Raw genomic sequence first — 57671 nt, forward strand, 5'->3', positions numbered from 1 at the left:
TCGTGCGACGCTCCGCGTCGCATGCCGTTCTGGACGCTCTGCGTCCGATCTTGAGTGTGCGGCGTAGATCTGTGGCGCGGAGCATCACACTGCGGCTCTGCGATGCCAGTTGGACTCTGGCTCGACTTGAGCCACCTTTTCGCCTCTCGGCGCCCTACTTTGAGGGACCAAAGTAGGCAAAGTCCCAGCTCCGTTTCCAGCCCACCCCTTCAAACCAGCTTCAGCTCATCAATATGCCGGTAATCAGCACCCAGGCTTGCAGCCAGCTCGCGTGCCCTTCCCAGGCGGATCGGGCCTTTTTCGATGTCGATCAGCAGGCTTGCGCAGTTGAAGGCAGGCAGCGTGGGCAGTTGTTTGATTCTGCCGTCGGTCATGACCAGTACTCGCTGCTGTTCGGCAGGATGGCGTTTTTGGCGTTGTTCCAGCCAGGTCATGGCTTGTTGCAGGGCCGCCGACAGTGGCGTGCCGCCGCCCGCACCCAATGCGTCCAGCCATGGGTTCAAGGCCGACGAGGCCTTGAGGCCCTGATGTTGCCAGCGTGGTGTGCTGCCGCTGGCGGTGAGCAATGCCAGACGGGCGCGGCGTCGATAGGCGTCATCGAATACCTGTGACAGCAGGCCTTTGGCCTGACTCAAGGCCTGATGGCGGCGCGTCGAGGCCGAGGCATCGACCACCACCAGCAGCAATTCAGCCGGACGACTGCTGCGCGGTTGGTGAACCAGATCCTTGCGGCTCTTCGGACGACCGCGCAGCAGTGTCGGCAGCCATTGCACCGGGCCATCGGCGCCCGCACGGAGGGCACCCTGCCTGCCGCTGGCCAATCGACCGGGACGGGGAATGGCATCCGCACCCTGTTTGGCGCGAGGGCGGATGCCTAAGGCTTTTTTGGCCAGCTCGGCACTTCGCGGCGCGACCCGGTAACCACCGCCTGCGCGGGTAGCTCGCCCCAATTGCCCTGCCCGCTTTCAGGCTTGTCTGGCTTGGGAGACGTTTCAGGCGGCGCAGCTTGCTGATTCTGCGGCAGCGGAGCCGGGTCGCGGCGCCTGTGGCGTAGGGCAAATTCAGCAACGGCTTCGATGTCCTGCTCGTCGATCTGGCCAGCACCGCGCCAGGCGGCATGGGCGCGTGCAGCCCTTAGCCAGACCAGGTCTGCACGCATGCCATCGACCCCGGCTGCAAAACAGCGCTCGGTAATCACCGCCAACGAATGATCATCCAGTTCAATGCTCGGCAGTAACAGACGCGCCTGCTCGCAACGCTGCTTCAAGGCGTCCTGCTGCGCCTGCCAGTGCTGACAGAAGTTAAGGGGATCAGCATCAAAATCCAGACGGCGGCGGATGATCTGGCTGCGTTCGACGGGCAGTGTCTGGCCACTGAGCGCCACGTTCAGACCAAAACGGTCCAGCAACTGCGGGCGTAACTCGCCCTCTTCCGGGTTCATGGTGCCAATCAGGACGAAACGCGCCGTGTGTCGATGGGAGATACCGTCGCGCTCGACCAGATTGACGCCACTGGCGGCAACGTCCAGCAGCAGGTCAACCAAATGATCGGCGAGCAGGTTGACTTCATCGACGTAAAGCACCCCGCCGTCCGCCTTGGCCAGCACACCCGGAGAAAAACGTGCGCGACCCTCGGCCAGAGCGGCATCAAGGTCCAGGGTGCCGACCAGACGCTCTTCGGTCGCGCCCAACGGCAAGGTGACGAACTGACCGCTGGCCAGCAGATCCGCCAGGCCCCGCGCCAGGGTCGACTTGGCCATGCCACGCGGGCCTTCGATCAATACACCGCCAATACGCGGGTCTATAGCGGTCAGGCACAGCGCCAGTTTCAGGTCGTCGGCCCCGACCACGGCAGCCAAGGGGAAATGCGCAGTGTCGCTCAGGCTTGAATCAGGCAAGGTCATCAACTCTCTTCTATGTCCAACAGCAGGTCTTCCAGCGCTTGCTGATACTCGCCGGGCTCCTGCCAGAGGCCGCGCTGCTGGGCTTCAAGCATGCGCTCGGTCATGTCGCGCAGGGCATCGGGGTTGTGTTGTGCGATGAAATCGCGGGTCGCCGGGTCAAGCAGATAAGCATCGGCGAGCAATGCATATTGATGATCGTCGATCAGCTCGGTGGTGGCGTCGAAGGCGAACAGAAAGTCCACGGTCGCGGCCATCTCGAACGCGCCTTTGTAACCATGACGCTTGACCCCCTCGATCCATTTCGGATTCGCCGCACGCGAGCGTATCACCCGGTTCAGCTCCTCTTTGAGGGTGCGGATCTTCGGCAGGTCCGGCTGGCTGTGATCGCCATGGTAGCTGGCGGTCTTCTGCCCGCTGAGGCTTTCGGACGCTGCGAGCATGCCACCCTGAAATTGGTAATAATCGTTTGAATCGAGCAAGTCGTGCTCGCGGTTGTCCTGATTCTGCAACACCGCCTGCACCTGGGACAGGCGCTGGGCGAAACGTTGCCGGGCCGGAGTGCCTTCATCAGCAGCGCCGTAGGCATAACCGCCCCAGTTCAGATAAACCTCGGCGAGGTCCTCGCGGCTTTGCCACAGACGACCGTCAATTGCGCCTTGAACGCCCGCGCCATAGGCACCGGGTTTGGAACCGAAAATCCTCCAACCCGCCTGCCGTGCCGCGTCGTCTTCGCTCAACCCTTCGGTCACAAAGCCCTGGCGCTCTTCGCGCACTCTGGCCGCCAGCGGGTTCATGTCATCCGGCTCATCCAGCGCCGCGACGGCCTGCACGGCGGCATCGAACAGCTTGATGAGGTTGGCGAAGGCGTCACGGAAGAAACCGGAGACCCGCAAGGTGACGTCCACCCGCGGGCGGTCCAGCAGGCTGATCGGCAGAATCTCGAAGTCATCGACCCGCTGACTGCCGGTCGCCCAGACCGGACGAACCCCCATCAATGCCATCGCCTGAGCGATGTCGTCACCGCCAGTGCGCATCGTTGCCGTGCCCCACACTGACAAACCCAGCTGGCGCAGGTGATCGCCATGATCCTGAAGGTGGCGTTCCAATAACAGGTTTGCCGACTGAAAACCAATGCGCCACGCCGTGGTGGTCGGCAGGTTGCGCACGTCCACGCTGAAGAAGTTACGCCCGGTCGGCAGCACGTCCAGTCGCCCACGGCTGGGTGCACCGCTGGGGCCTGCCGGTACGAAGCGGCCGCTCAGCGCATCGAGCATGCCCTGCATTTCGCCGGGGCCGCAGGCGTCCAGCCGTGGCGCGACTACCTCACGCAGGTTGTCGAGAATCAGCGCCAGATCATCATGTGCAGGCACGTCGTGCAGGTCTTCACCTGCCATCACGCGTTCGATGAGCGCCGCCGCATAAAGCTCAAGCCGTTCACGGGCATCCCCGGCGGTGCGCCACGGGTCCGCGCTCACTGCGAGCAGCGTGGCAGGACGCGCGCCGACCCAAGGCTCGGCCAGCTCGCAGTCGAGCGGGTCAAAGCCCAGCGCAAACGCCTTGCCCAGCGCCCGCAACAGACTCGATTGCGCCCCGCGCCCATCGCCACGCGGGATGCGCAGCAGGGCCAGCAGCGTGTCGGTGCGCAGGCGACCTTCCGGTGACTGGCCGAAAATGTGCAGGCCGTCGCGAATCTGCGACTCTTTCAAGTCACACAGGTAAGTGTCCAGACGCGGCAGCCAGACCGCAGCATCGGCGTCGCTGTCAGTGGCGTTGTCCAGCGCCAGTTCACGATCGATACGGGTTTCACGGACCAGTTCGAGAATGTCCCGTTGCAGTTCACGGGCGCGGCGCGGATCAAGCAGTTGCGCTTCATAGAACTCGTCGGCGAGCAGCTCCAGATTGCGCAGCGGGCCGTAGGTTTCGGCACGGGTCAGCGGCGGCATCAGGTGATCGATGATCACCGCCTGCGTGCGGCGTTTGGCCTGGGCGCCCTCGCCCGGATCGTTGACGATGAACGGATAGATATTGGGCATCGCGCCCAGCACGGCATCCGGCCAGCAGGTTTGCGACAGCCCGACGCCTTTGCCTGGCAGCCATTCCAGATTGCCGTGCTTGCCGACATGCACCACGGCGTGCGCGCCATAGGCCTTGCGCAGCCAGAAGTAGAACGCCAGATAACCATGCGGCGGCACCAGGTCCGGGTCGTGATAAACCGCGCTGGGGTCCACCTGATAGCCACGCGCCGGTTGGATGCCGACGAAGGTCAGGCCAAAGCGCAGGCCGGCGATCATCATTCGTCCGCTGCGGAACATTGGATCGGCATCCGGCGCGCCCCAGCGGGCAGTCACCGCGTCACGATTTTCGAGCGGCAGCTCGTTGAACGCCGTCAGGTATTCATCCAGCGCCATGCTCTGCTGGCAAGGGCGCTGGTCAATGCTGTCTAGGTCGTTGGTCACGCCGCCCAACAGTTGCTGGATCAGTTCGGTGCCGCTGTCCGGCAACTGCGCCAGTGGATAGCCCTCGGCCTGCATGGCACGCAGAATGTTCAGCGTTGCAGCCGGCGTGTCCAGGCCCACGCCATTACCGATTCGACCGTCGCGGGTCGGGTAATTGGCGAGGATCAACGCCACACGCTTGTCGGCATTGGGCAGGCGCGCCAGTTCGATCCAGCGGCGCGCCAGTTGCGCGACGAAATCCATGCGCTCGGGGTGCGCGCGGTGGCAAACCACGTCCGACTGGCTGCGCTCACTGCGCCAGGCGAGGTCCTTGAAACTGATCGGCCGACTGATGATCCGCCCGTCCAGCTCCGGCAAGGCAATGTGCATCGCCAGGTCGCGGGCACCCAGGCCTTGCTCGCTGGCCTGCCAGGCTGGCTGGTTGTCTTGCGCGCAGATCGCCTGAATCACCGGTACGTTGCGCCGGAACGGGCGCAGATGCGGCGCCTCCGGGCTCGATTGGGCAAAGCCGGTGGTGTTGAGAATCAGCTCGACATCAGCCTCATCAAGCCAGTTTTCCACCTGAACAAAGCAGCCCGGCTCCTTGAGGCTGGCCACGGCGATGGGCAACGGATTAATGCCCTGTGCCTGCAAGCGCACGCAGAATTCGTCGATGAAACCGGTGTTGGCTGCCTGCAGGTGCGAGCGATAGAACAACAGCGCCACGACCGGCTGCCCGACCACCCATTCGGCCTGCCAATCGACAAGCTGGGCACTGGCAAGGCGCGGGTGATAAACAGCTGTACGTGGCAGCGGTTGGGGTTCGGTCCACGGGTAATCGCGGCCCAGCCATTGGCTGGCCATGCAGTGATACAAATCCAGCGCGTTCTGCATGCCGCCCTGACGCAAGAACTGCCAGAGCTGGTCGCGCTGTGCAGCAGGCACGGTGCTCAGGTCGCTTAGTTCGGGGTCGGGACGGTCATCGCCCGGCACCAGAATGACCTGCACGCCCCGCGCTGCCAGCTCCATGAGCCGCTCGACGCCGTAACGCCAGTAGCCGATGCCGCCGTGCAGGGAAATCAGAATGACTTTGGCGTGGCGCAGCACTTCATCGACGTACAGGTCGACCGAGGCGTGATTCTGCACCTGCATCGGGTTGGCCAGACGCAGGCTGGGGTAGTCTTCGGGCAATTGCCGGGCGGCTTCGGCCAGCAGCGCCAGGCTGGAGTCGCCGCTGCAGAGAATCACCAGCTCGGCCGGGGTTTGCCCCATGTCGGCGATGCTGTCGTCCGGGACAAAACCGCCGGGCTGGGTTCTCAGTAAATGCATGGGTCAGCCGGCAATCGAGGCGTTGAGCTGAGCTTGCAGCGCAACGGCGTCCAGTTCCTGGCCAATCAGCACCAGGTGCGTGGCGCGCTCTTCGTCGGCACGCCAGGCGCGGTCGAAGTGCTTGTCGAAACGCGTGCCCACACCCTGGATCAGCAGGCGCATTGGTTTGCCGGGAATTGCCGCAAAACCTTTCACACGCAGAATGCCGTGTTGCACGACCAATTGATTCAGCGCATCAAGCAATACTTTCTCGTCAGCCTGGGGCAATTTCAGGGAAATTGAATCGAACGCGTCGTGATCGTGGTCATCATCGTCGTGATGATCGTGGTGGGTCTTGCGCGCGTCGATGTGCAGTTCGGACTCGGCACCCACGCCCAGCAGAACACTGATCGGCAGGCGACCACTGCTGGCTTCGACCACCTTGACCGCTGGCGGCAGCTCTTCGGCAACTTCAGCGCGCACGGCGGCCAGCCCTTCGGCGTCGATCATGTCGGCCTTGTTGAGGATCACCAGATCGGCGCTGGCCAGTTGGTCGGCGAACAGCTCGTGCAGCGGCGATTCGTGGTCCAGGTTGCGCTGTGCATCGACCTGATCCGGAAAGGCTGCAAACGTACCGGCCAACACAGCCGGGCTGTCGACCACGGTGATTACGGCGTCAACCGTGCAGGCGTTGCGGATTTCCGGCCATTGGAAGGCTTGCACCAGCGGCTTGGGCAGGGCCAGCCCTGAAGTTTCGATCAGGATGTGGTCCAGGTCGCCACGCCGGGCAACCAGCTCGCGCATGACCGGGAAGAACTCTTCCTGCACCGTGCAGCACAGGCAGCCATTGGCCAGCTCGTAGACGCGGCCGTTGGCCTCTTCTTCGGTGCAGCCGATGGTGCATTGCTTGAGGATTTCACCGTCGATGCCCAGCTCGCCGAACTCGTTGACGATCACCGCAATGCGTCGCCCTTCGGCGTTGTCGAGCATGTGCCGCAACAGGGTGGTCTTGCCCGAGCCGAGGAAGCCGGTAACGATGGTGACGGGAAGCTTGGCCAGTGTTTTCATCAGGTGCCCTTTGGCGATGCGGCGGGCAAACAGGACGAGAACCGCGCGCCGTGCACACGGATCGGATCGCCACCGGATCACCCCGCCCGGTTGTAGTGAGAATTCGCAGGCTTTTGTCAGCCCGGTTCGAGGCAGGTCTCCTGGCTCACGGCAGCGTGTGGCGGGCGTTGAACACCTTGCCGACACACATTCATCGCGCCTTCCCGCCGCAGCAGTGGCTGTGCAATGAACATGACCGTTTACAGTTGCGGGGGCAGCTGCGGCATCTACCGCATTCCCGTCTTAGCTTCATGTTGTAACGCTTTACGCATGAAGAACCTCGAACCGGCAAGGCTACGCAGTGACCGCAGACAGGTCAATCGTTCAGATTGACGATGCCCCGTTGCCCATGCTCTCCTGTGCACCTTGTTTCGGGTGCCCCTCACGGGGTGAAACGGGAAACCGGTGCGCTCAACCTGTTGAGCAAGTCCGGTGCTGCCCCCGCAACGGTAAGCGAGAGAAGGTCTGATCCACTGTGCACTGGCATGGGAAGGTGACCTTGAAGGTCTGAACGCACCGCTGTTCAAACCCCTCGCGAGCCCGGAGACCGGCCCGACATTTTTCCAATGACACACCCGCGGTGGGCGGGCGCAGTTGAAACCTCTGGCGTTCGTCAGTGGGTTCGCGTGCGCATGGCCCACTTGCCAACACTCAAGAGGGAACGCCATGTCCACCATCAGCAGCAGCCAGACGGCCGCTACCAGCTCAACCCAGACCCAGCGCCTGACCGCCGCCATCAGCGCTGCACTGCTGGGGGCGTGCCTGGTGTACTTCGCCGGGTTCTCGCACATTGCCGCTGTGCACAATGCGGCACACGATACCCGTCACAGCGCTGCCTTTCCTTGCCATTGAGCGTCATTGAGGACAACACAATGTTCAAGCGAATCGCACAGACCGCAGGGTTTACCGGGCTGCTGGCCGCCCTGCTGCTGACCTTGCTGCAAAGCTTCTGGGTCGTCCCGCTGATCCAGCAGGCCGAAACCTACGAGAAAGCACCTGCCGAACACGTTCACGAGCATGCCGACGGTGCCGTGGCTGAACACAGCCACGCGCATGACGAAGCAGCGTGGGAGCCGGAAAACGGCTGGCAGCGCGTGCTGTCCACCACCGGTGGCAATCTGGTGGTCGCCGTCGGTTTTGCGCTGATGCTGGCCGGGCTTTACACCCTGCGCGCACCGGGCCGCACGGCACAGGGCGCCTGGTGGGGGCTAGCCGGTTTTGCCGTGTTCGTGCTGGCGCCGACCCTTGGGCTGCCGCCTGAGCTGCCGGGCACCGCTGCCGCAGAACTGAGCCAGCGTCAGCTTTGGTGGATCGGTACGGCAGCGTCCACCGCTGCCGGGCTGGCCTTGCTGGTGTTTGGTCAGAACTGGCTGCTCAAAGTGCTGGGCGCGGCGATTCTGGTGGTGCCGCATGTGATCGGCGCACCGCAACCGCTGGTTCATGAAAGCCTTGCGCCTCAAGCGCTGGAATCGCAATTCATGATCGCTTCGCTGCTGACCAACGCGCTGTTCTGGGTAGCACTGGGCCTGATCAGCGCCTGGCTGTTTCGCAGAAGCGATGCCCACCCAAGCAATGCCTGACCGCATCAGGCCAGAGCACTCGAGCGTCCGCCCCGGCACGCCTCTGGTGGTTGGGCTTGGCTGCCGGCGCGGTTGTTCGGCGGCCGCGTTGCGCGAGCTGATCGAGGCCAGTCTTCGAACGCTTGACCTGGGCCTGGGCAGCATCACCGCGCTGGCCTCCATCGATCTGAAAGATCAGGAACCGGGTCTGCTTGAACTGGCGGCGCAACTGGCTGTGCCGCTGGTGTTTTTCAACGCCGCGCAACTGGTGGCCTGGGAGCTGCACCTGACCCACCGCTCCGCTAAGGTGTTTCAGACCACAGGTTGCCACGGTGTCGCCGAAGGATCGGCACTGGCACTCGCCGCGCAGTTGGGCGACGGTACGGCGCGGCTGCTGATCGAGCGGCAAAAAACCACTCAAATGACATTTGCCTTGGCGTCCAGCCCGGCTGTGGGCGGATAATCCCACCGCGCTCATTGACCCCGGAGTTTCCATTGACTGTCTATTTCATCGGCGCAGGCCCTGGCGATCCCGAGTTGATCACCGTCAAGGGGCAACGCCTGATCCGCACCTGTCCGGTAATTATCTATGCAGGTTCGCTGGTGCCGCTCGCTGTGCTCGAAGGCCACCAGGCCGTGCAGGTGACCAACAGCGCGGAACTGCATCTGGAGCAAATCATTGATTTGATCAAGACCGCTCATGCGCAAGGCCAGGATGTCGCCCGCGTGCATTCCGGCGACCCGAGCCTGTACGGTGCCATTGGCGAGCAGATCCGCCATTTGCGTGAACTGAACATCCCTTACGAAATCATTCCGGGCGTGACTGCGACGGCCGCCTGTGCTGCGTTACTGGGCGTGGAACTGACGCTGCCGGATATTTCGCAAAGCGTGATTCTGACCCGCTACGCCGACAAGACCTCAATGCCGAGCGGCGAAGAACTCGCCAGCCTGGCAAGCCATCGGGCGACCATGGCGATTCATCTGGGCGTGAATAACCTGCACAGAATCGTCGAAGAGCTGACCCCGCATTACGGCGCCGACTGCCCGATTGCTGTGGTGCACCGCGCCAGTTGGCCGGATCAGGACTGGGCACTGGGTACGCTGGCAGACATAGAGGAAAAAGTGCGGACCAAAGGCTTTCGCCGCACCGCACTGATCCTTGTCGGCCGCGTACTGGCCGCCGACACGTTCAGCGAGTCATCGCTGTACCGGGCCGGGCATGCGCACCTGTTCAGGCCGAAGTAACGCTCATCGGCAGGCTCGCCGTTTGTTTGTGACCCGGGCGGCGGTCCGCGTTACTTACGAAGGGGCCGGTGCAGTCTCTGAGATCTACTGATCACCGCTAGTCAGCCTTCGCGAGCAAGCTCGCTCCCACAAGCACTCCCATCGTGAGCTTGCTCACGAAGAGGCCAGTGCAGACGCTGAAAATCTACTGATCAGTCAGTCTGCATTCGCGAGCAAGCTCGCTCCCACAGAAGCCACGCACTCGCGTGTGTGAGCTTGCTCACGAAGGAGGCGTTGCAGTCTGAGATCTACTGATCACCGCTAATCAGCCTTCGCGAGCAAGCAAAGCGTCGCCCGGCTCGCACACAGGCACTCACATCGCTTGCCTGATCAAGCAGCCACCTCATACAACTTCGGCGCTAGCACCTCGCCGCTTTCCAGGCTTTTACGCAGGATGTCGGCCTGCAACGCAGCGGCGTTCATGGCGGCTTCCTTGATGTGACCGTAACCGCGGATCTTTTCCGGCAGACGTGCCAGGCTCAGCGCCGTATGGCGGTTTTGCGTCTGGAGATGCTGCAGGATCAGTTCGACGTCGCCAACATAACGATCAATCAGCGCCCTCTCCTGCTTGCGCTCCAGGCTGCGACCGAACGGGTCGAACGCTGTGCCTCGGAGGAATTTGAATGTCGCCAGCACATCGAACGCGCGCAGCATCCACGGTCCGAAACTGCGTTTGCGCGGTTGACCGTTGTGCGGGTCGCGCTTGGCCAGCCAGGACGGCGCCAGATGAAACTCCAGTCGATAATCGCCCTCGAACTGCGCCTCCAGCTGGCGGGTGAAGTCGCCGTTGCTGTACAGCCGCGCCACCTCGTATTCGTCCTTGTAGGCCAGCAGCTTGAAGTAGTTGAAGGCCACAGCTTCCGTCAGCGTCGGCTGCTGACCGGGAAACGCCCGCGACTCCGCCTCCCGCACCCGTTGCACCAGCCCCAGATAACCCTCGGCGTACGCGCTGTTCTGGTACTGCGTCAAGGCGGCGACGTTGCTTTGAATGCGTTGCTCGAGGTCCATCTGCTGCGGCTCGCTGACATGCTGTTGCGGGTTGACGAACGCTTCGACGGCGGCAGGATCATGCGCCGTGCGACGGCCCCAAAGAAACGCCTGCTGATTGAGGTTGACCGCCACGCCATTGAGCTCAATCGCCTTTTCGATGGCTGCCGAAGTCAGGGGAATCAGGCCCAGTTGAAACGCATAACCGAGCATGAACAGGTTGCTGGCAATGCTGTCGCCCATCAAACGGGTCGCCAACGAAGTGGCTTCGACAAAGTGCGTCTTGTCGGCACCGACGGCATCAATGATCGTCTGCTTCATCGCCTCGGCCGGGAACACGGCATCCGGGTTGCGCGTGAATTCTGCGGTTGGCGTTTGCTGACTGTTGATCACCGCGTGGGAGATCTTGCTGTCGAGCTTGGCGATTGCGTCGGGGCCAGCGGCAACCAGCAAGTCGCAACCCAGCAACAGGTGCGCCTCGCCAGCGGCAATGCGCACCGCGAACAGGTCTTCCTGACGCGCAGCAATGCGGATATGGCTGACCACCGGGCCGAACTTCTGCGCCAGCCCGGCCTGATCCAGTACGCTGCAACCCTTGCCTTCCAGGTTGGCGGCATAACCGAGCATCGCCCCGACCGTGGTCACGCCAGTCCCGCCGACGCCGGGCAGCAGTATATTGAACGGCCGCTCCAGCGATGGCAGCGCAGGCTCCGGCAGACGAGCGAATGCCTCGACCTGTTTGAGCACCACCGGCTTACGCAATTTGCCGCCATGCACGGTGACGAAACTCGGGCAGAAACCCTCGACGCAGCTGAAATCCTTGTTGCAGGCACTCTGGTCGATTTCCCGCTTGCGGCCCTGAGCGGTTTCCTTGGGCAGCACCGACAGACAACCGGATTTGACCCCGCAATCACCACAGCCTTCGCACACGGCCGGGTTGATCAGCGCGCGCTTTTCCAGATCAGGCATGGTGCCGCGTTTGCGCCGGCGCCGCTTTTCAGTCGCGCAGGTCTGGTCGTAGATGATTACCGACACCCCTTTGAACTCACGCAGCTCGCGTTGCACGCTGTCCAGGTCGCGTCGGTGATGAAAGGTGGTAATTGAAGCGAAATCTTCCCGACTCGGGTATTTGTCCGGCTCGTCGGAGACCAGTGCAATGCGCTGTACGCCCTCGTTGAACACCTGGCGGCTCAACTGATCGACGCGCAGCACGCCGTCTATAGGCTGACCGCCCGTCATGGCCACCGCATCGTTGTAGAGAATCTTGTAAGTAATGTTGACCTTGGAGGCCACAGCCGCACGCAACGCCAGGTGCCCGGAGTGGAAATAGGTGCCGTCGCCGAGGTTCTGGAACACATGAGGGGTTTCAGTGAAGGGCGCCTGGCCGATCCAGGTCACGCCCTCGCCGCCCATCTGGGTGAATGTATCGGTTTCGCGGTCCATCCAGATGGTCATGTAGTGGCAGCCGATCCCGGCCAGGGCACGACTGCCCTCCGGCACGCGGGTCGAGGTATTGTGCGGGCAGCCGGAGCAAAAATGCGGGGTGCGCAAGGTGTTGAACAGCGTCGCCTGAAGCGCTCTTTCCTTGTCGCTGAGAAATTGCAGGCGCGCTTCGATCTGCGGGCTGCTGTAGAACGGCGCCAGACGCTTGGCGATGACCCTGGCGATCATTGCCGGCGTCAGCTCGCTGAGGTTTGGCAACAGCGAACGGCCCTGCTCATCGAACTCGCCGACCACCACCGGACGACGATCCACCGGCCAGTTATAAAGCTGGCCGGTCAGTTGGTCTTCGATGACGCTGCGTTTTTCCTCGACCACCAGAATCTCGTCCAGACCCTCGGCAAAGTCATGCACCGACACGGGTTCAAGTGGCCAGCTCATGCCGACCTTGAGCACACGAATGCCGACCTTGTCGCACAGTTCCTGATCGATACCCAGCTCTTCCAGCGCCTGACGCACGTCCAGGTAGGACTTGCCGGTGGTGATGATCCCCAGCCGCAGTTGCGCGGAATCGATGACCACTTTATTGAGCTGATTGGCGCGGGCGAACGCTCTTGCGGCGTAAATCTTGTACGTATTGAGCCGCGCTTCCTGGGCCAGCGGTGGGTCCGGCCAGCGGATATGCAAACCACCTTCCGGCAGCACGAAGTCTTCCGGGATGTGCGTCTTGATGCGCAGCGGATCGACTTCGACGACAGCAGACGAATCGACGTTTTCAGCGATGGTTTTCATCGCCACCCAGCACCCGCTGTAGCGCGACAGCTCCCAGCCGATGATGCCGTAATCGAGAATTTCCTGAACGTTGCTTGGGTTGAGCACAGGGATCATCGACGCGATGAACGCGTGTTCACTCTGGTGGGCGATGGTCGAGGATTTGCAGCCGTGGTCATCGCCCGCAAGAATCAGCACGCCGCCCTTGGGCGCGACCCCCGCCGAGTTGCCATGTTTGAACACATCACCGCAGCGATCCACCCCCGGCCCTTTGCCGTACCACAGCGCAAACACGCCGTCGTACTTGCCGTGGGGGAAGAGATTGACCTGCTGGCTGCCCCAGACGGCCGTGGCCGCCAGTTCTTCGTTGATACCAGGCTGGAAATGGATGGCGTTCTGTTGCAGGTAGTCCTTGGCATCCCAAAGGCTTTTGTCCAGATTGCCCAGCGGCGAGCCCCGATAGCCGGAAATGAAGCCCGCCGTGTTCAGGCCCTGCGCTTCATCGCGCTGCTTTTGCAGCATCGGCAGGCGGGTCAGCGCCTGAGTGCCGGTCAGGTACAGATTGCCGGTGGCAAGCCGGTATTTATCATCCAGACGAATATCAGCCAGGGACATGCGCGTACCTCTCTCGTTCTAGTCTTGTTCTTATTAGGGGTCGGGCTTTCGCACCGGGACGGTCCAGCCCGGCAGCCTTGGCACTAGACTGCCTGTAGCAAAGCGGCTTTTTCTTTCTAAATGCGTGCAAATCTGCTGATATTGAGCATGATTTTTTCGGCCATAACAAAAAACAAGGTCAATTCATGCAGCTTAAATTGAGCCCCATCGACCGCAGGATTCTTCGCTTGCTGCAACATGACGCCAGCCTCTCGGCGGCAGAAATCGCCGAGCGCGTGGAGCTGTCGCAATCACCCTGCTGGGGACGCATTCATCGGCTGCAGGAAGACGGCGTGATCGAGCGCACGGTCGCCCTGCTCAGCACGCAAAAACTCGGCCTGAGCATGACCGTCTTCGTCGAGGTCAAGCTGTCGGGGCATGGCCGGCGTTATCTGGCCGAATTCGAAGAGGCGATCATCGGCCACCCCGAGGTGCTGGAGTGCTACACGATGGCGGGCGGGATGGACTTCATGCTCAAGGTCGTGGCTCAGGACATCGCCAGCTATGAGCGCTTTCTGCGCGACCACCTGCTGCAATTGCCCCACGTGCACGAGGCGCATTCGAATATCGCCATGAGCACGGTGAAACGCACCACAGAGTTGCCGCTCGATTAGGCGGCGTCAGAAATGAGCTGTCAGAAACGGGGAATATTGCCGGGAGGGGAAAATCCGCCAGACGAGCGCTGGCGGATTATTTATTTCGATGAGAGCAATAAAAACATTTGATTTTCAAATGGTAATGATTATTATTGCGTCAGCGGTTCGCGAGAACCGCTGGATAACCTGGAAGCCTTAGGTCGGCTTCCGGATTATCTCCTCATCAGGCTAATCACGGTTTTTGACCCGGATTTTTTCCGGGTCTTTTTTTTGGTTCGTTCTTTTGGTTTTCCGCTACTTCAGGCTAATGAAGTGGGGTGCTGCACATACGTGTGTGCAGCGATGGCGCGGATCATAGCAAAACAACCTTGATCAAGGTCATCTTTTCCGGCTGAAACCGGCTGAAATCAGCACATAAAACGTAAATGCTGCATTTTTTCACTTGAGAATGATTCTCGTATTCAATAGTCTATTCTCATCACGGATGACCCCAGTCAGCTCAAGGAACAATCCCCATGGAAGATCAGCGAGCGATACACCATGAGTAATCAGCTCTCGTCTTTACTGCACCTGCCCGCCCGGCTGCCTGATGCGCAGCCCACGCCGGAAGCGATCGAGCTCGGCCAGCAGCTGGGCAAACTGTCGCGCCGGACCCGGCAGATATTCCTGCTGAGCCGACTCGACGGCCTGCCGTACGCCGACATCGCGCGCTTCATGGACGTAGACGTCACTCGGGTAGAACGCGCCATGCTTCGGGCATTAGGCAAAACCCATCGCCAGACCGCCGACGACGCCCGTGCCATTCAGGATCAGGCCAACCGCTGGTACGTGCACCTGCAAAGCCCGACTGCCACGGCCAGCGAACGGATCGAGTTTCGTCACTGGCTCGATGCCGAGGCAGCACACCTCTCGGCGTTTCAGAACAGCGAGCGCGTCTGGCGTCTTTTACAGGCACCTGCCGCACTGCTTGGCGCCAGCGGCTGGCATCGGCGCAAGCGCAGGGTGTATCTGGCCTGGTGCCTGCTCACGGCATTCATCTGCAGCCTGATGGTCACGGCCGAAGTAATCTCCTAAAAAGCGGATGAGCGTCGCAATAACGTTGACGTCGCGGCACATGAATTTTACGTCGCAGAGCCTGATGTCGATCGGTGTACAGTAGCGGCCTGACCAGGCATCTACATACGCAGGCACCCTCTTGACTCTCACTATCAGCTCGGACTTCGACAGCGGCAATATTCAGGTGCTGGACAGCAGCGACCCGGCCCGCATCAGGCTGGCAATCAGGCCTGACACGCAAAGCGCGCACTTTCAATGGTTTCATTTCAAGGTCGACGGTCTGAACGTGGGTCAAACCTATGGCTTTAGTCTGGCCAACGCCAGCGAGTCCACCTTCAACAGTGCCTGGACCGGCTACAACGCCGTGGCCTCTTATGATCACAAACACTGGTTTCGCGTGCCGTCGGATTTCGACGGCAAGGCGCTGAATTTCAGCCTTGCCGCCGAGCAAGCGCAGGTCTGGTTTGCCTATTTCGAACCCTACAGCCGTGAGCGTCATGACGCGCTGATCGAGCACGCGCAGACAAACGCCGGCATGCAGGTGCTGTCGACCGGCAAAAGTATTGAAGGCCGTGACATTCAGTTGCTGCGCAAAGGCGATGGCAGCGAAGGCAAGCGCAAGATCTGGTTCATCGCCCAGCAACATCCCGGCGAGCACATGGCCGAGTGGTTCATGGAAGGTGTGATCGAGCGCCTGCAGCAAAAAGATGACGCTGTGCTGCAGCAATTGCTGGCCAGTGCCGACCTGTACCTGGTGCCCAGCATGAACCCGGACGGCGCATTCCACGGTCATTTACGCACCAACGCAGCCGGCAAGGACCTCAACCGCGCGTGGCAGGACAGCACCAAGGCGCAGAGCCCGGAAGTCCTGTTCGTCAGGCAGCAGATGGAAAAATACGGCGTGGACATGTTCCTTGACGTCCACGGCGATGAAGAAATACCCCAGGTATTCACCGCCGCGTGTGAAGGTAATCCGGGCTACACCGCCCACCAACGGCAGCTCGAAGAGCGCTTTCGCAGCCGTCTGAGCGACGTCACTGTCGATTTCCAGACGGTTTACGGATACCCGCGCAGCGCGCCCGGCCAGGCCAACATGAACCTGGCGGCCAACGCCATCGGCGAACGCTACAAATGCCTGGCGCTGACCCTGGAGATGCCGTTCAAGGATCACGACAACGCACCAGACCCGCTCACCGGCTGGTCAGGCAAGCGCTCTGCGCAACTGGCCAAGGATGTGCTGAGCGTGCTGGCGGAGATGGTAGCGGATTTGCGCTAGGAACTACCCTTGCAGCCCTTTTATCGAGATGCGACGCTCTCGATAAGAGTCTCCGGGAAAGCACTCCGCGTGCGAGGAAGCCATGATCGATTTATTTTTAGCGTTTCTGAACGGCGTGTCCTTGATAGACCCGGAACATCCGTCTGCTGGGCGTTTTTCTCGGCTGGCGCGGGTATTGAGCATTGTGTGCGCAATACCCGCTTTCGTGGTGGTGTTGATTCTGCTGATCGTGTGGATCAGCGACATGGGCCCGACAGCGCAAAAGATCGCAATGGGCGTGGGCGCAATGCAACTGACAGGCTTGCTGGTGCTGCTGATGCGCAAACGCGATGCTTCGGACTCATGACACCAATCGCTCGCGAAGGTGTGAAAATCATACCCGATAGTCGCCGCACTCAGCCTCGATCATGCTTCTCCCCACCGCCAGTGTGCCGCACTACCAACCCCGCCAGCGCGATCAAAGCCAGCGTGATCACCACTGCGCCATAGACATTGCTGGTCATCACCAGCCCCACCGAATGAGCAAAGTACCCGGCGATCAGTGCGGGTATGCAGAACGCCAGGTAACTGAGCACCAGAAACGCCGACATCAGCCCTGCCCGCTCATGGGCATGTGCCAGCGGCATGAGCATGCGCAATGCACCCAGAAAGCTCGAGCCAAAACCGATGCCCGCCACCACGGCACCGACGAAAAACAGCCACAGCGCCCCCAGATTGACCGCCAGCAGAATCACCGCCACGCCGAGCGGCAGAAAGCTTGCGCCTACCCACAGCCCCAGCACCGGGTCGCGCTGGCGCAGGGTCACAATCGCCAGCGCGCCGCTAAGCGTCAGCGCTGCAACGGCCAGCCCGCCATTGAGCGGCGAGGTTGAGCCGGTTGCCGCCGCCAGCAGGGATGGGCTCAAGGACAGAAAGAAACCGCCGAGCGCCCATGCGGCAATGTCCACCGGCAGCACCAGCCACAACATGCGCCGCGCCTGTTGCGGTACATGCAGCGACGGCTTGAGAGATTGCCAGACGCCCGGCTGGCGGCTGACGGTTTCTGCGACCCGCCCGAGATAAATCGCCTGAATCACGAAAGCTGCCAGCAGAAAACAGTAAGCGAGCATCAAAGGCAGCGGCGCCCATTGCACCAGCAAGGCAGTGCCCAGCGCACCCACTGCCATGCCGAGCATGGGCGAAATACTGTTGATCAATGGGCCTTTGGATTGATCGCTGTCCAGCAACGCAGCCCCCAGGGCACTGGCCGCAAGGCCTGTCGCAAAGCCTTGTAACAGACGCGCCGCGACCAGCCAGGTTACGTCGCGGGCAAAGATGAACAGCAGCATCGAGACAATTTGCAGCAGCAGCGCGCCGAAAATCACCGGACGTCGCCCCAGGTAATCAGACAGCGAGCCGCCCATCAGCAAGGCCGCCAGCAGGCTGAACGCATACACTGCAAAAATCAGGGTGAGCACGCCGGAAGAAAACCCCCACGCCTCCTGATACAGATGATAAAGCGGTGTGGGCGTACCGGACGCCGCAAAAAAGCACAGTGTGGTGAAAGCCAGAAACCCGAGGTGGCTTCGGGCAGTGAATTTTTCAGGTTCCGGATTGCGTGAAACCGGATGGGATAACGAACGGGACATGACGGCACTCTCCGTTGATGCAACCTGTTAAAGCCATAAATTAGCTTTTGCGGAGTGTGCGACTGCATAGCGCTTAAAGCAAATACTTTGTGTTAAGGTCCGCCACATGGCTATCAAAGAAGCAGTACGCACCGGAGGTCGCAGCGCCCGGGTGCAGGAATCCATTCACCGTGCCGTTCGGGACTTGCTCGAAGCGCATGATCGCGCGGCGCTCAGCGTGCCCATGATTGCGGCTCAGGCCGGCGTTACGCCGTCAACCATCTACCGCCGCTGGGGCGATCTGACCACGCTGCTGGCCGACGCGGCCATCGAGCGACTGCGCCCCGATACGCCGATAGATCAAGGCAGTCTGCGTCAGGACCTGTTGAGCTGGAGCGAGATGTATCTGGACGAAATGTCCTCGGCACCGGGTCGGGCGCTGATGCGCGATGTGGCCGCCAGCACCTCGGGCTGTGTTGGCAAGTGCGCGGCAATGGTCCGCAAGCAATTGCAGATCATGATCGACCGCGCCACCGAGCGTGGCGAAATATCGCCGACTGCGGACGATCTGATCGACGCCATCGTTGCGCCGATGATCTACCGGATTCTGTATTCCGAAGCCGCGCCGACACTGGAACGTGTACACCAGTGGGTAAACCGCTGCCTGGGCTGACGCCATATGGCAGCAGCCAATGCCTGAAACTCCCGTTATGATGCGCGCCTTGTCCGATCAACGACCGAATACATTCATGCATACCCTCGCAGACCTACGCGCCGGCAAGCTGGCAGGCATCAAACGGCTCGACCTCTCGTGTGGTCTGAGCGAATTCCCGGCCGAGATATTCGAGCTGGCGGACACCCTGGAAGTGCTGAACCTCAGCGGCAACTCACTGACGTCCCTGCCGGACGACTTGTGTCGCCTCACGCATCTGCGCGTGCTGTTTGCGTCGGACAACCCGTTCACCCATTTGCCCGAAAGCATCGGCCAGTGCCAGCAGTTGCACATTGTCGGCTTCAAGGCCAATCGCATCGAACAGGTTAGCGCCGCAGCACTGCCGCCGCGCCTGCGCTGGCTGATCCTCACCGACAATCGAATCGAGTCCCTGCCTGATGAGCTGGGCCGCCGTCCCGACCTGCAAAAGCTAATGCTGGCCGGCAACCGGTTGCGTAGCCTGCCCGCAACCCTCGCTGACTGCCACAGGCTGGAACTGCTGCGCATCGCTGCCAACCGCCTGACCGAACTGCCAGCGTGGCTGCTGAGCCTGCCCGCCCTGGCCTGGCTCGCCTATGCCGATAACCCGCTGTGCGTCGAGCACCTGGCCGAGCCGATCCGCCCGATTGCGTGGCAACAATTGAGCATCGGGCAGCGCCTGGGCGAAGGCGCGTCCGGGATTATTCAACAGGCGGTCTGGCGCAACGAAGACGACGAACGAACGGTAGCGGTCAAGCTGTACAAGGGCAGTATCACCAGCGATGGCTCGCCGCTCAATGAAATGGCCGCTTGCATCGCGGCAGGGCATCACCAGCACCTGATCGAGGTGCTCGGGCAGATCAGCGGGCATCCCGCTCAGCAAAACGGTCTGGTCATGGAGCTGATCGCACCTGACTTCACCAACCTTGCCGGCGCGCCCAGCCTGGAATCCTGTAGCCGTGACGTCTATGCCAGCGAAGCGCGCTTTTCGCTGCCGGTTTTATTGCGTCTGGCCACCGGCATTGCCTCGGTCACCGCGCACCTGCACGCCAACGGCATCACCCACGGCGATCTATACGGCCACAACATTCTCTGGCAAGCCGATGGTAACTGCCTGCTCGGTGACTTCGGTGCGGCGTCATTTCATCCTTCGGCAGGCGCAGGCCAAGCACTGGAGCGCATCGAAGCGCGGGCTTTCGGTATTTTGCTCGGAGAACTGCTGGAACGCTGTGATGCAGAGCCGCAAGATCAGAACGTCATTGGCGGCCTGCAAGCGCTGCAGACACTTTGCGTACAGCCGGACAGCCAGCAACGGCCGTCACTGGCAGAGGTGCATCTGCAACTGAAGGCATGGAGCGCATGATGCGCTCCACAGCGTGAGTCAGCCCGCCAGACCGACGTACACGTTCTGTACGTCGTCATGGTTGTCGATGGCTTCAAGAAACGCTTCGACTTCGGCCATTTGCTCGTCGGTCAAGCCATCCACGGTGCTCTTCGGGCGATAGCCCAATTGCGCAGACTGGACGGTGAAGCCGAATTCCGGGAGCGCCTTGCAAACGGCGTCCATGTCGGTAGGCTCGGTCAGGAACAGCGTCGCGCCCTCTTCACCTGGCTCGCAGTCCTGCGCACCGGCCTCGATGGCTGCTTCATCGGCATCAGCGTCTGCTGCCGTTGGCACCGCCTCGATCATGCCCTGATACAGAAAATCCCAGGAAACCGAACCCGCAGCGCCCAACTGGCCTTTGCGGAACAGCACGCGAATCTCCGAGACCGTGCGGTTGATGTTGTCGGTCAGGCACTCGACGATCACCGGCACGCGGTGCGGCGCAAAACCTTCGTAGGTCAGGCGCTCGAAGTTGACGCTCTCGCCCAGCAAACCCGCGCCTTTCTTGATGGCACGTTCCAGGGTTTCGCGTGGCATCGAAGCCTTTTTGGCCTGCTCCACCACCAGGCGCAGACGCGAGTTCATGTCCGGGTCTGCACCTGCGCGGGCCGCGATCATGATCTCCTTGGACAGCTTGCCAAACGTACGTCCCTTGGCATTGGCTGCCGCTTCTTTATGCTTGACCTTCCACTGTGCGCCCATGTCTGCTCTCTTGATTCGATAGGCACCTCGCCACCTGCGCCTGCAAGACTGGCAGAGCGCGGCGCTGGCAAGGCGCTGAAAAAGGGTTGCCGGCAAATACCCTGTCCGGCGCGGCGCATTTTATACGCGATCACGGCAGATGAAACCCCCGACGGGCACATTGCGCAAACCAACCCGTCAGGATGACCTTGTCGCGCTGACCTAACAGTCCTTGAAATCCGGCTGGCGCTTGTCGATAAACGCTTGCATGCCTTCTTTCTGGTCGTGACTGGCGAAGGCCGCATGGAACACCCGGCGCTCGAAGCGGATACCTTCTGCCAGGCTCACCTCAAAGGCGCGGTTGACGCTCTCCTTGACCATCATCGCCACCGGCAGCGATTTCGCGGCGATGGTGACGGCCACTGCCAGTGCTTCGGGCAGTAGCTGGTCAAGCGGCAAGACACGGGACACCAGACCCGCGCGCTCGGCTTCATGGGCGTCGATCAGGCGACCGGTCAGGCACATTTCCATTGCCTTGGCCTTGCCAACCGCACGGGTCAGACGTTGCGTCCCGCCCATGCCCGGCAACACACCGAGGTTGATCTCCGGTTGACCAAACCTGGCGTTTTCGGCAGCCAGAATGAAGTCGCACATCAATGCCAGTTCACAGCCACCGCCCAGCGCGAAACCGGCCACGGCCGCGACCATCGGTTTACGCCGCGCGGCCACTCGGTCACTTTCACGAAACAGGTCATCGAGGTAGATCTGCGGGTAAGAGAGCTCTACCATTTCCTTGATGTCAGCCCCCGCAGCGAAGGCTTTTTCCGAGCCGGTCAGCACGATACAGCCAATGGCGCTGTCCGCCTCGAACTGGTCAAGCGCGTGGTTCAACTCGTCGATCAGACGGGCATTCAGTGCGTTCAGGGCCTTGGGACGGTTCAACGTGACCAGCCCGACGCCACCTATAACCTCACTGAGGATTGTCTCGTAATCCATTGATAAATATCCATTTAATGAAAATGTTCGATAAAAGCAGACAACCCATAATCTGCTTTAATCTTTATCGTTAACCTGTTGATTAATAAATCAATTCAACGGCAACAGAAGTCGCTTCACCACCACCAATGCAGATCGCTGCCACCCCGCGCTTGAGCTGCCTGCGCCGCAAGGCCGCCAGCAACGTGACAATGATCCGCGCGCCCGAAGCGCCTATCGGGTGACCGAGTGCACAGGCGCCGCCATTGACGTTGACCTTCTCGTGCGGGATGCCCAGCTCGCTCATTGCCACCATCGGCACGACTGCGAATGCCTCGTTGATCTCGAACAGATCGACGTCATCCAGTGCCCAGCCTGTCTTGCCCAGCAGGCGCTGAATGGCCCCGATGGGCGCTGTCGGAAACAGCCCCGGTTCGTCGGCGAAGCCTGCATGCGCGTGGAATATGGCCAGCGGATGCAAGCCTCGGCGCTGCGCTTGTGACTGACGCATCAGCAACAGCGCCGCTGCGCCATCGGAGATGGAACTGGAGTTGGCTGCCGTGACCGTACCGCCCTCGCGAAACGCCGGTTTGAGCGTCGGGATCTTGTCTGGACGCGCCTTGGGCGGCTGCTCGTCATGGGTGATATGCCTGGACTCCTTGCCCACCGTAACCTGCACCGGAACAATCTCGGCATCGAAGTGCCCGTCGGTGATGGCTTGTTGCGCGCGAGCCAATGATGCCAGGGCGAACGCGTCCTGCGCTTCGCGGCTGAAGGCGTGGCGCTGAGCGCAGTCTTCGGCGAAGGTGCCCATCAGCCGGCCTGGCTCATAAGCATCTTCGAGGCCGTCGAGAAACATGTGGTCCAGCACCTTGCCATGCCCCATGCGATAGCCGCTGCGCGCGCGGTCGAGCAGATAAGGCGCGTTGGACATGCTCTCCATGCCCCCGGCCACCACCACGGCTGCAGCGTCGGCCATCAGCAGATCATGGGCCATGATGGCGGTCTGCATCCCCGAGCCGCACATTTTGTTGACCGTGCTGCACAACGTGCCGGTGCTCAACCCTGCACCCAATGCCGCTTGCCGAGCCGGCGCCTGGCCGAGGCCTGCCGGCAGCACGCAGCCGAACAGCACGTGCTCAACGTCACCGGGGGCAATGGCGGCACGTTCGACGGCGGCACTGATGGCAATCGACCCCAGCCGGGTAGCGCCAAGGCTTTGCAGGTCGCCCTGAAAACCACCCATGGGCGTGCGTACCGCGCTGACAATGACCACAGGGTCGTGATGAGGGGTCGTCCTTTCGATGGACATGGCTATCTCCAGTCTTGTTTTTATTGGATCGGTCAAATCATCAACCTGCGGCGCGAGGGACGCAATGGTTGCAGCAGGCAGATTAGCGTGTATCTGCACATCGCGCGCTACGTTACGAATCTCTCACCGGCGGCGAGGTCTGACTGTTATTGCACCTTGACGCTGGAGCCCACGAATGTCGCTACGCCCTCTTCGCGCCTTGCTCGCGGGCCTTCTTGTTCTGAGCCTGAGCGCGTGTGCGCTGATCCCTCATCGAGATCCGCTGACCATCAATGTCGTCGGTATCGAACCTATTCCCGGACAAGGGCTGGAACTGCGTATGGCGGTCACGCTGCGGGTGCAGAACCCGAACGAAACCGAGATCGACTACAGCGGCGTAGCGCTGGACCTGGACGTCAATGGCAAATTGCTTGCCTCGGGTGTGAGTAATCAGAAAGGCACCGTAGGACGCTTCTCCGAGGCGGTGCTGGTAGTGCCGGTCAGCGTGTCGGCATTTGCGGCCCTGCGTCAGGCACTGGGGCTGACGCAAAGCCAGCGCCTCGACAACCTGCCCTACAGGCTGCGCGGCAAGCTGGCCGGAGGCCTGTTCGGTACGATGCGCTTCAGCGACAGCGGCACACTGGACCTGCGTCAGGCAGAGGGTGACCCTTTCTGACTGCCAGCAAGCAAGCAGTGAATGGCAGAACCGCAGGGCGAGCACGGCCATAAACAAGCACCGTCATAAATAGGTCCGAGAACGCTGGCATGCTTGCCGCTTGATTCCGGGAACCTGTGTTTTCGCCCCTCATGCTCAAGGAAGACCTGCCAATGATGCTGCGCAAGCTGTCAGCAAATCGCCGCGCCTTGTCTCTTTCCCCTCTCCTGTCTCTCATAACGCTGCTCGCGCTGCTGTTTAGCGTGGCGATTGCACCCGCATGGGCCGCCGACAAAAGCGCCAAGCGTGGCATCGCCTACGACATCGCCCAGCCTGCCGACCTGAGTGCGTTATCGGCAGGTGTGAGCTGGTGGTACAACTGGAGCCCGAAACCGCATGACCGCCTGGCGTCCTACGATTACGCCTCGATGTACGGCGTGGACTTCATTCCGATGGTCTGGAACGACAACATCGATGACGGTCAGTTGAAACTCTATCTTCAGGCCCACCCGGCCATTCGCTACCTGCTGGTGATCAACGAACCCAATCTGCAGGACCAGGCCAACATGACGCCCGAGGCCGCCGCGCGCTTCTGGCCAAGGCTGGAGCAGATCGCGGCGCAGACCGGTGTCAAGCTGGTGGGCCCGGCCATGAACTGGGGAACCCTGTCGGGTTACGGCGACCCGGTGGTGTGGCTTGACGCCTTTTATGCCGCGTATCGATCGATGAATCAGAATCGCGACCCGCGCATCGACTACCTGGCTTTTCATTGGTACGACTACGGCTTGTCGGGGATGCTCGACAGGCTGTCACGCTACGGAAAACCCGTATGGGTCACGGAATTCGCCAATTGGCATGGCCTGGATGACGGCATGCAGATTGATTCGGTGGAGAAGCAAAAGCAGCAAATGGCCAATATGGTTGCCACACTCGAAGGGCGCGCAGACGTGTTCAGGTATGCCTGGTTTACCGGGCGCATGACTCAGGACCCGCATTTCTCCAGCCTGTTGAGCAACGAGGGCACACTCACCGAACTGGGTCACTACTACCTCTCGTTGCCGTACAGCCAGTGAAGCTCGCGCCGGAAGACGGCGCAGGCAGGATCAACGCGTGACGCCAGCGCCCGTGTCCATCAAGGACGCTGCGCCGATCTCGGTCAGGCCGCTGATCAGATGCTGGGTGTAGGGGAATGATCGATCGGGTTCGAGGGTTTTGACAGAGGTCAGCAACCCCTCCCTGACCAGCGTGTCGACCGTTGTCACGCAAACACCGATGGCAGGGACGCTGGATTGCGATCGCACCAGCTCCCTGTAGATCTGACCGAACGTCAGCTTTCGACGCTGACCACCGCACAGTCGCTTGACGGCACTCAGGACCACACGCTCGATCCGGTTATATTCGTTGCTCACCACACCCGCCTTGAAATAGCGTAACTGACAGTCAATAAAACTGACACTCACTATAAAACAGCCACCCGCCTCTCTTTGAAAATCACTTATAAAACCGTTGGATTTTCATAATGAACTTTATATATAAAAACTCACACAGCCTCTATCCACGCCTCAATAATCGAGAGTTTCTGATTATTAAAAGACAAACAAAACTTGCTATTTCAGTCAGGATGCAAAGCTTACCAGATCACTAAACCTAACTGTAGTTAGGTTTATAAAAAGCAAGAAAACCCAATAAATAAGCCAAAAACACGCTATAAAAATCCAATAATTAGATTTTTACTGGTAAAAAACACCAATAAATGATAAAAACCACAAAAATCTTCCGGCTAAAATCATCAAAAAACAGCAGCATGGCAAACCGATATCATTTATTAAACCGAGCGATGCGAATACTTTATCGCTCAGTGAACTTTTTAGTGTTGCGCTGGACTTAACACTCGGCCACGCCGATGTGCCATTGCAACAACCCTCAGTTTTATCCTGTCACCCTCAATCGAGATGCAATCGATGAATAGATCCATGCTGTCTGTTTTCAGCGCAGTACTTCTGTGCGCGCAAAGTGTCGCCGCGCTGGCAGCGGACTCGACTTCCAATACCACTGCCGCCAATCAACAGATCCGGGTGCAGGTGGAAGCGAAACGCGACCAGTTGTCCGGCGCCGACAAGATCAGCCCGACGACGCAGAAGAGTTCCTCCACCCTGCTCGATACGCCGGTGGACACCGACGATGCACCTGCGCAGGCACAACGCCCATGAACAGCCCTTATCAACCTCTTGCATCGACCAGAAGGACACTTGCCGTGTCAGCATTCAAACAGACCCTGGGCCTGAGCCTGCTGACGTTCAGTGTTATGCAGGCCAACCTCGCGCTCGCCGCAGTGACACCGGCCACCGGCAACGAAGTCGAAGCCCGCGTCAGCTCGATTCTCGACAACATGAATCAGTCCGAGAAGATCAACTTTACCCGCGTGAATGACGGGCACATGATCCCTTCCCTGCTCAAGTGGGGCATCAAGGGCACCGTGGCGTATGACTCGTCGATGGGCGTGCACGTCAACAACGCCACGTTTGGCGCGCAGTACCCGTCGCAGTCCGCACTGGCTGCCACCTGGAGCATCAATCGGGCCAAGGAATTCGGTCTGGCCATTGCCTACGAGACGCGTATCTCCGGTGGCCAGCAGATGCTCTCGCCTGGCGCAAACCTCTACCGCACCCCGTACAACGGCCGCTCGGCAGAGTACGTCAGTGGCGAGGACCCGTTCCTCGGCGCGGTCATGGCACCGGCCATCGTCAACGCTATTCAGGCGCAAGGCATTCAGGCCAGCGGCAAGCATTACCTGGCCAACGAGCAGGAAGCCAATCGCCAGGCCGTCGACGTCAAGGTCGATGAGCGCACCCTGCGCGAACTGTACTTGCCGGGCTTCGAGTCGATGGTCAAGAACGCCAACGTGGCGTCGATCATGTGCGGTTTCAACAAGGTCAATGGCGACTACGCGTGCGAAAACCATCACCTGATCACTGAAGTGCTCAAGGGTGAATGGGGCTATCAAGGCACGGTAATCAGCGACTTCAACGCCATTCACGACGCGTTCAAGGGCGCATGGGCCGGCACCGACATCGACATGCCGTCGGGCCTGCAATTCACCGAAGCCAAGCTGCTGCCTTACCTGTGGAGCGGGCAACTGACCCAGAACGTGATCGACGACAAGGTCAAGCGCAACCTGCGGGCCATCGTCAGCTACGACTTCCAGGAAAACCTTAATACCGCTAAAACTCTGGACCACCCCGAGTACGGCATGCGCGCAGCGCTGAATACCGCACGTGAATCCATTGTCCTGCTGCGCAACGAAAACACCGCAGCGGGCAAACCGCTGCTGCCACTGGCGCGCTCGGCGAAGATCGCCGTGATCGGCAACTGGGCACATGAAACACCTGCGTCGCCATTCGGCACGGCCAACTCGCCGCCCAACAGCTACGTCACCGAGCTGAGCGGCCTGCAGCAGCTGGCGTCCAACAGCACCGACATCACCTACCTCCCGGAAATGAGCCTGAACCCGGCGAGTTCGACCTGGTATCAGCCAGCCACGGGTAACAACAACATCAGCAATTCCGGGGTTAAAGCCGAGTATTTCTCCAACACCAGCTTTTCCGGCGATCCGGCACTGACGCGCGTCGAGCCAGGCGTAAACCTGAACTGGGCCACTGGCACCAACGTCACCAATGCGGGCAGCACGGCCGTGTCGGGCTTCAGCCCTTCAGCCGGTGCCTTCTCGGCACGTTTCACGGCGACCATCAAGCCCACTATCTCGGGCGCACAGGTGTTCAAGGTTCGCGCAGACGGCCCTTACAAGCTGTGGGTCAACGATGAGCTGGTGTTGCAGAGCGATGGCGTGCCTTACTCGGGCGACGTGGTGAACGCGTTGACAACGTCGGGGAAAACTGCCGCATTGAGCGCTGGCAAGACCTACACCGTAAAACTTGAATACCAGCGCATTCAGGGTAATTTCATCCCTGTGCTGGGCGGCCTGACCGGTGTGCAGATGAGCTGGGCGTCGTTGCGTCCGCCGAAGGACCTGTCGAGCTACGATGCGGTTGTGGTTGCCATCGGCACTACGTCTGAAAACGAAGGCGAAGGTTCTGACCACGGTTTCGATCTGCCTGACCAGCAAGCAGAGCTGATCAGCTACGTCACCAAGGCCAACCCCAATACCATCGTGGTCATGCACGGCGGTGGCGTGGCCAACATGCAGCCGTGGGCGAACAAGGTCGGCGCGACGCTGCAAGCCTGGTTCCCGGGTCAGCAAGGCGGTCAGGCGCTGGCCGAGATTCTCTATGGCAAGGTCAACCCGTCGGGCAAACTGCCGATTACCATCGACAAGAAAATCGAGGACAACCCAAGCTACGCGTCCTACCCGGACCCGGCGGCCTATCGTGGCGACAATGCACTGACGGAAATGACCTACAGCGAAGGCCTGTACATGGGTTATCGCGGTTATGACAAGAAGCACGCCAAGCCGCTGTACCCGTTTGGTTACGGCTTGTCCTACACCACGTTCAGCTACAGCGACCTCAAGCTGTCGACCAACGTGCTGACCCCGGGCGCGACGATTGACGTCAAGTTCACCGTGACCAACACCGGCGACAAGGCAGGCTTTGAAGTGGCACAGCTTTACGTGCAACCGGTAAAACCGGCTGTAGACCGTCCGGAGAAAGAGCTCAAGGGCTTTACCAAAGTTTACTTGCAGCCCGGTGAGAGCAAGACGGTCAGCGTGCCGATCGACTCGCGTTCGCTGGCGTACTACGTCGACAAGACCGCAAGTTGGGACGTTGACGCAGGCAAGTTCAAGATCCTCGTGGGCAAGGATTCGGAGAACCTGACCCTCGACCGGACCCTGATCACCCTGTACCCGGAAAAACTCACCACCCGCGACAGTAACCCGCTGCCGTTGCCACTGCGCAAGGCCGTACAGGTCAGCGCGGCACAGACTTACTGATCCACCCCTTCAAGGCTCAGGGATGAGCCTTGATATCCCTTCCCAGACGCTGAACATACACCTCGAACACCGCCATGACATCCACGTCCTCCGGGCTTCTCAGCCACTGAATCTGCAAACCGTCCATGACCGAGAAGATTTCCTGGGCCAGGGCTTTGACGTTGATATCCGCACGAACCTCCCCTGCTTCTATCAGCGCGTTCAGATGACCGCGGGCATGCTCGTGGGTCATCTGGAATCGCTCGCGGTGCCATAAGCACGCCGGGTGCGAGGGCGAGAGGCTTTCGGTGTTCATCAGCAGCGCTGCCTGACACTCGTCGGCATTTTCGACACTGAAGCTCATGCTCAGCTTGAGAAACTTCAGAAACCCGTCAAGCGTCAGCTCGGTGACCATGTCCTGAAACCTCGACGTGACCCGCTGATCCCGGCGCTCCAGCAACGCGCTGAGCAGCGCTTCCTTGTTGGGGAAGTGATGCAACAAGCCAACCGTCGTGATGCCGGCCAGCAGTGCAACCTCGCGCATTGACGCACTCGAGTAGCCGTCTCTGGCGAAAACCACGGTGGCGGCGTCCAGCAAGGCCTTTCTGCGCATGTCGCCCTTGGGCGCCCGGCGTCGCTTGGGCGCTACCGATGCTCCTGATTCATTCCCTGATTCTTCGATGACCATAAAAACCTGATTACGCCTTGATTCAATGTGCCTGGGCGTTCATGCCCTTGGCCCTGCCGGTAAAAAACCGTTTTGCTGTCAGCGAGGCCGTAGCGATCGAGATCAGTGCAATGACCGCATTGCCGGCAAACATGCCAGGCAAGGCGCCACTGCTGCCGAACCAGTGCGTGCCGGCCAACACGAACGGCACTGTACCTGCTGTTGCTCTGAGCCAGGCGAACACCGCCACCCACCATGACTTTTTCATGGTGATGAACACGGCGATGGCGACAAAATCCAGCCCTATCACCACCCAGAGACCGCCGCCCCACCAGCAGAAGGCAATGAATACCGCGCGGGCTTCGGCGCCGAGTTGGTACAGATCGGCAATCATGCCGCCGCACAGTATCAACACCAGCCAGACGGCCAATCCGTAACAGACCACCATGCGCCGACTGAAGACGATGGCAGAGCGGACCCGATCATCCCGGTTGGCACCGATATTCTGCCCAAGCACCGGAGCCAGTGCACCGGGCAGTGCAAAAAAAGCGCAGTAGGAAAACTGCAGGACCCGGTCCAGCACGGTCATGGCGGCCAGCGCTGAAGTGCCAAACGTAGACAGCGATGCAACAAGATAAGCCAGACCGACAGGCGTCGCCAGGTTTGCGGCCATTGCCGGAAGAGCGAGCCGGAAAGTACGCCCGGCATGCAGGCGCAACAGCTTAAGGTTAAGCGTGAACACCAGCCCTATACGGCGGCGAACCCAATACACGCCGATTGAGGCGGAAACACCTGCCGACACCGCAAATGCAATGCCTGCGCCCTTCAGGCCCAAATCCAGAACAAAAATGAAGAACGGGTCGGCGACCGCCAGCGTGGCGGCCGCTGACAGCACCACGGTCAGCGCCCGACGGTTATCACCGGTGGTTCTGAGCATCTGCGCCGACATCTGCATCACCGCCTGCAACACGGTAAACGGCAGGGTCAGCCAGATGAAGCTGCGCGCCGCTTCATAAGTGGCGGCCTCGGCCCCCAGCCAGTGGGTGATCGGCACCACCAACGCCAACTGCAGCGCAGCGCCCAGACCCGAGACCATGACGACCATCAGCATAAGACTGGCGGCGAGTCGCGGCACGGACCTGACGGCCCGGTGACCGATGCGTTCCGACAACACCGCTGTTGCGGCGATGATCAGGCCGGTGGTCAGTGCCGAGTTGAAAAACAGCAGCACCTTGGCGATGCCCACCGCAGCCAGAAGCACCGGATCGTGCAGCATCGAGACATAGACCAGCGTCAGAATGTCGACGAGAAATATCGCAAACAGGCTCAAGGCACTGGTACTGGCGGTCACAACGATATGCTGCGCTACGCTGCCCTGGGTAAATCTTGCGCCGGCGTGGGCCATCAATGTTTCTCAAAAGGCCTGATGAGCCCTGAATACAGGGCTCAAACCATGATAATGATCGTCTGTCGCGTGGCTATCTTTTAGGCGGCTATTCTTCTAAATGGCTATCGGGTAGCCGCCATCAGACGATTCACTTCGCTGCGCACCATGTTGGCGTACTCCGGCGGGCTCATCGTGTCGAGCTCGGAGCGTACCCATTCGGACCACTTGCCCTTGCGCTTGGCGCGCTCGCCCATCAGGCGCGCGGCCTCGCCCTTGGCTTTGCCCAGATTGCTCTGCCAGAGGTCGAACAAACGGGATTTTTCGTCTTCGAGAGCAGTACGTTCAGGGAGCGGCCGATTGGCCAGATTGAAGCTCATGACAGTCACCTACGGCTAAAAACGGCTGCATCTTACACCCGTAAGGGGCTTTGCCTGCAGAGTCTTGCGTCGGGTCACTCAAGCAATTGCAACTTTTCAGGAGGCGCAAGACTCAATTGATCACTATTGCCATCACTTGAAAGGAAAAATGCCATGGCTCGTAAGACCTCCGCTCAAAATGCTGCCGATCAGATCAAGGATCAGGCATTCAGCGACCTGCAGGCGCTGATCGAAGAATCAGACAAATTGCTCAAGGAAAGTGCCGCACTGGTCGGCGAAGAAGCTGAAACGCTGCGCGCGCAACTGAGCGTCAAGCTCAAGCAGGCACTGGATTCGATGGTTAGCGTACGTGACCGCACCAAGCCGGCTGTAGAAGCGACCGAGACTTACATCGGTGGCCACCCTTGGCAGACCGTGGCTATTTCTGCAGGCTTCGGTCTGGTAGTAGGCCTGCTGCTGGGTCGTCGTTGATCGACCGGCAGTCTTGAACGACAAAGCGGGCCTCATAGCAGGCCCGCTTTTTTTTCATGCACCGCAGATAAAAGGCCGCTTTGTGACCCACAACACGTTACCGGGTGTGTTGCACCACCGATGGCTCTGCGAATCGGTGGGACTTGGTCACTTTGGCCTGCAGCGCTACCCGCTGCTCCTCGGCCTGGGCCTGGCTTTCATACGGCCCGATCAACAATTGCTGCTTGCCGTCTATGTCCACGATGACCGGCGCATAGCTGCGCTCGAGCAACCAGGCACTGGTGTCGCTGACCGCTTCACGCGAGTTCATCTGGATGAACCACTGTGCCGTGGAGACCGGAGCAGTGCTTGCCGCATCCTGGGCTTTTTCTCTGGCGGGCGCACGAGAGTTGCCCGCATCACACCCGGCCAGGGCCAGTATCGCCATCATCATTACCGTCTTGCGCACGTAAGTCTGCTCCTCGTCTGAAGTGGCGCGAGTCTAGCACTCCCGCGCGCCCTGTTGAGCGACTGTGTCGAGGTGTCGCACGCACGGCAAAATGCTGCCACAGCTCAGGCAATACGGGCCTGTCGAACAAAGAGGCAGGTTATACGGCGACCGGCGATCATGTAATCAGATATTTCGTTGCACGTTAACGTTACACACAGTGTCAAAGCATTGCGACCATGTTGATCGATGGCTTGCCGTCATCGGTGCATTAGTACAGGAGTTCATCATGTGCGACGACCGAAACCCCCTGCATTGCTTCATTCCGCCTTACATGCTGGAGCGTATGGCGCAGTCCCCCAAGAATCTGGTCAGCGCCAGGGCCATTGCCAACCTGACCAGCAGCTCGGCGTTCCTCGCCTCTCGTCTTTCTGCGCGAGCCATGCCATCCATGCACGCGATCAAGTCGCCAGATGGCAAAAAACACCGTGCGATTCATGACGCCAAAGGTACTGACGATCTTCCCGGCGTCATCGTCCGCAAAGAGGGCCAGGCCGCGACGGGGGACAAGGCCGCAGACGAAGCCTACGATGGCTCCGGCGATGTCTATGACTTCTATGCGCAGCTCTTCGAGCGCAATTCACTGGACGACAATGGCATGTCACTGGTTTCGACCGTGCATTTCGCCGAAGTCGACTTCAATGGCGACCACGTGCCTCTGAGCAATGCCTACTGGAATGGCAGCCAGATGGCGTACGGCGATGGCGATGATCTGGTCTTCAAGCGCTTCACCGGCAGCCTTGAAGTGATCGGCCACGAGCTGACCCACGGAGTGCAGAGCTTTACCTCCAATCTGGACTACAAAGGCCAGTCCGGTGCGCTGAATGAACACTTTGCCGATGTGTTCGGCATGCTGGTACGTCAGTGGAAGCAAGGCACCAGCGCCGCCGAATCGGACTGGGTGGTTGGCAAGGAGTTGCTGGTGCCTGCACCGACCCGGCGAGGCATTCGTGACATGGAGAACCCCGGCACCGCCTATGCCAACGACCCGGACCTGGGCGACGATCCGCAACCGGCAACGATGGCCGACCTGTATAAAGGTGCCAAGGACCGGGGCGGCGTGCACATCAACTCGAGGATTCCCAACCGGGCCTTCGTGCTGGTGGCCAAGGCACTCGGCGGAAATGCCTGGGAAGTGGCAGGCAGAATCTGGTATGAAACGATGTTGGCGTTGAAATCGGACAGCCAGTTCGTCGATTGCGCCAAAACCAGCATAAAAATCGCCGGCGACTCGCGTTTTGGTGCAAAAGCCAAAAAAGCCGTGCAAGCGGCGTGGAAAGAGGTCGGTGTCAAGGTGTAAGCCGTCAGCTATAACCACAAAGGTGCTCGAAATGAAGGTCTGTCTAGTGCAATCCGGCGGTTTTGCGGGCGCAATCAAACGTTGTGAAGTGGACACCGACACGCTTGACCAGCCGGATGCCGAGCAGTTGCAGCGACTGGTGAGTGACAGCGGTCTGAATAAATCGAGTACCGCATTCAACGACCAGGCGCGGGACCTGAATCAGTACGAGATCACCATCGAGGACGAAGCCAAGGCCATTTGCCTGACGTTCGACGAGCACAATGTGCCGACGTCCGCCCGGCAATTGCTTGGTTTTCTCAAGCAACGCGCCAAGCCCGGCAAGCTCTGAGCTGCACCGGCCTGACAAGACCTGCAAGGCCTTTGCCCTTCGGACAGTACGTGAAGGGCACCGGCCGATGCGAATTCGCCATACCAATGCGCCCGTGAAATAATGGCGCTGTGACATCGGAACCACCCTCCACCGCTGCGGTCAATGGTTTGTATCCGCAGGTTGTTATCAACTGTACAAAAAAAGACGCTACGTAATGCCATAAAGAGGTATCTTTTCGTGCCTCGCATTCTTACCTCTACTTCTGCATCCATGGCGTCGATGAGCACTGTGCACCCTACTAAACATTCATCTGGCCTGATCATCTGCGAGCATTGCGATTCGCTGTACCAAGCCCAGCCGCTGCAACCCGGTGAAGCAGCATTTTGCCTGCGTTGCCAGGCAGTGCTTGGTCGCGGCCATCGAATGTCCATCGAGCAACTGCTGGCCCTGACCATCGCCGCCGCGATGCTCTTCGTGTTCGCCAATCTGTTCCCCGTGATCAGCATCAGCATGAAAGGCCTGACCAACGAGGTCACGCTCTGGCAGTCGGTCGAGGCCCTGGCTCAGGGTCGTATCACCCTCATTGCGCTGGTGGCCGGCCTGTCGATCATCTTTGCCCCGTTGCTGCAAATCGTCCTGCTGTTCTGGGTGTTGCTGCATGCTCACAAGGGCGTGATGGCCCCAGGCTTCAAGGCCTGCATGCGCGCGCTGGAGCACTTGCGCCCGTGGAGCATGCTGGAGGTGTGCATGCTTGGCATTCTGGTGGCGATCATCAAGCTGTCCGGCATGCTCGATGTGCACCCCGGTGTCGGTCTGTGGGCGATGGCGATGCTGATGGTGCTCATTCTGCTGATTGCCAACAAAGGCATACGCAGGCTGTGGGATGAGCTGGAGGTAAAGCCTGAATGAACGGCATCCCTTTCGCTCACGAACACAAACTGAGCCTGTGCCACACCTGCGGCTATGCCTGCCAGGAGGACGCTGCACGCTGCCCGCGCTGCGACTCGCCGGTGCACCGACGCAAGCCCGACAGCATCAGCCGCACCTGGGCGTACCTGATCGCCGCACTGATTTTCTATATTCCGGCCAACGTGCTGCCGGTGATGTACACCAACTTGCTGGGCAACCGCAGTCAAAGCACAATCATGAGCGGCGTGATCGAGTTTTTCAAAAGCGGCTCCTGGGACATCGCCATCCTGATTTTCGTCGCCAGTGTCGTGGTGCCCTGCATCAAGTTTCTGGTGTTGGGCATGCTGCTGATCACCTGCCAGCGCCGCAGCACCTGGGCGATGCGTGAACGTGCCCGTCTTTATCGCTTCATCGAGCTGATCGGCTATTGGTCAATGCTCGATGTGCTGGTTGTGGCCCTGGTGGCGTCTCTGGTTCAGTTTCGTGAGCTCAGCACCATCGAGCCACGCATTGGTATTCTGTTTTTTGGCTTGGTAGTGGTGATGACGATGTTCGCCGCCATGAGTTTCGATCCCCGGCTTATCTGGGACGCAGAGGTTGAAGATGTCTGACAATACCCTCCCCCCGTCTGCTTCAGTGCCACGGCCTGAAGTTAAACGTCGTCGCCTGAGCGTCTCGCTGATCTGGCTGGTGCCGATCATTGCAGCGATCATCGGGGCGTCCATGGCGTTTCACGACTGGATGAACATCGGGCCGAAGATCACCGTGAGCTTTTTGACCGCCGAAGGCCTGGAAGCCAACAAAACGCAGGTCAAATACAAGAACGTGGTCATCGGCATGGTCACCGAGATCAGCCTCAGCGACGACCGCACCCACGTACTGGCCAACATCGAGCTCAATACCAGCGCATCGCCTTTCACGCGGATCGACAGCCAGTATTGGGTGGTACGCCCGCGCATTGGTGCCCACGGCGTATCGGGGGTCGATACCCTGCTGTCAGGCGCTTTCATTGGCGCAGACGCAGGCAGCTCGGACGAAACCAAGACCAGCTTCACCGGCCTGGAAACGCCGCCACCAGTGACCTTCGGCGAAAAAGGCAAGCGTTTCACCCTGCACACCGACGACCTGGGCTCGCTGGACATCGGCTCACCCATCTACTATCGCCGTATTCAGGTTGGCCAGGTGGTTGCCTATGACCTGTCCAAGGACGGCCGTGGCGTCGATATCCAGATCTTCATCAATGCGCCGAACGATCAGTACATCACCACCGACACGCGTTTCTGGAATGCCAGTGGCGTAGACATCACGGTTGGCGCCTCGGGGGTGAAGGTCAATACTCAGTCCCTGACCTCGATCATCTCCGGCGGCATCGCCTTCCGCGAGCCCAACTGGAGCCCCGAAAGCAAGCCGGCTGACGAGAATGCCGAATTCAAGATTTTTGAAGACCAGACCACAGCGCTGGCGCCGCCAGATGGCGAGCCACGTTACATCCGCATGCGTTTCAACCAGTCGCTTCGCGGGTTGGCGGTGAATGCATCGGTTGACTTCCTGGGCGTTACCATCGGCAAGGTGGTATCGGTAGACCTGGATTACGATCCGGCCACCAAGACCTTCCCCGGTATTGTCGGTGCAGTGATCTACCCCAAGCGTCTGGGGGCTGCAGAGTCCAAGTTGAAGGAGCTGGGTGGCGCTGGGGATGAAGAGGAACAGTCCGCCAGAGTGCTGGGGGCGTTCGTCGCCAACGGCCTTCGTGCCCAGGTACGCAATGGCAACCTGTTGACCGGCCAGCTTTACATCGCCATGGAGTTCGATCCGAAGGCGCCGAAAGTGTCGTTCAACGCCAAGGCCCGCCCGCTGGAAATCCCGACGGTGCCGGGCAGCTTCGACAAACTGCAGGAGCAACTGCAGGCGTTCGTCGAGAAGCTCAGCAAACTGCCGATCGATCAACTGGCGGGCAATCTCAACGGCACCCTCAGCGAGCTGCAGAAGACGCTCAAGCAGGTCAACGGCAGCGTGCTGCCGCAAATGCGTGGCACCTTGCAGCAAGCCGAGAAAACCCTGGGCACCGCCAACGACTCGTTCGCTGAAGACTCGCCTGCGCGTCAGCAGTTGGGCCAGGCGCTGGATGAAGTGCAACGCACTGCTCGTTCGGTCCGGGTACTCACCGACTTCCTCAGCCGCCACCCCGAGTCGCTGATTCGCGGTCGCACCGGCGACGCCGCGCCACGTTCATTCAACGCACCGTCCTCGTCCCGAGCCATTGATCCGGAGCCAAAACAATGACCTTGCGCCTGAAACTGATGGTACTCGCCGCTGCACTGGGCATGGGCGCCTGCACCTCGACGCAGACTCACTATTACACGCTGATCGCACCAATGGGCGCGACCAGCAACAGCGCAGCCAGGCCCGCGCCGTTCCAGTTCGAAATGCTCCCGGTGATCATGCCGGTGCAGGTCGACCAGCCGCCATTGGTGGTTCGTCAGGGCAACGGTAGCCTGGCGATTCTGGACACCGAGCGCTGGGGATCGCCACTGGGCGACGAGTTTCACGATGCGCTGACCCCGCAACTGGAGCGTCGGTTCGGTAGCCGCGACATGGCCGGCCTGCCGAAAAACGGCGATCAGCCTGTGCTTTCGGTTCGCACGGACGTACGCCGCTTCGAGTCGATGCCCGGTCATTACGCCCTCATCGATGTGGTGTGGACACTGGGCCTGCGCGAAGCAGGCGCTACCGCCGGCAGCAAAAGGCAAAGCCTGACCTGCAGCAGCGTGATCCGCGAGCAGGCTGGAGAAGGCATGGAAAACCTGATTCTTGCCCACCAGAAAGCGGTTGCAACCCTGGCTGAAAAGATCGCAGCCACCGCGGCTAGCTGGGCGGCACAACCCTCATCCCGCTGCCTTTGAGGCCTTTGGGAGGTCGGTATACGACCTCCCGATGTAACTTGAAACGCCTTTTAGAACCCCTGCTTAAAAGCATTCAAGTCCGTATAAAAATGTATCACCGCGTTTAATTCCTACGTAGACTCTCTTCACTGCCTGGCACGTTAGTACCTGATTGCACCGAACAAGCGGTTTTCCGTGGTTGTTCGAGCGCCTTGCCGGTTGTTGCCAGAAACGTTTGTTAACCCTGACTGTTGCGGTAAGCCCAGAGCCTCTGGCAGACAGTCTATCGAGGACAAACGTATGACAGGGATAGGTCCACGGCTCAAAAAAGAACGCTTGCGACTGAAGATTTCGCAGAGTGCACTCGGTGCCATCGGCGGCGTCGAAACCAACGCCCAGGGCAACTACGAGAACGGCGTGCGCTCCCCACGCGCAGACTACCTGTCGCGCATTGCGGATGCAGGCGTCAACGTCACCTACGTCGTTACCGGTTTCAGCAATTCTTCACCCACCCTCACAGCGAAGGTCACGACCAGCCAGGAAAGTGACCCGCTCAACCGCGTCGTTGCTCGCTTGCACGGCGACCTGCATAACGTGACGCAGAACATTTACCATGTCACCCGCCTGATGGAGTCAAACGCATACGACGGGGACTGGAACAGCGCGCAACTGGAAACGATCAAGAACGACGCAGAAGCCATCACCGTCGCGACCGTTCGACTGATCTACATGACCTCGAAACTGAAGTAAACTGGATTCCTGTGCAGCCAGGCCGGCTCACTGTGCAGGGAACGCGTTGACCCTGAGTTTCTCCATCACCAACCCGATGAACGCCGAGACCGCCAGAGGCAACTGTTGCCGACTGGGGTAAAGCACATGCAGGCCATGACTGGTGCGCTGATACTGCGCCATTACCGGCACCAGCAAACCGTTACGCAGATCGGTACGAATCAAGGTCGCTGGAAGCAACGCGATACCCAGACCGGCGAGCGTCGCTTTGCGCAATGCCTGAGCGGTGTTGGCGTTGAAACGACTGGAGAGCTGCACATCATGCATTTTCGCGTCCGGCCCGAGCATTCGCCAGGTGGTAGAACCGCCTGGATACGCTGCGCTGACGCAGTCATGCGCCTGCAGACTCTCCAGCGAATCGGGCATGCCGCGAGTCGCGAGATAGGCAGGGCTGGCAACCATGCCGTCACGCGCCTCTTCGATCAGTTGACGCCCCACATAACCTGAATCCTGCAAAGGGCCGCCCCGGAACGCGATGTCCAGCCGGTCGGCGATCAGATCGGCGCGCTCGTCACTGAGCACGAACTCAAGCTGTACGCGGGGGTAGCGGGCGAGAAAGTCGGCGACCCAGTCAATCGAGAAAAAATCGAAGAAGTCCGCCATTGCCGCAATGCGCACTCGGCCGCTGGGCTCTTCTCGCCCGGAGACAAGCTGCTCGGCGGCGCTCATCAGGCCATCGACAGCCGCCGTGCAACGTTCATAAAAGTGCTCACCTGTCTGGGTCAACACCAGCTTGCGCGTGGAGCGCTGCAACAAGCGCGTCCCCAGTTGCACCTCCAGGTGCTGAATCCGCCGCTGACCGTATTCGACGGCATGCCCAACTGCCTCGCGGCCTGCGCGAAACTACCGCTGCGCACCACCTGCACAAACAGCGCGACATCATTGAGATCCGGAATCACGCGCTTATTCCTTCTATTTATGGATGAGTGCAAGCCAACTATACCGGCTAATAAGCCCATTCGCAGACGCTTATGCTGTGAGCTCAGGCATAAAGCCCAGAGGAAGAACCCCATGAACAGCATCGTCGACATCAAGCCTCGCGCCATCACCCATCGCACCAGCGGCAGAAAACGCGGGCCTATCACCCGCTTGATGAGCCCGGGCGATCTGGGTCAGTTGCTCAAACCTTTTATTTTTCTCGATAAGTTCGGCTTCAAGCCCGAGCCGGGTAACAAGGGATTCGGCATGCACCCGCACTCAGGCATCGCGACGCTGACTTACATGATCGAAGGCGAACTGGCTTACGAGGACACCACCGGGAAATCCGGACTGCTGCCGAGCGGCGGCGTGGAATGGATGAGTGCCGGTAACGGGGTGTGGCACGACGCCAAGCCGGTGAACGATGCGCCCATCAGCGGCTTTCAGTTGTGGGTAGCCCTGCCCGCCGCACAGGAAAACGGCCCGGCGCACAGTGTTTATCTGGCGGCCTCCCAGGTTGCCCAGGAGGGCCCGGCGCAGGTGCTGCTGGGGCGTTACGGCAGTGCTCAAAGCAGCATCCCCGCACCGGCAGGCATGAATTATCTGGCTGTGCGTTTGCAGGATGGCGAGCACTGGCGTTACACACCGCCAGCAGGCCATACCGTGGGCTGGCTGGCAGTCAACTCGGGGCACCTCGACGCAGACGGCCCGATCACGGCGGGTGAAATGGCGGTGTTCGAAGAATCGGACCGCCCTATCGACTTCGTGGCGACCGGCCCGACCTGTTTCGTACTGGGATCGGCGATAAAGCATCCGCACAATCTGGTGACCGGGTATTACTCGGTCCACACCAGCCAGGCCGCGCTGATACAGGGCGAACAGGAAATCGAACGCATCGGTGCCCTGCTGCGCGCAGAAGGCAGGCTGTAAACGTGCCGTTCTTTACACCAAGCTGTCGAGTTCGGCGAGGTGCTCAGGCGCGATGATCAACTCGCTCGCGGCCAGGTTCTCGGGCAAATGCGCGACCGAGGACGTGCCGGGGATCAGCAGGATGTTAGGCGCGCGCTGTAACAACCACGCCAGCGCGACGCACAGGGGGGAGGCATCAAGCTGCGCGGCTACGCGAGTCAGGATTGCCGACTGAAAGGGTGAAAAACCGCCCATCGGGTCGCGCTTCCAGCGCTTCGCCACCGCAGCCTCGCCCGCTTATCTGGCCGCCAGAGGACGCCCCGAGCACCCACGTGACTTGCTGAACCACGCGTGCCTGCGCGGCAAGTTTCCCAGCGGCAACCTGCCGCCCTGGGAATACGAGCGAAAGGGTGAGACCGTCAGGGTCGACCCGAGTGGCCCATTGATTGTGAGAATAGGCGGCGTATTCGACCTGACCGTACAAGCGGCAATCGACGGCCTGGGCGTTGTCCATCTGTTCGAAGACTGGCTGCGTCCGCACCTGGACAGCGGAGCGCTGGAACCGATACTCGAGCCCTGGTGGCAACGCTTTACCGGGCCGTATCTGTATTATCACGGCCATCGTTACCTGCCCTCACAGCTGAGGGCGTTCATCGACTTTATCAATGCCGGTCGAGACGCCAGCTGAGCGAATCGACCTCACGTGCGCCGGTCAGCTCATGGACGGCGCCACGCCTGCAGGGTGACGCTGCGGCGCAGCCATGGCGAACAGCTCATCGACACGTCGCACTTCCTCGGCGCTCGGCTTGATGGCCACGGCGCAGGCGACAAAAATGCCCGCATTGAAGATCAGCCCGACGATACCGCTGGTCAACGAACCCAGCCCGGGAATGTCATCCGGGTAGATTGTGGTCAGCACGATGGCGATCACAATGCCCACCAGCATGCCGGCAATCGCGCCCTGCTTGTTGCCGCGACGGCTGAACACCCCGAAGAACAGCGGCACCGCCAGTTGAATGATGCCCTGATAGGAAATCTGCGCCAGCAGTTGCAAGCGTGCGTAATCGAAGGTCAGGTACGCCAGCAACGACGCTGCGGCAATGAACACGACCATGCCGGCCTTGGCGAGTACGGTCTTTTCGCGATCACTGCGCGGCTTGCTCCAGGTCGCCAGATCGTTGGCGAACTGCGTACCGCACACCTGCACGCAACCGTCGACATGGCCGATGCTGGCGGCCAGAACGATCATGATTGCCACGGCCAGCAACCACGGCCCGCCAATGTCGAACAGCGACAGGAACCAGCCATGCTGCGGATGGGCCGCCACGTTCGGGTCCTGGCTGATGGCGGCGGCGAACAGCATCAGAATGCCGTAAAAGCCACCCACTAGCAGGATCGTCAGCAGTGTGCCCTTCTTGACCGAGCGCACACCGCTGGCGGTGTAGATACGCTGGAAGCTCATGGGCCAGCACATCGAGCCGATCACGCCGGTAAAGATCAGGCTGAACATGTACATCGGCCCATAGGTGCTGCCTGTACCGCCAGGAATCACCAGCATGCTGGCGGGCAGTTGCGACAGGTTCGAGAACGACGCCTGATCACCGAACATCAAGAAGATGCACAGCGCAGCGCACAGCACGTAGGCAATCAGCCCTTGGTACATGTCGGTCATGATCAGGCCGCGCATGCCCATGCTGACCGTCCAGTATTGACGGATCAGGATCACGGCAACCCCGACCAGCAGGCAGGTGGTCACACCCCAGCGACCGAAACTGGCGAACTGGAACAACGTCGCAAGGGCCTGAATGCCCATCACCACCCACGGGAATACCGAGATGATGCCGATGATCGAAGCGATACGTTTGACCACCGGGCTGTTGAAGCGCATGCCCAGCAAATCCGGCTGGGTGGTCAGGTTGAAGCGTTTGCCCCAGGTCCAGGCGCGGTTGGCCATCAGGTACATCGCCGTCACCCCGAGTGTGGCGTAGACCATGCCGTAAAAGCCCAGCGCACCGCCGACGGACAGCGCAAAGAACGCGGTAAAGGTCGCGCCCGGCCACCAGGAGTTGGTGTAGCACATGGCGATGAACCACGGACCGTAGGAACGCCCGCCCACGGCGTAATCGGAAAAGCTGTCGCTTTTGCGGTTGGTCGCATAAAGCACGGCAATCATGCCGGCCAGAAACACGCCGATCAGACCAAACGTGATGTACAGATCCGAACCCGTTGTTGTGCTGATCATTGTGCATCCCCTTCTTCAGGAATTTCGCCTAACAGGGACTCGACCACGTACAGCACCCACAGGCCCAGGCCCATCAGCACGGCGATCAGAATCCAGTAGAAGATCGGCAGCGGAATGCCCAGTACCAGCACGCTGCTGCCACTGACGTTGAGGTAGAACGGCGGAAACAGCGCCATCATCAACAAGGCGAAAAAATAAAGGGCAAACACCAGGCTTTTCAGGCGGCCGGGGTTGCTTGAGGGCGGAACGTTACTCATGGAGTGCTCCTTGAATTTCAGGATCTGGCTATTGATAAGTGACCGGATAGAACTCAAGCAGTAAAAGGAGCATGCGGTAATCCGCTATTTTCTTGTTGTGGGTTGCAGCGTGGGCCTGGCGGGTTACGCCTGTCGCAGCCAGGTTTCCCATTGCGAATCATTGATGATGCTGCGCGCACGCATGTGTTTCCAGGTGCCGTATTTGTAGAAATCGAAGTCCAGTTGCGAGACCGCATGCTGAACCATCGCCCATGTCGACCATTTGAGGTCGGCCAGCGCCTTGTTCAGCTTGATACGCGCCACGGTTTGCGCACTCACCTGGCCGAAGTAGTCCTCGATCAGCGCCAGCTCCATGTCGTCGCTGAAAAACATTTCGCCAAACCACAACGCCAGCTCGTAATGGCGATCGTTGTTGGAGGCGTACTCGAAATCCACCAAGCGAATCTGGCGCTCGGCGTTGAGCATGAAGTTGCCCGCCAGCGTGTCGTTCATGCACGGTGCCAGATCGATTCCGGACGCTTCAAGGGCCGCTTTGGCGCGCTGATACTGCAAGCACAGCCAGCTGTCGTCCTGGGGTTTGAGGCCCTTGAGTTCCGCAACCTGGCCCTGGTGTTCGGCGATCATGTCGAAGACCGTCTTGGTCTGTTTCAGCAGGGGTTGATCGTTAAAAGCCTTGAGCCCATGCAAAGCGCCATGACGTATGTCGCGTTGCAGAAAGTCATGGTTGGACGACGCTCGCCAGCCTTCCATGAACTCGAACACCTCGACACCAAATGCTTCGAGAAACGCGAACACTGGCGCGCCGTAGCCGGTTTGCGCCGCTTTCACGCTGGCTTCGTGAGCGGTGTGGCGATCAATGAACATTTCCGTACCCGCGCCCGGCACCTTGAAGAAATACGCCGTGTCGGCCCCTTCGACCTCGACCCGCCAGTTGGTGTTGGAGATCCCGCCGCTGACCGGTGCGTAACCGACACGTCGGCCCTGCCAGCTGTCGATACTGCGCACGGCGGCTTCCAGCTGGCGCTCCTGGGTGCTGGTGGATTGCCCTAATATTTTCATGCTCTACCCTCCTGAATCTGACGCATCCAGCCTTCCAGCCGTGGGTCCTGAACACATTGCCGACAGCGCAGCAACGTCCATTGCCCGACCTTGGAGAACTCCAGTTGCCTGGCAGAGGTGCTGCCGCTCCAGAACCCCCACAACGTCCAGTACCAGTCATTGATCAGCGCATACAGCCGGCAGACGGCGTAGTCGATTTCAAGGCACTGGCCCGCCCAAGCGCTGATACCGGCGCGCCACTCGCTCTCGAACGAATAAAGCTCATTGAGGGTAATCGCCACGTCGTACCACGGGTCCATGCAGCCGCCGTAGTCAAAATCCACCAGGCGTAACTGACCGTCGCCGGACACCATCACGTTGCTGGCCACGCCATCACCGTGCACCGGCACGGACCGAAGCTGACGTTTTTGCAAGGCCTGCCAGACCATGTCGACGCAGCGGTCGATCCATTGGTGCTCGGCGGGCAGCGCAACGCCATCGCGCTTGCACAGTGCGCGAAGGCGCTCGATATCCGTCATCGGTGAGCGGGTGAAGTCCGGCGCAGGCCCGGCGTGCACCTGGCGTTTGAGTGCCCACAGCGCGTCCAGCCGACCCGGTGCGAGCAGGTCATCAAGCCGCGCGGTGCGCCATTGAGGCCCCAGGTCTTCAAAAATCAACACGCCGTGGGTCTGGTCTGCACCGAGCAAACGCGGGGCTGCACCACTGCGGCCCGCGCATTCGCTGGCCTGCGCCGCCTGCTCGACATCAATCAGTTGCGCCATATCGGCCTGCAGGACTTTTACATAGCAGTTGCCATTGGCACCGATCACCCGAAAACCTGCCCACTCGGTGGACAGCCGCGACGGCGATGCCACGCCCTGCGTGACGGGCTCGACGTGCGGCGCTGCGTCGAATCCGTAACTCGCCAACGCGCCAAGCAGGCGTGTGTTCAGGCTTTGTGCATATGACATGGTCAGCCCTCAGCGAAACGCAACAGATGAGACACACGCGCGATACAGCAGCCCGGTCAGCATGCGCAAACCGTTGCGCATGTCCTGATCGCTGGTGTATTCGGCTTCGTTGTGAGAAACGCCATTGCTGCTGGGGATGAACAGCAGGCACACCGGATAATGGCGGTTCAGGCTGATCGCATCGTGGCCGGCGACGGTCATGCTGTCGGTGGTCGACAAGCCCAGCTCGGTGCCTACGGCGTGTGCCAGTGCCGCAAACCGGTCATTGAGCCTGGCAGGTGCTCGCAGTACGCTGCTTTCCACTTCAAAACCGGTCATGGTCTTGTCGGCGATGTCATGCAGGCTCGCATCCAGGCGCTCTGCCGCCACCCTTAGCAGCTCGACGTCGCGGGAGCGGTATTCGATCAGCAGCGACACTCTGGAGGGCACCACATTGGGCGAGTTGGGGTAAACCTCGATACGCCCGACCGAGGTGTGCATCTGCAGGCCGTGCAGCCCGGCTTCTTCGCGCACCGCAATGATCGTGTGCGCAGCCGCCAGCAACGCATCGCGGCGGGCGGCCATGGGCGTTGGGCCGGTATGATTCTGCTCGCCATCGAAGCGTACCCGGCGCTTGAGTGCCGCCCAGGTTTCGCGCACCACGCCGATGGCGGTCTGGCTGGCTTCCAGACCAGAGCCCTGCTCGACGTGAATTTCGACGTACCCGGCAATGGCCAGATCGAACTGATCACTGCCCAGATAGCCGATGGCCTGCAGGGCGTCCTGAAGGCGGATGCCGTCCCCGTCGCGACTGTCCCAGGCGGCCTCCAGCGCCAACGCACCGGTAAATACACCGCTGCCGATCAGACTCGGCTGAAAACGTGCGCCCTCCTCGTTGGTCCAGTTGACCACCGCCAGGTTGCAGGCCGGGATTTCACCGCGCTCGCGCATCTGCCGCGCCAGGCTGGACACCGCGACGGCACCTGCAAGCACACCGTAAACACCGTCAAAGCGCCCCGCGCTCGGCTGGCTGTCCAGGTGTGAGCCGCACAGCAGGTAGGGCGCGTCAGGGTCAAAGGTCATCAGGCCGAACAGATTGCCGATCGCATCAACGCGCACTTCAAAGCCGTGCTGTTCAAGCCAGCCACGAAATAGGTCGCGTACCTGACCATCTTCAGCCGAGGCAGACAGCCGATGCAGGCCGCCGGCCGATGTCGCGCCAATGGCAGAGCTTTGCCGAAACAGTGCTTCAAACGCCGCCAGATCAGCGGCGCTCGGCTCGATCAGCTCAGGGATAGAGGGTATCGACATGATCTTTCTCCAAACGTGTGGCGAATTCGTCGGATAACGGGCGATTGGTGACCAGCGTAGTAATCGCCGCAAACGGCAAGGTATTGATGAACGTGCGGTGGCCGAACTTGCCGTCGTCGGCCAGCACGACGCTGCGCGTGCAGTGCCTGACCAGCGTCCTGCGCAGCATGGCTTCGGGCTCCTGGTAATCCATCAGGCCGAGGTCCAGGTCTATACCGCCGATGCCCATGAACGCGATGTCGTAATGAAACTGCCGGGCGAAATCCAGGGTGTGCGGCCCGATCAAGGCATTGTCGGTACGCCGCACATCGCCGGGTGCAACCAGCACCTGATTGTCGCTCTGGTGCGATATCAACTGGGCGATGTCCAGCGAATTGGTAATGATCTTCAACTGGCTGAAACGGGTCAGTTGCTGGGCCAGCGCCAGCGTCGAAGTGCCCGTGTCGAGAAAGATCGCCATGCCCTCGGTGACCAGTTGCGCCGCGCAGGTAGCAATACCCGCCTTGGCCCGCGGCTTGAGCCGACTGCGCTCCTGCAAGGGCAGTTCTTCGCTGGACCGGGGCAGAATTGCGCCGCCGTGAATACGCCGCAGCCTGCCCTCTTCCTCCAGGTGCTTGAAGTCACGGCGGATGGTTTCTTCGGACACGAACAACAGTTGCGCCAGGTCCGACGCCTTGACCCGCTGCTGCTGAGCGAGCAGGCGCATGATTTCGTCCAGTCGTGGCTGATTGAGCATAGGGGGGACATTCCGTTGCAAAGTAAAGCCTCCGGTCGGCTGCCGCGCAGCATCGGCGAGCGTCATGTTTACTGCCCCAACATCGGCGGCAGACGCTGATCCCACGGCGCTATGGCTTCCACAGCGGCACAGAATTGCAGCACATGAGCATCGGCAAAACGTGGCCCCACAACTTGCAGGCCGATGGGCAGCCCTTCAGTGCTCCAGCCGCACGGCAGGTTGGCGGCCGGGTTGCCGGAAATGTTGAAAGGATAGGTAAACGGCGTCCAGCGCGCCCACGGCAACGCGCTGTCCTGCCCGGCGTAGCCAGCAGGCGCTACGTCATCGGCTGCAAACGGCAGAATGGGCAGCGTGGGCATGATCAGCAGGTCGTAATCTTCAAACAGCGCGTTCACCTGATTGGCAAAGGCCGCGCGCTGCTGCATTGCCTGCAGATAATCACCCAGGCCGTAGCGCGCCGAGTGCCGGATCAGTTCGGCAAAGCCCGGATCGAGTTGATCCAGCTGTTGCTCAAGCGCTTTGCCGTAAGCGATGCCACGGCCTGCGACCCACAACGTCTCGAACGTCGCCAGCGGGTCCTGCCAGTCGAGTGTCAGGGTGCTTACCGTGACCGGCAGCGACCTGGCGATAGTGGCCACCGCTGCTTCGACTGCCGCCGCGATTTGCGGGTCGACCGGGGTGTCGAACAAGGTCGGACAATAGCCGATACGCAGCGGCTTCAGCGGCTGGTCGCAACGAGCCAGAAAGGACTCGTCGGGCGCGGGCAACGCCTGATGATCCAGCGGGTCAGGCCCCGAAAGAACATCGAACAGCAATGCACTGTCGCGCACAGTTCGGGTGATCGGCCCGGCATGGCTGAGCATCTCGGTGGCCGACCAAGGCCAGGTCGGGATACGTCCCAACGTACCCTTGAGGGCAAACGCGCCGCAGAACGATCCCGGTATGCGCACCGAGCCGCCACCGTCGGACCCCAACGTCGCAGGGACCATGCGCGCTGCCACGGCAATCGCCGAACCGGAGCTGGAACCGCCGCTGGTCAGCGTCGGGTCCCATGGGTTACGGCCGTTACCAAAGACCCGCGAGGTACTGGCGCCGGTCCAGCCAAATTCAGTGGTTGCGGTCTTGCCCAGAATAATAGCGCCAGCACTCTTGAGACGCCGGATGATCGGCGCGTCTTGCGCGGGCACGGCGTCCAGTGCGGTCAACGAGCCGCGTGTAGTGCGCAACCCGGCTGTCGAAAACAGGTCCTTGATACCAAAAGGAATGCCATGCAAAGGCCCACGAGGCTTGCCGCGCTGCAGCTCTGCGGTCATGGTCCAGGCTTGCTCGAGCGCGGCTTCGGCGTAGACATCACCAAACGCGTTGAGTGTGGGATTGTGGGTTTTAATGATTGAAAGGCACAGCTCGGTCAGACGTATCGGCGTCATGCACCCCTTGCTGACCAGTGCGGCAGCTCCAATCACGGTGGGCATGGACGACGGCGTTGGCTCAATCAATGTAGATACCTCTGCGAAAAGCTCAGGCGAAAAGCCCGGCGTGAACGACTGCCAGTGCATTACAGTCAGCTGCCCCTGACGAGTCAAGTGGGTTTTGTTGGATATTTTGAATTTGTGGTTTTAAATTTTGTAACAGCACCGTCGCAGTGCTGAAAAACGGTCAAAACCGTACAACGCCCAATTGCGGTGCGCAGTGAAAGCAGCAAAAGGCGAGATGCTCGATGGCCTGTAAACCAAAAACAGCGCCACTGTCTGGCGCTGTCTCTGTGGTGCAGCTCAGTCACTCAAACCAAGCGATCAGACCGCCAGGTCGGTGGCATGGGACTCTGTGACGCCTACCAGCTGAATCTGAAAATCAGCATGCAGATCGCCATTGACGTTGCCAGACAGCACGTGGTCGGCAAAGCGCAGTTGGCCAGCCCCGGTGAACTCGCCGCTGCCAATGAAGCTGAAAGCATCAAGGGCTTTGGTGTCCACGTTGGCATCCATCTTCAGGAAGCAGAGCTTGTCGCCCTGCTGGCTGTTGAAGTCTGTGATGATATCGCTGGCCGCGCCTTTGCCGATCTCTGCCAGGTCGTTGAACACAAAACGGTCAGCACCGGTGCCGCCCGTCATGATATCTGCGCCCAGGCCGCCCACCAGCTTGTCATTGCCAGCGCCGCCAAAGATCACGTTGTTCGCGTCGTTACCGGTCAGGGTGTTGTTGCGATCATTGCCCAACAGTGTGAACTCGCCCTCGCCTTTGAGGTGGACATTTTCAAAGTTGGCCAGGGGGCCTGCGTTCAGATCGATCACCGCAGCAGTTGCCGACGTGTTGTCGTAGGTGATCTTGAGCGTGTCGACGCCTTCGTTGGCCTTTTCCTGAACCAGTGCCAGCTCGTCTGCCTGATCAATGACGTAGGTATCGTTACCCAGGCCGCCGATCATGATATCCAGACCGCCACGGCCATCCAGTACGTTCGCCAGATCGTTGCCGATCAGCGTGTCGTTGAAGGCGGAACCAATGGCGTTTTCAATGTGCGCGCCATAAGCAATCGCCAGCCCGGAGTTCATCAGCGTCGGGGCATCAGGGTTATCGTTGTAATCCAGAAAAGCCTTGCCGATGGTGCTGAACTCACCCTCGTTAAGGTTGATCTTGACGAACGACGCCTGATTGCTGGCATCGATCGTGTCCTTGCCGCCCGCGTCCCAGATGGTCTCGAACACCGATTGATCGGGCGCCCACTTATAAACGTCATTGCCGGTGTGATAGCTGTTATTGGCACCGTAGATGAATTGCATGGCCGCTACATCGAGCAACATCGGCGTGGTGGGCATGAAGCTGTAGTTGTTGGTGTAGCTCATGATGGTGTAGCGGGCGTCTTCGAATTTGGCGTCAAGCAGGACATCGTTGTACTGCGTGCCTTCAAACGAATGCTTCAAGCCGAGCGCATGACCCGTTTCGTGCATGAACGTCAGGTAATCATCAGTACCTTTCGCGGGATCCGCAGCATTGACTTTAGGCCCGATCCAGACATCACCGGATCTGCCGAGCGTGCCGGGCGCATAGGCCTGACCGTACTCAAGGCTTTGCAGGCCCTGGAAACCGCCGAAACGGATGTCTCCGACATTGTCGGGCGTATCTTTTACTTCAGTGAACGTAATGTCCGCCACTGCGCTCCACGCACCCAGCGCGCTTCTCGCGGCAGCCGCCTGGGCATCGGTCAATGAATAGGCATCGCCGGGTTCCTGAGAGCGGCTGTAATCGGTGGCGTAGACCGAGTCTGCGGTATGAAAGCTGTAAGTCAGGTGGGTACCGGTCGCATCGCCTAGCCAGAAAGGTCCCCACAACAGGCTGGTGACTCGATCGTCGGCAGATCCCTCGGGCAAAAGTTCGGCAGGGCTTGAATCGTTAGGGCCGGGCATCGGCATTGCTCCAGAAGAGTACGGACGTTAGTGATTGACCAAAGACCCTTACAGGGCAGTAAAGATCGTCGGACAGTTTATTACATAACAGGCACAATTTGGACGCAATAGGTTACAACTAAGCTATTCCTGTGCGACGCTGCACAAAATAAACGCCCTCGAACTTCTTATTACAGGCGTACTTCAATTGTTATTGCGCCCATCATTTTAAACGCACGCCGTTAAAGCAGTATTCAAGGACCGGGGTACGAAAGCGCCGGATGATCATCCGGGCGGCCTGCGGAACTTGCGCAGGCCGGATCGCTGTCATTGATGTACGCGGCACTACTGCGTCGACTGCCCACCTTTCAAACGGTTCAGGGTCCGCAAGGCGCGCAGGGTTAGAGCCCCGCTTGCGCGTGTTTATTTATGCGTTATGCACCTTGCTGCCCTCTACGAATCATAGGCATCATAAGACCTTATTTTTACCTGATCGCGGTGCGCCCCCATGACCCACCACCCTGCGCCACTTCCCGCCAGCGAGGAAGATCGAGTCCTGTCGCTTGAGCACCTGAAGATACTGGACAGCGCTCCCGAGCAAGACTTCGACGATATCGTGCTGCTCGCCACCACGCTGTGCGATGCGCCTATCGCCCTGGTTTCGCTGGTTGACCGGGAGCGCCAGTGGTTCAAGGCCTGCATCGGCCTGGACGTCAGAGAAACCCACCGCGATCTGGCATTCTGTGCGCACGCCATCCTGGAGCCTTCCGATGTGCTGGTGGTGGAAGATGCCACCACTGACCCTCGCTTCAAGGAGAGCCCGCTGGTGCTCGGCCCTCCTTACATCCGGTTCTATGCAGGCGCGCCGATTCGCAACGATTCCGGCCATGCGCTGGGCACCGTGTGTGTGATCGATATCTGGCCGCGAGTCCTGACCGAGCAGCAGCGCCTTGCACTGCTGGCACTGGCGCGACAGACCGCCGCCTTGATGCAATATCGCCTGCTCACAGAACAACGTGATCAACAGGCTGCGCAACTGGCGCTGGAACTCGACAATGCGCAGCGTCAAGGCCAGAGCACTGAACAGAACCTGCGCGACTCGCAGCGAATGTCGTCGCTGGGCATGCTCACAGCCAGCATTGCCCACGACTTCAACAACCTGCTGCAAGCGCTGAGCGCCAGCCTGCAACTTACCCGCATGCGCGCGCGGCGGCCGTCAGACGTCGAGACGTTCAGCGATGCTGGCCTGCAAGCCGTGGAACACGGCCGCAAACTGGTTACCCGCTTGCTGAGCAGCGTCAGCCAGGACGGTCCGGAACTGATCTGCATCGATGTCAGTGAAAAACTTGATGCCGCCCGAGACCTGCTGCAGCGCTCGGCAGCCGATCAACTGGAACTGTCGTTCGACCTGCGCGCACGGGGCTGGGGCGTTTTGTGTGTCGAAGCACAGTTGCACACCGCAGTGTTGAGCCTTCTGACCAGTGCCCGTGATGCCATGTCGGGGCCGGGCAAGGCCCACATCGCCACCCGCCTGGAGTCGGTCGAAGAGGATCCGCGTCTTCAGGATGGTGATTATCTGGTGCTCAGCGTGGCTGACGACGGCCCGGGCATGACTGCTGACATTCAAGAGCAGATATTCGACCCTTTCTTCACCAGCAAAAATTCCGGCCAGGTAACAGGTACGGGGCTGGCTCAGGTACAAGAGTTTGCGGTGGGCGCAGGCGGCGGCGTACGCGTGGAAACACTCCCGGGGGGCGGTACAACGCTGCATCTCTATTTGCGCATACTCGGCCAGATCAATGTGCCGAATGCGGCCCAGGGATAGCTCGCGGTGATGCGCCACCCACGGCATTCCTCGCGGGATAATCTCAACTATCGTGCGACGCTCTGCGTCGGCATGCCGTTCTGGACGCTCTGCGTCCGATCCTGAATGCGCGGCACAAATCTGTGACGCGCAGCGTCACGAAATGCACTCCCAATCGACGCCATCCGGTGCATCGGCCCTTTCCCACGGCCTTCCTTAAGATCGGCCCTCCTGACCAACCCTCGCAGGCGCAAATAAATTCGCGTGCATAAAATCGATAAACACCCGCAAACGCACGGAAAGATGCTTGCTCGATGGCCAGAACAATCTGAAGCTCCCGGTGTGCAGGGTGTAGTCAGCCAATATCGGTACCAGTTCACCTTTGCGGATGGCAGAGGCCAACATGAAATCCGGCAAGCAGGTAATGCCCAGGCCTGCTCGCGCAACCTCGACAAGCACTTCGGTGGTATTGCACACCATGGTCTGCGGCAACTCGAAATCCTCGGACCCGGCCTCACGACGCAGCGGCCAGTGTTCAAACTTTCCGGAAGAGGGAAACTTGTGCTGCAAACAGGCGTGATTCACCAGATCGGCAGGCTGCTCAGGCAATCCATGCCGGGCAAAATAGTCCGGCGAGCCAACAACGCACAGCTGAAAACTGCCCATTCTTTTTGACATGAGCCTGGAATCACTCGGCTCTCCGGTGCGCAATACAACGTCAAATCCTTCGTCGATGATGTCGACCATACGGTCTGAGAAGTCGATGTCCAGTTCGATGTCGGGATACGTGCGCATGAACTGGATAACGACCGGCATCACCAGCCCGAACACCAATGGCACGCTGATACGCAGCCTGCCTTTTGGCAGGTCTCGGGCGTTGCTCAGCTCCAACTGCGCGGCGTCCAGCTCTGACAGAATGCGCCTGCAGCGATCAAGAAATATCGAACCCTCGAGCGTCAAGGCAATGCTGCGCGTATTGCGATGAAAAAGCCGTACGCCCAGGCTCTCCTCCAGACGACCGATACTCTTGCCCACACCCGATGAAGAAATACCCAGCCGCTTGCCCGCCAGGGTAAAACTTCGTGTCTCCGTGACCAGCACAAACAGAGCAATGCTGCCGAGCGATTCCATTGCCTACTCCATTATTACGGACAGCCATGTCCTGAACGTTCGGAACATAAGCACTGTTTTTGTTTGCAGGCGCAACCCCTAATCTCCCCGCAGGGCAAGTGCCCTTGGATAACTGCGTGCAGCGCCGAAAAATCGCGCACGTCTCACAGGGAAATTGCACATGACTTCAGCAAACCACGTTCAGGCGTCGTCCAAAGCCAGACGGTGGGGACAGTTGTTTGCCGCCTGCCTGACCGGGATCCTCATCCCTTTGTGCTTCACCGGCCCCGCAGTGGTCTTGCCGTCGATCAACCAGGCGCTGGGCGGGTCGGCCGTCGAGCTGACTTGGGTCATCAACGCTTACATCCTCACGTACGGCAGCGCCATGATGGCGGCCGGAAGCCTGACCGACATCTATGGCAGAAAGCGGATATGGCTGATCGGCCTGGTAATATTCGTAGTGTCCACCAGTGCCATTCCGGCAGCGTCATCCGTTGTGCAGATCGATGTACTGCGCCTGATTCAGGGTCTGGGTGGCGCCGCAGCGTTTGCCGGGGCCATGTCGTCGCTTGCGCAGAGTTTTCATGGCGCTGATCGTACCCGGGTATTCAGCCTGCTGGGCACTACGTTCGGCATCGGCCTGGCGTTCGGCCCTCTGGCGGCCGGTGCGCTGGTGGATTCGGCAGGCTGGGAATGGTCATTTCTGGCCACCGCACTCATCGGCGCACTCGGCTTTGTACTGGTGCTGTTCAGCGCGACCGAATCCCGAGACCCGGACGCCCAAGGTATGGACTGGCCGGGCGCGATCAGCTTCACCGCCGCACTGACCCTCTTCACCTACGCCATCCTGCTTGCCCCGGAAGACGGCTGGGCTCATCCGCAGGTCTGGGGCGGCATTATCGGCTCAATCGTGCTGTTATGGATTTTCATCGTGGTCGAACGTAGTACCGCCCGACCGATGCTGGACCTGTCGCTGTTCAAGAGCCCGCGTTTTGCCGGCGTGCAGATTCTCGCCGCCAGCCCGGCATTTTTCTTCGTGATCCTGATCATCATGCTGCCGGCCAGGTTCATCGGCATCGATGGCCTCAGCGCCCTCGAAGCGGGGCAGATGATGACCGCGCTCGCCGCGCCGTTGCTGATTGTGCCGATGCTTGCGGCGCACTTGGCGCGGCGCTTCACCTCCGGCGTGCTGTCGGGCGTGGGGTTAGTGCTGGTGGCAGCGGGCCTGGCCTGGCTGGCACTGGTGCTGGACAGCGGTGCAACCCGCATGGCCCTGCTGCCGATGGCGTTGATTGGTATCGGCATTGGCCTGCCCTGGGGCTTGATGGATGGCATGGCGGTCAGTGTCGTGGAAAAGGAACGGGCTGGCATGGCGACCGGCATTTTCAATGCGGTGCGTGTTTCAGCTGATGGCATCGCCATCGCGCTGGCCGGCGCGCTACTCGCGACGTTCATTCAATGGAGTTTGTTCGGCGCGCTGAATGGCACGGCGCCAGAAGTCTTGACCGAGGCGGCCAATCGCGCGGCGCTGGGCGATCTGCAAAGTGCGATTGATGCCCTCCCCGGCCAGTCAGACCTGCTGCATCAGCATTACGCCACGGCCTTTCGCAACCTGCTGTTCATCCTCAGTGTCGCCAGCGTGCTGACCGCCGCAGCGGTTTTCACGCTGCTGGGTCGTGTGCATGCCCACGAAGAACTGCCGCAGGATTCTTCCGGTCTGACGGGGCAAACCAAATGAACCAGGACAAGTCACTCAACCTGCACAAATCGGGGGCGCACTCGGCGTTTTCGAAGGTGTTCGCACCCGGCCATCTTACCTTTGGCCTGATTACGCCGCTGGAGGGTTATCCAAACTCGGCAGTGCCGCCGCCCTGTGGCTACGCGACGTGCCCATGCTCGACCCGGCTTTCGGCGACGCCGGGCAGATCTTTGACCCTTTCGTGTACGCCGGGCTGCTGGCGGGTGTCACCCAGCGAATATGTATCGGAACTGCAGGCATCGTCATGACACTGCGTCATCCGCTGACCGTGGCCAAACAGGCCTGCAGCCTGGACGTGTTGCTCAAGGGACGCTTTTTGCTGGGGCTGTCTACCGGTGACAGACCCATTGAGTATCCGGCGTTCGGGCAGGATTTCGATACACGAGCCGCACGTTTCAGAGAATGCGTCGAGATTCTACGCGCAGTGACAGAACACTCTTTTCCCCTGTTGACCACGCAGCACTACGGGCAATTGAACGGTGAGCTGGATCTTCTGCCCAAACCCTGGAGCGGACGACTGCCGATGCTGGCAGTCGGTCGCTGTGGCCAGGATATAAAGTGGCTGGCAAACCACATGGACGGCTGGATATGGCACCAGAGCGGCTTCAATACATTGCCTGAGGTCATCGACCACTGGCGTGAATCCAACGTGCAGAAACGCTTCAAACCCTACGGTTATGCGACATTTTTTGATCTGGACGACAACAAGGATGCCCCCATGACCGTTGGGCGCGGCATCAGCACCGGGCGAAACGCGCTCATCAGGTTGTGGGAGCGCCAACGAGAAGAAGGCGTCTCGCATGTAGCGTTGAACCTGAAACCTCTGAAGCGCCCCGCCAAGGAGGTGTTACAGGAGCTGGAAGAGTACGTATTGCCGTATTTTCCTACACGCCGGGGTAATCCGGTCTGAACGCAGTACTGTCTGACTCCACGTTGACTATCGCGGTGTGCTTCGTGGCAGAAACAGGGAAGAACTCCATAAAAAATGACCGGGGAGGTCACCATGCGTGCTGAAAAAAATTACCCGATAAAAACCAATCCCATGCGTAGCAGCCGCAACAAGATGCAGCTCGGTGTTTTTTCCACCAACACGGAAGGAGGCTGCACAGTCACCAATGCGCCAGAACGCCTGCGTGGAGACGATTGGGCGGGCAATCTGGAAATAGCCAAAATGGCAGACAGTGCAGGCTTTGAGGCATTTATACCGGTAGGCCGCTGGAAAGGTTTTGGCGGCGAGAACAACACCGGCGGCATCTGTTTTGAAACCTACACCTGGGCCGCCGGCATTGCAGCATTAACCGATCAGATCGCAGTGTTTACCACCTCGCATCTGCCTACGGTACACCCGCTCTTCGCCGCCAAGCAGGCGGTGACGATCGACCATATCAGCAGCGGTCGCTTCGGGCTCAATATCCTCTGCGGCTGGTATGGCGCCGAGATGCGCATGTTCAACGGGCACATGCTGGAGCACGATCAACGTTATGACTACGCCGAAGAATGGCTGCACATCGCAAAAAGTGCCTGGGAACAGCAAACACCATTCGACTTCAAAGGCGCTTATTTCAATATTTGCGGCGCCATTTCGCAACCCCGTCCGCTCAACAAGCCTTATTTGATCAACGCAGGTGGCTCGCCGCGCGGTAAACGATTCTGTGCAGAACACTGCGACGCTGCTTTTCTGATCATCAAACATCTGGACGGCGAAGACGCGGTGCGTCAGCAGATCGCGTCTTACAAGGACGTCGCCAAGCTTGAGTTCGGGCGGGATATAAAAATCTGGTGTTACGGCTACGTGGTGCAAAAAAACACCCAGGCAGAAGCCGATGCCTATCTCGATTATTACGCCACTCAACTGGGCGATGATGAAGGGTGCGACATCATTACCCGCGAATTGGGTATCCAGACGGGCATATTCACGCCAGAAGACGCTGAACGTTTCCGCTTTCACTTCAAGGCAGGTTTTGCCGGTGTACCGCTGGTGGGCACGCCGCAACAGATCGTGGAACTGCTGCAGAAATACGCCGACTGGGGTATCGACGGAATTGCACTGACCTGGCTCGATTACCATCAGGGTATCAAGGACTTCGTCGCACAGACATTGCCGTTGATGGAGGTGGCTGGCCTGCGCGAAACGCGCGCGGTAGAAACGCTCGCCTCCCCGGTCGCGGTCACATCAGGCGCAGAAGAAACAGCCTGATAAAAAAACTCCCCGGGGCCGGATCCGGATCCGGGGAGCTTTACTGAGTAGCCAGTCAAACAGCCAACATGCGCCGGGGATTTGAAAGTGTCACGTCTACCCGGCGCGCTTCGCTGAGGCCAAATGCCTCGAACCAACCGTCGCTCAATGACAGCCACTGCGACACATCAACCTGACTGGTCTGCCCCAGATCAGAGCTGTACACCACATTGGCAACCTCGCTCAACACTGCGCTGAAGTCCTGCTTATCCTGATAGCCCAACAAGTAGGTGAGCGCCGTCTGCTCGATGAAGATATTCGGCTCGCGCCCCCACGCCGCCAAGTCCTCGGCCTTCAAGCCGGTGAGCGGGTTAGCCGGCTGATTGAGCATCAGCCGTGGTACCCCGATGCGAATCGCTTCGTCCACCAACAGCCTGACTTCATGCGCGTCGGCGTGACCTGTCGAAATGACCAACGGGTAGTCACAGGCCATTTTCAGAATATCCAGCGCCTGAGGGGTAAGCCGCCCGCTTTGCGACGTCACCCGCGCGGGCTGGATCGGCTTGTTCTGCAAGATCGGATGGCTCGGGCTGCGGACCAGCGTGCTGGTATGTTTCCTGCCGGTGACCGTCGGGAAATGGACGATGAACCGCTCTGATTCGTCGCCGCGCAGGCACAGACTGCGCTCCACAACCCGGTGGTCAACGCCTCCGGCTATCTCGTTGAGCACCAGCGACCCACTGACAGGAAAACCCTCCTGACGGGCCTCCCATGCCTGAGCAGCCGTGCAGCCCAGATGGTTCTTCAGCACCACCCTGCCCTGCGCCTTTGCGTAGCACCGGCCGGCTTCCATTGCGCCGTGACGGCGAATGAAGGCATCCGGGTTGGCGTGATAATGCACGTCGATAAAGC

The 57671-nt window shown here is 60.1% G+C and carries 50 protein-coding genes, 4 pseudogenes and 2 riboswitches (1 of these 56 running past the window's edge); of the genes and pseudogenes, 28 read left to right on the top strand and 26 right to left on the bottom strand.

Annotated elements, in window-relative coordinates:
* Positions 1-209: 209 nt before the first annotated feature.
* Genes DW49_RS0114780 through cobW form a run of 4 tightly spaced genes read right to left on the bottom strand, consistent with a single transcriptional unit; the run spans position 210 to position 6714 of the window.
* Positions 210-821 (bottom strand): vWA domain-containing protein, encoded by a 612-nt coding sequence (locus DW49_RS0114780; RefSeq protein ID WP_024420955.1) that lies wholly within the window; start codon positions 819-821, stop codon positions 210-212.
* Positions 822-874: 53 nt separating this feature from the next.
* Entirely contained in the window at positions 875-1882 is a 1008-nt protein-coding gene (locus DW49_RS0114785; protein ID WP_169338185.1) for a magnesium chelatase ATPase subunit I, read from the bottom strand.
* 20 nt (positions 1883-1902) lie between these two features.
* Positions 1903-5667 (bottom strand): cobaltochelatase subunit CobN, encoded by a 3765-nt coding sequence (cobN, locus tag DW49_RS0114790; protein WP_005618580.1) that lies wholly within the window; start codon positions 5665-5667, stop codon positions 1903-1905.
* A 3-nt stretch (positions 5668-5670) separates the two neighbouring features.
* Entirely contained in the window at positions 5671-6714 is a 1044-nt protein-coding gene (gene cobW / locus DW49_RS0114795) for a cobalamin biosynthesis protein CobW (protein ID WP_024421306.1), read from the bottom strand.
* Between the two features lie 113 nt (positions 6715-6827).
* A riboswitch (cobalamin riboswitch) is annotated at positions 6828-7051 on the bottom strand.
* A gap of 58 nt (positions 7052-7109) precedes the next feature.
* Positions 7110-7323, top strand: a riboswitch (cobalamin riboswitch).
* A 96-nt stretch (positions 7324-7419) separates the two neighbouring features.
* Between cobW and DW49_RS0114800 the strand changes: the two genes are divergently transcribed.
* The 4 genes from DW49_RS0114800 to cobM are packed head-to-tail and all read left to right on the top strand — an operon-like array spanning position 7420 to position 9557.
* Complete coding sequence (locus DW49_RS0114800) at positions 7420-7605, top strand: CbtB domain-containing protein (protein ID WP_005766274.1); 186 nt, start codon at positions 7420-7422, stop codon at positions 7603-7605.
* 20 nt (positions 7606-7625) lie between these two features.
* Complete coding sequence (locus DW49_RS0114805) at positions 7626-8333, top strand: CbtA family protein (RefSeq protein WP_024420957.1); 708 nt, start codon at positions 7626-7628, stop codon at positions 8331-8333.
* Positions 8326-8775, top strand: coding sequence for a cobalamin biosynthesis protein (locus DW49_RS0114810; RefSeq protein WP_024420958.1), 450 nt, complete (start codon positions 8326-8328; stop codon positions 8773-8775). Before DW49_RS0114805 ends, DW49_RS0114810 begins: the two co-directional genes overlap by 8 nt.
* A 32-nt stretch (positions 8776-8807) precedes the next feature.
* Complete coding sequence (cobM, locus tag DW49_RS0114815) at positions 8808-9557, top strand: precorrin-4 C(11)-methyltransferase (protein WP_005618585.1); 750 nt, start codon at positions 8808-8810, stop codon at positions 9555-9557.
* Between the two features lie 369 nt (positions 9558-9926).
* On the opposite strand, the gene DW49_RS0114820 is transcribed toward cobM, so the two are convergent.
* Positions 9927-13409, bottom strand: a complete 3483-nt coding sequence (locus DW49_RS0114820) for an indolepyruvate ferredoxin oxidoreductase family protein (RefSeq protein WP_005618586.1) — start codon at positions 13407-13409, stop codon at positions 9927-9929.
* A gap of 185 nt (positions 13410-13594) precedes the next feature.
* On the opposite strand from DW49_RS0114820, the gene DW49_RS0114830 reads away from it, so the two are divergent.
* The 4 genes from DW49_RS0114830 (at position 13595) to DW49_RS0114845 (ending at position 16722) form a co-directional block, all read left to right on the top strand.
* Complete coding sequence (locus DW49_RS0114830; protein WP_024419970.1) at positions 13595-14062, top strand: Lrp/AsnC family transcriptional regulator; 468 nt, start codon at positions 13595-13597, stop codon at positions 14060-14062.
* 522 nt (positions 14063-14584) lie between these two features.
* Positions 14585-15118, top strand: a complete 534-nt coding sequence (locus DW49_RS0114835) for a sigma factor-like helix-turn-helix DNA-binding protein (RefSeq protein WP_005618590.1) — start codon at positions 14585-14587, stop codon at positions 15116-15118.
* Positions 15119-15239: 121 nt separating this feature from the next.
* A complete protein-coding gene (locus DW49_RS0114840) occupies positions 15240-16376 on the top strand; it encodes a M14 family metallopeptidase (protein WP_005618592.1) in 1137 nt (378 codons plus the stop codon).
* A gap of 82 nt (positions 16377-16458) precedes the next feature.
* Positions 16459-16722 (top strand): hypothetical protein, encoded by a 264-nt coding sequence (locus tag DW49_RS0114845; protein ID WP_024421307.1) that lies wholly within the window; start codon positions 16459-16461, stop codon positions 16720-16722.
* Positions 16723-16771: 49 nt separating this feature from the next.
* Here the strand turns inward: DW49_RS0114845 and DW49_RS0114850 are convergent, their stop codons facing one another.
* Entirely contained in the window at positions 16772-18004 is a 1233-nt protein-coding gene (locus DW49_RS0114850) for an MFS transporter (RefSeq protein ID WP_024419968.1), read from the bottom strand.
* Positions 18005-18110: 106 nt separating this feature from the next.
* Here DW49_RS0114850 and DW49_RS0114855 point away from each other — a divergent pair, with 106 nt between their 5' ends.
* Together DW49_RS0114855 and DW49_RS0114860 are read left to right on the top strand one after the other, a co-directional pair.
* On the top strand, positions 18111-18656 hold the full coding sequence (locus DW49_RS0114855; RefSeq protein WP_005618596.1) for a TetR/AcrR family transcriptional regulator: 546 nt from the start codon (positions 18111-18113) through the stop codon (positions 18654-18656).
* A gap of 76 nt (positions 18657-18732) precedes the next feature.
* Entirely contained in the window at positions 18733-20037 is a 1305-nt protein-coding gene (locus DW49_RS0114860) for a leucine-rich repeat-containing protein kinase family protein (protein ID WP_272481115.1), read from the top strand.
* Positions 20038-20055: 18 nt separating this feature from the next.
* Here DW49_RS0114860 and DW49_RS0114865 read toward each other — a convergent pair whose 3' ends face one another.
* From DW49_RS0114865 to DW49_RS0114875, 3 genes are all read right to left on the bottom strand, one after another.
* Complete coding sequence (locus DW49_RS0114865) at positions 20056-20760, bottom strand: YebC/PmpR family DNA-binding transcriptional regulator (RefSeq protein ID WP_003380555.1); 705 nt, start codon at positions 20758-20760, stop codon at positions 20056-20058.
* Between the two features lie 201 nt (positions 20761-20961).
* Entirely contained in the window at positions 20962-21735 is a 774-nt protein-coding gene (locus tag DW49_RS0114870) for an enoyl-CoA hydratase (protein ID WP_005618599.1), read from the bottom strand.
* A gap of 82 nt (positions 21736-21817) precedes the next feature.
* A complete protein-coding gene (locus tag DW49_RS0114875; RefSeq protein WP_024419967.1) occupies positions 21818-23026 on the bottom strand; it encodes an acetyl-CoA C-acyltransferase in 1209 nt (402 codons plus the stop codon).
* Positions 23027-23201: 175 nt separating this feature from the next.
* On the opposite strand from DW49_RS0114875, the gene DW49_RS0114880 reads away from it, so the two are divergent.
* Positions 23202-23681: an LEA/WHy family protein gene (locus DW49_RS0114880; RefSeq protein WP_005618604.1), complete on the top strand. Its 480-nt coding sequence runs from the start codon at positions 23202-23204 to the stop codon at positions 23679-23681.
* Between the two features lie 152 nt (positions 23682-23833).
* Positions 23834-24733, top strand: a complete 900-nt coding sequence (locus DW49_RS0114885; RefSeq protein ID WP_024419966.1) for a glycoside hydrolase family protein — start codon at positions 23834-23836, stop codon at positions 24731-24733.
* A 30-nt stretch (positions 24734-24763) separates the two neighbouring features.
* Here the strand turns inward: DW49_RS0114885 and DW49_RS0114890 are convergent, their stop codons facing one another.
* Complete coding sequence (locus DW49_RS0114890; RefSeq protein WP_005618607.1) at positions 24764-25120, bottom strand: hypothetical protein; 357 nt, start codon at positions 25118-25120, stop codon at positions 24764-24766.
* A 513-nt stretch (positions 25121-25633) separates the two neighbouring features.
* Between DW49_RS0114890 and DW49_RS0114895 the strand changes: the two genes are divergently transcribed.
* On the top strand, positions 25634-25870 hold the full coding sequence (locus tag DW49_RS0114895; RefSeq protein ID WP_003380545.1) for a hypothetical protein: 237 nt from the start codon (positions 25634-25636) through the stop codon (positions 25868-25870).
* A complete protein-coding gene (locus DW49_RS0114900) occupies positions 25867-28608 on the top strand; it encodes a beta-glucosidase (protein ID WP_024419965.1) in 2742 nt (913 codons plus the stop codon). The genes DW49_RS0114895 and DW49_RS0114900 overlap by 4 nt, the downstream gene beginning before the upstream one ends.
* A gap of 16 nt (positions 28609-28624) precedes the next feature.
* On the opposite strand, the gene DW49_RS0114905 is transcribed toward DW49_RS0114900, so the two are convergent.
* The 3 genes from DW49_RS0114905 to DW49_RS0114915 all read right to left on the bottom strand — a co-directional run bounded on the left by DW49_RS0114905 (position 28625) and on the right by DW49_RS0114915 (position 31018).
* Positions 28625-29275, bottom strand: a complete 651-nt coding sequence (locus DW49_RS0114905; RefSeq protein ID WP_005618611.1) for a TetR/AcrR family transcriptional regulator — start codon at positions 29273-29275, stop codon at positions 28625-28627.
* A gap of 22 nt (positions 29276-29297) precedes the next feature.
* A complete protein-coding gene (locus DW49_RS0114910) occupies positions 29298-30659 on the bottom strand; it encodes an MATE family efflux transporter (RefSeq protein ID WP_024419964.1) in 1362 nt (453 codons plus the stop codon).
* A gap of 104 nt (positions 30660-30763) precedes the next feature.
* The gene (locus tag DW49_RS0114915) at positions 30764-31018 is read right to left on the bottom strand and encodes a hypothetical protein (RefSeq protein WP_003380539.1); all 255 of its coding nucleotides are present in this window, start codon (positions 31016-31018) and stop codon (positions 30764-30766) included.
* 153 nt (positions 31019-31171) lie between these two features.
* Between DW49_RS0114915 and DW49_RS0114920 the strand changes: the two genes are divergently transcribed.
* The gene (locus DW49_RS0114920) at positions 31172-31489 is read left to right on the top strand and encodes an ElaB/YgaM/YqjD family protein (RefSeq protein WP_003380537.1); all 318 of its coding nucleotides are present in this window, start codon (positions 31172-31174) and stop codon (positions 31487-31489) included.
* Between the two features lie 97 nt (positions 31490-31586).
* Here the strand turns inward: DW49_RS0114920 and DW49_RS0114925 are convergent, their stop codons facing one another.
* Entirely contained in the window at positions 31587-31937 is a 351-nt protein-coding gene (locus tag DW49_RS0114925) for a hypothetical protein (RefSeq protein ID WP_005618616.1), read from the bottom strand.
* A gap of 268 nt (positions 31938-32205) precedes the next feature.
* On the opposite strand from DW49_RS0114925, the gene DW49_RS0114930 reads away from it, so the two are divergent.
* From DW49_RS0114930 to DW49_RS0114960, 7 genes are all read left to right on the top strand, one after another.
* On the top strand, positions 32206-33276 hold the full coding sequence (locus DW49_RS0114930) for a M4 family metallopeptidase (RefSeq protein WP_005618617.1): 1071 nt from the start codon (positions 32206-32208) through the stop codon (positions 33274-33276).
* A gap of 31 nt (positions 33277-33307) precedes the next feature.
* Positions 33308-33607 carry a protealysin inhibitor emfourin gene (locus DW49_RS0114935; protein WP_024419962.1) on the top strand — a complete coding sequence of 100 codons (300 nt, stop codon included), beginning with the start codon at positions 33308-33310 and terminating at the stop codon, positions 33605-33607.
* Between the two features lie 261 nt (positions 33608-33868).
* Positions 33869-34498: a paraquat-inducible protein A gene (locus DW49_RS0114940; protein WP_024419961.1), complete on the top strand. Its 630-nt coding sequence runs from the start codon at positions 33869-33871 to the stop codon at positions 34496-34498.
* Positions 34495-35109 carry a paraquat-inducible protein A gene (locus DW49_RS0114945; RefSeq protein WP_005737803.1) on the top strand — a complete coding sequence of 205 codons (615 nt, stop codon included), beginning with the start codon at positions 34495-34497 and terminating at the stop codon, positions 35107-35109. The genes DW49_RS0114940 and DW49_RS0114945 overlap by 4 nt, the downstream gene beginning before the upstream one ends.
* On the top strand, positions 35102-36781 hold the full coding sequence (locus DW49_RS0114950; protein ID WP_005737802.1) for a PqiB family protein: 1680 nt from the start codon (positions 35102-35104) through the stop codon (positions 36779-36781). The genes DW49_RS0114945 and DW49_RS0114950 overlap by 8 nt, the downstream gene beginning before the upstream one ends.
* Positions 36778-37401, top strand: coding sequence for a PqiC family protein (locus DW49_RS0114955; RefSeq protein ID WP_005618622.1), 624 nt, complete (start codon positions 36778-36780; stop codon positions 37399-37401). Before DW49_RS0114950 ends, DW49_RS0114955 begins: the two co-directional genes overlap by 4 nt.
* Before the next feature lie 279 nt (positions 37402-37680).
* Positions 37681-38130, top strand: a complete 450-nt coding sequence (locus DW49_RS0114960; RefSeq protein WP_005618623.1) for a helix-turn-helix domain-containing protein — start codon at positions 37681-37683, stop codon at positions 38128-38130.
* 27 nt (positions 38131-38157) lie between these two features.
* Here DW49_RS0114960 and DW49_RS01000000128400 read toward each other — a convergent pair.
* A pseudogene (locus tag DW49_RS01000000128400) lies at positions 38158-39068 on the bottom strand (LysR family transcriptional regulator).
* A gap of 112 nt (positions 39069-39180) precedes the next feature.
* Here DW49_RS01000000128400 and DW49_RS0114970 point away from each other — a divergent pair.
* Complete coding sequence (locus tag DW49_RS0114970; RefSeq protein WP_005618627.1) at positions 39181-40017, top strand: pirin family protein; 837 nt, start codon at positions 39181-39183, stop codon at positions 40015-40017.
* Between the two features lie 12 nt (positions 40018-40029).
* On the opposite strand, the pseudogene DW49_RS0114975 reads toward DW49_RS0114970, so the two are convergent.
* Positions 40030-40254: pseudogene (locus DW49_RS0114975) on the bottom strand (aldo/keto reductase); the annotation flags it as partial.
* Here DW49_RS0114975 and DW49_RS0114980 point away from each other — a divergent pair.
* Positions 40247-40684: pseudogene (locus DW49_RS0114980) on the top strand (LysR substrate-binding domain-containing protein); the annotation flags it as partial. The pseudogenes DW49_RS0114975 and DW49_RS0114980 overlap by 8 nt on opposite strands.
* A 24-nt stretch (positions 40685-40708) precedes the next feature.
* On the opposite strand, the gene DW49_RS0114985 reads toward DW49_RS0114980, so the two are convergent.
* The 8 genes from DW49_RS0114985 to DW49_RS0115020 form a co-directional block, all read right to left on the bottom strand.
* Positions 40709-42238 carry a sodium:solute symporter family protein gene (locus DW49_RS0114985; RefSeq protein ID WP_005618632.1) on the bottom strand — a complete coding sequence of 510 codons (1530 nt, stop codon included), beginning with the start codon at positions 42236-42238 and terminating at the stop codon, positions 40709-40711.
* Positions 42235-42495, bottom strand: a complete 261-nt coding sequence (locus DW49_RS0114990) for a hypothetical protein (protein WP_003380516.1) — start codon at positions 42493-42495, stop codon at positions 42235-42237. The genes DW49_RS0114985 and DW49_RS0114990 overlap by 4 nt, the downstream gene beginning before the upstream one ends.
* Positions 42496-42618: 123 nt before the next feature.
* Positions 42619-43554, bottom strand: a complete 936-nt coding sequence (locus tag DW49_RS0114995) for a choline kinase family protein (protein ID WP_005618634.1) — start codon at positions 43552-43554, stop codon at positions 42619-42621.
* A complete protein-coding gene (locus DW49_RS0115000; protein ID WP_005618635.1) occupies positions 43551-44504 on the bottom strand; it encodes an aminoglycoside phosphotransferase family protein in 954 nt (317 codons plus the stop codon). The genes DW49_RS0114995 and DW49_RS0115000 overlap by 4 nt, the downstream gene beginning before the upstream one ends.
* A gap of 9 nt (positions 44505-44513) precedes the next feature.
* On the bottom strand, positions 44514-45794 hold the full coding sequence (locus DW49_RS0115005; protein WP_005618637.1) for a M20 family metallo-hydrolase: 1281 nt from the start codon (positions 45792-45794) through the stop codon (positions 44514-44516).
* On the bottom strand, positions 45772-46530 hold the full coding sequence (locus tag DW49_RS0115010; protein WP_024419960.1) for a DeoR/GlpR family DNA-binding transcription regulator: 759 nt from the start codon (positions 46528-46530) through the stop codon (positions 45772-45774). Before DW49_RS0115010 ends, DW49_RS0115005 begins: the two co-directional genes overlap by 23 nt.
* A gap of 68 nt (positions 46531-46598) precedes the next feature.
* On the bottom strand, positions 46599-48002 hold the full coding sequence (locus DW49_RS0115015) for an amidase (RefSeq protein WP_024419959.1): 1404 nt from the start codon (positions 48000-48002) through the stop codon (positions 46599-46601).
* 321 nt (positions 48003-48323) lie between these two features.
* Entirely contained in the window at positions 48324-49931 is a 1608-nt protein-coding gene (locus tag DW49_RS0115020) for a M10 family metallopeptidase (protein WP_005618642.1), read from the bottom strand.
* A gap of 487 nt (positions 49932-50418) precedes the next feature.
* Between DW49_RS0115020 and DW49_RS0115025 the strand changes: the two genes are divergently transcribed.
* Positions 50419-51735, top strand: a complete 1317-nt coding sequence (locus tag DW49_RS0115025) for a GAF domain-containing hybrid sensor histidine kinase/response regulator (protein WP_005618644.1) — start codon at positions 50419-50421, stop codon at positions 51733-51735.
* Positions 51736-51930: 195 nt separating this feature from the next.
* On the opposite strand, the gene DW49_RS0115030 is transcribed toward DW49_RS0115025, so the two are convergent.
* Positions 51931-52845: a LysR family transcriptional regulator gene (locus tag DW49_RS0115030; RefSeq protein WP_005618646.1), complete on the bottom strand. Its 915-nt coding sequence runs from the start codon at positions 52843-52845 to the stop codon at positions 51931-51933.
* A gap of 160 nt (positions 52846-53005) precedes the next feature.
* On the opposite strand from DW49_RS0115030, the gene DW49_RS0115035 reads away from it, so the two are divergent.
* The 3 genes and pseudogenes from DW49_RS0115035 (at position 53006) to DW49_RS0115045 (ending at position 56780) form a co-directional block, all read left to right on the top strand.
* Complete coding sequence (locus tag DW49_RS0115035) at positions 53006-54562, top strand: MFS transporter (protein ID WP_005618647.1); 1557 nt, start codon at positions 53006-53008, stop codon at positions 54560-54562.
* Positions 54559-55493, top strand: a pseudogene (locus tag DW49_RS01000000128405) (LLM class oxidoreductase). The gene DW49_RS0115035 and the pseudogene DW49_RS01000000128405 overlap by 4 nt, the downstream one beginning before the upstream one ends.
* 75 nt (positions 55494-55568) lie before the next feature.
* Positions 55569-56780, top strand: a complete 1212-nt coding sequence (locus DW49_RS0115045) for an LLM class flavin-dependent oxidoreductase (RefSeq protein WP_024420386.1) — start codon at positions 55569-55571, stop codon at positions 56778-56780.
* Positions 56781-56835: 55 nt separating this feature from the next.
* Here the strand turns inward: DW49_RS0115045 and DW49_RS0115050 are convergent, their stop codons facing one another.
* Positions 56836-57671 carry the 3' portion of a DUF6282 family protein gene (locus DW49_RS0115050; RefSeq protein ID WP_005618652.1) on the bottom strand. The gene runs 37 nt beyond the window's last position, so 836 of the gene's 873 nt are visible here — the last part of the coding sequence; its start codon lies beyond the right edge, outside the window; its stop codon occupies positions 56836-56838.

Origin of the sequence: Pseudomonas avellanae BPIC 631, from assembly GCF_000444135.1 — a bacterium.
GTDB classification, from domain to species: domain Bacteria; phylum Pseudomonadota; class Gammaproteobacteria; order Pseudomonadales; family Pseudomonadaceae; genus Aquipseudomonas; species Aquipseudomonas avellanae.

Excerpts from the sequence above, each read along its gene's own strand:
- cobN (WP_005618580.1), bottom strand. The coding sequence starts at position 5,667 with ATGCATTTACTGAGAACCCAGCCCGGCGGTTTTGTCCCGGACGACAGC.
- cobW (WP_024421306.1), bottom strand. The coding sequence starts at position 6,714 with ATGAAAACACTGGCCAAGCTTCCCGTCACCATCGTTACCGGCTTCCTC.
- DW49_RS0114800 (WP_005766274.1), top strand. The coding sequence starts at position 7,420 with ATGTCCACCATCAGCAGCAGCCAGACGGCCGCTACCAGCTCAACCCAG.
- DW49_RS0114805 (WP_024420957.1), top strand. The coding sequence starts at position 7,626 with ATGTTCAAGCGAATCGCACAGACCGCAGGGTTTACCGGGCTGCTGGCC.
- DW49_RS0114810 (WP_024420958.1), top strand. The coding sequence starts at position 8,326 with ATGCCTGACCGCATCAGGCCAGAGCACTCGAGCGTCCGCCCCGGCACG.
- DW49_RS0114820 (WP_005618586.1), bottom strand. The coding sequence starts at position 13,409 with ATGTCCCTGGCTGATATTCGTCTGGATGATAAATACCGGCTTGCCACC.
- DW49_RS0114830 (WP_024419970.1), top strand. The coding sequence starts at position 13,595 with ATGCAGCTTAAATTGAGCCCCATCGACCGCAGGATTCTTCGCTTGCTG.
- DW49_RS0114835 (WP_005618590.1), top strand. The coding sequence starts at position 14,585 with ATGAGTAATCAGCTCTCGTCTTTACTGCACCTGCCCGCCCGGCTGCCT.
- DW49_RS0114845 (WP_024421307.1), top strand. The coding sequence starts at position 16,459 with ATGATCGATTTATTTTTAGCGTTTCTGAACGGCGTGTCCTTGATAGAC.
- DW49_RS0114850 (WP_024419968.1), bottom strand. The coding sequence starts at position 18,004 with ATGTCCCGTTCGTTATCCCATCCGGTTTCACGCAATCCGGAACCTGAA.
- DW49_RS0114855 (WP_005618596.1), top strand. The coding sequence starts at position 18,111 with ATGGCTATCAAAGAAGCAGTACGCACCGGAGGTCGCAGCGCCCGGGTG.
- DW49_RS0114860 (WP_272481115.1), top strand. The coding sequence starts at position 18,733 with ATGCATACCCTCGCAGACCTACGCGCCGGCAAGCTGGCAGGCATCAAA.
- DW49_RS0114865 (WP_003380555.1), bottom strand. The coding sequence starts at position 20,760 with ATGGGCGCACAGTGGAAGGTCAAGCATAAAGAAGCGGCAGCCAATGCC.
- DW49_RS0114870 (WP_005618599.1), bottom strand. The coding sequence starts at position 21,735 with ATGGATTACGAGACAATCCTCAGTGAGGTTATAGGTGGCGTCGGGCTG.
- DW49_RS0114875 (WP_024419967.1), bottom strand. The coding sequence starts at position 23,026 with ATGTCCATCGAAAGGACGACCCCTCATCACGACCCTGTGGTCATTGTC.
- DW49_RS0114880 (WP_005618604.1), top strand. The coding sequence starts at position 23,202 with ATGTCGCTACGCCCTCTTCGCGCCTTGCTCGCGGGCCTTCTTGTTCTG.
- DW49_RS0114885 (WP_024419966.1), top strand. The coding sequence starts at position 23,834 with ATGATGCTGCGCAAGCTGTCAGCAAATCGCCGCGCCTTGTCTCTTTCC.
- DW49_RS0114895 (WP_003380545.1), top strand. The coding sequence starts at position 25,634 with ATGCTGTCTGTTTTCAGCGCAGTACTTCTGTGCGCGCAAAGTGTCGCC.
- DW49_RS0114900 (WP_024419965.1), top strand. The coding sequence starts at position 25,867 with ATGAACAGCCCTTATCAACCTCTTGCATCGACCAGAAGGACACTTGCC.
- DW49_RS0114905 (WP_005618611.1), bottom strand. The coding sequence starts at position 29,275 with ATGGTCATCGAAGAATCAGGGAATGAATCAGGAGCATCGGTAGCGCCC.
- DW49_RS0114910 (WP_024419964.1), bottom strand. The coding sequence starts at position 30,659 with ATGGCCCACGCCGGCGCAAGATTTACCCAGGGCAGCGTAGCGCAGCAT.
- DW49_RS0114915 (WP_003380539.1), bottom strand. The coding sequence starts at position 31,018 with ATGAGCTTCAATCTGGCCAATCGGCCGCTCCCTGAACGTACTGCTCTC.
- DW49_RS0114920 (WP_003380537.1), top strand. The coding sequence starts at position 31,172 with ATGGCTCGTAAGACCTCCGCTCAAAATGCTGCCGATCAGATCAAGGAT.
- DW49_RS0114930 (WP_005618617.1), top strand. The coding sequence starts at position 32,206 with ATGTGCGACGACCGAAACCCCCTGCATTGCTTCATTCCGCCTTACATG.
- DW49_RS0114935 (WP_024419962.1), top strand. The coding sequence starts at position 33,308 with ATGAAGGTCTGTCTAGTGCAATCCGGCGGTTTTGCGGGCGCAATCAAA.
- DW49_RS0114940 (WP_024419961.1), top strand. The coding sequence starts at position 33,869 with ATGAGCACTGTGCACCCTACTAAACATTCATCTGGCCTGATCATCTGC.
- DW49_RS0114945 (WP_005737803.1), top strand. The coding sequence starts at position 34,495 with ATGAACGGCATCCCTTTCGCTCACGAACACAAACTGAGCCTGTGCCAC.
- DW49_RS0114950 (WP_005737802.1), top strand. The coding sequence starts at position 35,102 with ATGTCTGACAATACCCTCCCCCCGTCTGCTTCAGTGCCACGGCCTGAA.
- DW49_RS0114955 (WP_005618622.1), top strand. The coding sequence starts at position 36,778 with ATGACCTTGCGCCTGAAACTGATGGTACTCGCCGCTGCACTGGGCATG.
- DW49_RS0114960 (WP_005618623.1), top strand. The coding sequence starts at position 37,681 with ATGACAGGGATAGGTCCACGGCTCAAAAAAGAACGCTTGCGACTGAAG.
- DW49_RS0114970 (WP_005618627.1), top strand. The coding sequence starts at position 39,181 with ATGAACAGCATCGTCGACATCAAGCCTCGCGCCATCACCCATCGCACC.
- DW49_RS0114985 (WP_005618632.1), bottom strand. The coding sequence starts at position 42,238 with ATGATCAGCACAACAACGGGTTCGGATCTGTACATCACGTTTGGTCTG.
- DW49_RS0114990 (WP_003380516.1), bottom strand. The coding sequence starts at position 42,495 with ATGAGTAACGTTCCGCCCTCAAGCAACCCCGGCCGCCTGAAAAGCCTG.
- DW49_RS0114995 (WP_005618634.1), bottom strand. The coding sequence starts at position 43,554 with ATGAAAATATTAGGGCAATCCACCAGCACCCAGGAGCGCCAGCTGGAA.
- DW49_RS0115000 (WP_005618635.1), bottom strand. The coding sequence starts at position 44,504 with ATGTCATATGCACAAAGCCTGAACACACGCCTGCTTGGCGCGTTGGCG.
- DW49_RS0115005 (WP_005618637.1), bottom strand. The coding sequence starts at position 45,794 with ATGTCGATACCCTCTATCCCTGAGCTGATCGAGCCGAGCGCCGCTGAT.
- DW49_RS0115010 (WP_024419960.1), bottom strand. The coding sequence starts at position 46,530 with ATGCTCAATCAGCCACGACTGGACGAAATCATGCGCCTGCTCGCTCAG.
- DW49_RS0115015 (WP_024419959.1), bottom strand. The coding sequence starts at position 48,002 with ATGCCCACCGTGATTGGAGCTGCCGCACTGGTCAGCAAGGGGTGCATG.
- DW49_RS0115020 (WP_005618642.1), bottom strand. The coding sequence starts at position 49,931 with ATGCCCGGCCCTAACGATTCAAGCCCTGCCGAACTTTTGCCCGAGGGA.
- DW49_RS0115025 (WP_005618644.1), top strand. The coding sequence starts at position 50,419 with ATGACCCACCACCCTGCGCCACTTCCCGCCAGCGAGGAAGATCGAGTC.
- DW49_RS0115030 (WP_005618646.1), bottom strand. The coding sequence starts at position 52,845 with ATGGAATCGCTCGGCAGCATTGCTCTGTTTGTGCTGGTCACGGAGACA.
- DW49_RS0115035 (WP_005618647.1), top strand. The coding sequence starts at position 53,006 with ATGACTTCAGCAAACCACGTTCAGGCGTCGTCCAAAGCCAGACGGTGG.
- DW49_RS0115045 (WP_024420386.1), top strand. The coding sequence starts at position 55,569 with ATGACCGGGGAGGTCACCATGCGTGCTGAAAAAAATTACCCGATAAAA.